Consider the following 57671-nt stretch of genomic DNA (forward strand, 5'->3'; position numbering starts at 1 on the left):
CCCGGGTTATTTCTTCTTTCCTTGTTATTGTTATCTTGCTTTCTTCTTATTCTTCCAAGGCCGCTTTTATCTTTTGACTCTTTCTCTTGTTCCTGTCTTTATAAATGTATATTCTTTGCGATGATAATTCTCTTATTCTTTTTTTCTTCTCCCTTGTTGATTTTCTATCTTCCCCCTGATTGACTTGTGTTTTTTATGTTCTATTCCCTGTTTTATCGGACTAACGTAAAAACCTGAGGGATTTTATCTCCTATTATTATCTCTACTTCCTTAATTTAAAAGCTGCAATATTGAAATAGGAGATTGATTTTATTCTCTAGTATAAAATAAGAAGTGAGAGATTACGTTATACATATAATGTATCCTTATTTTTTTGATTATGCAATTTACAGATAGAATAAAGCAGGTTAAGATTATTTTAGTAGTAATAGCTGTTATTATCGCATTGTCTTCTTTATTGGTTTCTCATTTTCTGATAAAAGATTTGTCAATAGAAGAAAGTAATAAAATGGAGGTTTGGTCGGAAGCTCTTCGGGCTATCAACAATGCGGATGAGAACATTGATCTTACATTGGTTCTTAAAGTTCTGACCGGAAATAATACAATCCCAGTTATTGCTATAGATAAAAATGGAACGATCCAAACTTATAGAAATATCGCGATTCATGGTAAAGACACTACGGATTATTTGAATAAGAAATTGGAAGAATTAAAATATACGAATCATAAGATTCGGATTAATTTGGAGAATTCTGATGCAGTAAGCAGTAAGGCTGATAATGATTATATAGATGTTTTTTATGATGATTCGTTGATGTTGAAGCGTTTGGCTTCCTATCCTTATGTGCAATTGGGAGTTGTTCTTATTTTTGTTATTGTAGCAATCTTTGCTTTGCTTAGCTCTAAGAAAGCTGAACAAAATAAAGTTTGGGTTGGTTTATCTAAGGAAACAGCCCATCAGTTGGGTACACCTATTTCTTCATTAATGGCGTGGGTCGAAATTTTGCAGACAAAATATGCCGATGACGAATTGCTTCCTGAGATGAACAATGATGTGAAGCGATTGCAGATGATAGCAGATCGTTTTTCCAAGATAGGTTCAATGCCAGAACCTCAAACGAATAATTTGAATGAGATTATAGAAAATGCTACAAGTTATATCTCTCGTAGAACATCCAATAAGGTACAATTTATTAAAAAGCTCCCATCTACTCCGGTAGTTGTTAGATTGAATGATTCTCTTTTTGAATGGGTAATTGAGAATCTATGCAAGAATGCCATTGATGCCATGGATGGACAAGGTACAATTACTATTTCGGTATTAGATGCTCCTTCCAAGGTATATATTGAAGTTGCAGATACCGGTAAGGGAATACAGAAATCAAAATTCAAGACTATTTTTACTCCCGGATATACAACTAAAAAAAGAGGTTGGGGATTAGGACTCTCGTTGGCAAAAAGGATTGTAGAAGAATATCATCGTGGTAAAATATATGTAAAGCGTTCAGAAATTAATAAGGGAACTGTTTTTAGAATAGAACTTAAAAAATAAAGTTTTAGTTCAATATGTATAATAATAAGGATAATTATTTGTATCTTTGTCGCCCGATTCTGTTTGATCGTTTGTGATTAATGGAAAAATAAATAGAAAAGCTTGTTATTCAGGCTTTTTTTATAACTTTGCAAGGATTTTTAAGTGATAAGGCTTTGGGAAAGTTTGATAAATATAGAATAGATTTAAAAAACATGCGGAACGACTCTTGTGAGTATGAATTTCTGCTTGATAATCTGTTCTTTGCAAATATTGATGGACCGGAAGTTCAGAAAGGAAAAGTTAATGTTGTTTTGAAAGTAAAAAAAACATCGAGGGCTTTTGAACTGGATTTTCAAACGGATGGAATTGTTTTGGTTCCGTGTGACCGTTGTTTAGATGAAATGGAATTGCCTGTTTCTTCTACGGATGTACTTTTTGTCAAATTTGGCAGTAATTATGCAGAAGAAGGAGATAATATGGTAGTAATTCCGGAGGAAGAAGGTGATATCAATGTTGCGTGGTTCATGTATGAGTTTATTGCGTTGAATATTCCGATGAAACATGTGCATGCTCCTGGAAAATGTAATAAGTCAATGATGGGTAAACTGAATAAACACTTGAAAACTACTTCTGACGATGAAGATACAACTTTTGAATCTTCGGTTGAAGAACAGATAGAAGAAGTGGAAGAAGAGCAGGCGGTTGATCCCAGATGGAATGAATTAAAGAAAATATTAGATAATAATTAAAGTTTAGAAAAATGGCACATCCTAAGAGAAGACAATCAAAAACGAGAACTGCAAAAAGAAGAACTCATGATAAAGCAGTTGCTCCTACATTAGCAATTTGCCCAAACTGCGGTGAATGGCATGTTTACCACACTGTATGTGGGGCTTGCGGATATTACAGAGGCAAGTTAGCTATTGAAAAAGAAGCTGCTATTTAATTGGTAGCCTTGAAGTAAGTTTGTATATTTATATAGCCTGAGAGCTTAAGCTCTCTGGCTTTTTTAGATATACTGTTGCACAATTAAAATTATGTTGATGGAAAAGATAAATGCAGTAATCACAGGAGTTGGCGGATATGTACCTGATTATGTCTTGACAAATGATGAGATATCAAGAATGGTGGATACCAATGACGAATGGATTATGACTCGAATCGGAGTAAAAGAACGCCGTATTCTGAATGAAGAAGGATTAGGCACGTCATATATGGCTCGTAAAGCGGCTAAACAATTAATGCAAAAAACAAATTCTAATCCGGATGATATAGATGCTGTTATTGTTGCTACTACTACTCCCGACTATCATTTTCCCTCTACTGCTTCTATTCTTTGTGATAAACTTGGCTTGAAAAATGCTTTTGCATTTGATTTGCAAGCTGCTTGTTCAGGCTTTCTTTATGCTTTGGAAACAGCGGCTTCGCTAATTTGTTCCGGTAGGCATAAAAAGCTAATTATCGTTGGGGCTGATAAAATGTCTTCAATGGTAGATTATTCAGATAGAGCAACATGCCCGATTTTTGGTGATGGTGCAGCCGCTTTTATGGTGGAAGCAACAACGGAAGATTATGGTATTATGGATTCTATTCTGCGTACAGATGGTAAAGGGCTTCCTTTCTTACATATGAAAGCCGGAGGTTCTGTTTGCCCGCCTTCTTATTTTACGATAGATAATAAAATGCATTATATATATCAGGAGGGTCGTACTGTATTTAAATATGCGGTATCTAATATGTCTGATGTTACTGCTGCTATTGCAGAAAGAAATCATTTGGATAAAAGTAATATTGATTGGATTGTTCCGCATCAGGCTAATTTGCGTATTATCGATGCTGTAGCTAATCGTCTGGAAGTTTCGTTAGATAAGGTAATGATAAATATCCAGCGTTATGGAAATTCAAGTGCAGGTACGCTTCCATTGTGCATATGGGACTTTGAAAGTAAGTTGAAGAAAGGTGATAATTTGATTTTTACAGCCTTTGGTGCAGGATTTACTTGGGGAGCTGTCTATGTGAAGTGGGGTTATGATGGTAGCAAGGAATAAAAATATATAAAACAATAATTCCAAATGAACGCATCCTTATTTCGATGCGTTTTTTTGTCTGTAATCAATTAAATAAGTATGCATAAAGCCGGATTTGTAAATATTGTGGGTAATCCTAATGTAGGGAAATCTACTTTAATGAATGCGTTGGTAGGGGAGAGGATTTCTATTACGACCTTTAAAGCACAGACTACCCGTCACCGTATCATGGGTATATTGAATACAGATGATATGCAGATTGTATTTTCGGATACTCCGGGAGTGTTGAAACCGAATTATAAATTGCAGGAATCCATGATGAACTTTTCTGTTTCAGCTCTGTCTGATGCAGATGTATTACTTTATGTAACAGATGTGGTAGAGAAGCCTGACAAGCATAATGATTTTATTGAAAAGGTTCGTTTGCAGACATTTCCTGTTCTTTTGCTTATTAATAAAATTGATTTAACGGATCAGCAAACGTTGGAGAAGCTGGTAGAAGAGTGGAAAGAGTTATTGCCGCAAGCGGAAATAATTCCTATATCCGCTATTTCTAAGTTCAATATAGATTATGTATTAAGAAGAATAAAAGAATTACTCCCGGACTCTCCGCCTTATTTCGGGAAAGATCAGTGGACGGATAAGCCTGCCCGTTTTTTTGTTACGGAGATAATCAGGGAAAAGATATTGCTTTATTATGATAAGGAGATTCCTTATGCGGTAGAAGTAGTTGTAGAACAATTTAAAGAAGAACCTAAGATGATTCATATAAATGCGGTGATTTACGTAGAAAGAGAATCGCAAAAGGGTATCATTATAGGAAAACAAGGAAAGGCGTTGAAGAAAGTTGCTTCGGAAGCGCGTAAAGAATTAGAGCGTTTCTTTAATAAAACCATTTATTTGGAGACGTTCGTAAAAGTTGATAAGGATTGGCGAAGCTCTGATAAAGAGTTAAGGAATTTTGGTTATCAATTGGATTAAAAAAGTATTCACACGACTGTGATAGTCGTTAAAATGAGAAACTATGGGAAATTTAGTAGCGATTGTAGGACGCCCTAATGTGGGAAAATCGACTTTATTTAATCGTTTGACGAAAAGTCGTCAGGCTATTGTAAATGATGAAGCCGGGACAACCCGTGATCGTCAATATGGCAAAACAGAATGGTTAGGACGAGAGTTCTCCGTGGTAGATACGGGGGGATGGGTCGTCAATTCGGATGATATTTTTGAAGGCGAAATTCGTAAACAGGTTGTGCTGGCGATGGATGAAGCCGATGTTATTTTATTTCTTGTCGATGTGACGAATGGAGTTACCGATTTGGACGAGCAGGTTGCTGCGATTCTTCGTAAGGCAAAGACTCCGGTTGTTCTGGTTGCCAATAAAACGGACAACAATGATTTGCAATACAATGCTCCTGAATTCTATAAATTGGGTTTGGGGGATCCTTATTGTATTTCTGCAATGAGCGGCAGTGGAACCGGTGACTTATTGGATGTAATTGTCTCCAAATTTAATAAAGAAACAGATGAAATCTTAGACGAGGATATACCTCGTTTTGCAGTAGTGGGTCGTCCTAATGCCGGTAAATCATCTATCGTTAATGCCTTTATAGGTGAGGAACGTAATATCGTTACAGAAATTGCGGGTACTACTCGCGATTCCATCTATACCCGTTACGATAAGTTTGGCTTTGATTTTTATCTGGTAGATACTGCCGGTATACGTAAAAAGAATAAAGTAACTGAAGATTTGGAGTATTATTCAGTTGTCCGCTCCATTCGTTCCATCGAAAGTGCCGATGTTTGTATTCTGATGTTGGATGCTACACGTGGTATTGAAAGTCAGGACTTGAATATCTTTTCACTGATTCAGAAAAATCAGAAAGGTTTGGTTGCCGTTGTAAATAAGTGGGATTTGGTTGAGAACAAGACAGATAAGGTGATGAAGGAATTTGAAAGTGCTATTCGTTCCAGATTTGCTCCATTTGTTGATTTCCCGATTATTTTTGGATCGGCTCTTACTAAGCAACGTATTTTTAAAGTGCTTGAAGCTGCCAAGGAAGTATATGAAAATAGGAAGAACAGGATATCTACATCACGATTGAATGAAGAGCTTCTTCCTCTTATAGAGGCCTATCCTCCTCCTGCAATAAAAGGAAAGTACATTAAGATTAAATATATCACTCAGTTACCGAATACCCAAGTACCTTCATTTGTGTTCTTTGCAAATTTGCCGCAATATGTGAAAGAACCATATAAGCGTTTTCTCGAAAATAAGATGCGTGAGAAGTGGGACTTGACCGGTACCCCGATTAATATATTTATCAGACAAAAATAGAATAAGCTAAAGTGCTTTTACATCGATACGGTCGATTGTTTACAAACGATAGGAGTTTGCAGACAATCGACCGTATGTTTGTTTATAACCGTCCGTATGTCTTTTTTGAATCAACCTGATATGATTATTTCAAACATTGTGAAGTCTATCTTAGGATGCTACACTGGAACTTTATTGATAAAATGCTTCAGCTGATACAGGTAGAGAATAAATTGTTTTTTAAGTTCTAAGAAAAAACACTTTGATGATTATAATAAATGGTTATTTTTGCAGAAATACATAGAAAGTAGTGATGAAAAAGAAATCTTTGTGCCTGATAATTTTGATACTGTTTATCCCATTAACGATATGTGGAGAGGAAGACCTTTCTTTTGAATCTTTACAATTGAAATCTTCTGTGAGCAAAAAGGCGGAAGACTACTATAAACTATGCGAATATTGTTATGAGCATGATGTTGAGCTATCTTCTTTTGCTGTTTGTTTGGACTCCATGAAATGTGCGGCTTTACGGGAGAAATCGGTTTATTATCTGGCTCAGTATTACAATTTGCATGCCGAATATGCTTATGTTTTGGATTCCATGAAACTTTATGCCGAGAATAAAAAGAAGGCCTATCTGCTGTTTAAAGGTTTGCATCGTTCGGATTTGCAAGCCGATTGCTGTGGTGAGTTAGGATACTACTATAATATTATAACTAGTTATGATTCTGCGCGTTATTATTTGCGGGAAGGCATACATCTGTTTGAGCGTTTGGATAAAAATGATACTTATCTTGCTTTGCTTACCAATCTGGCGAGTTCTTATTTGTATGAAGGAATCAATGACTCAGCATTGATGCACAGCCAAAATGCTTTGAAGTGGTCCGAGCAAATGAAAGATACGGTCATGCAAATCGAAAACCTGAACCAACTCGGAGTTATTTACCGTAAAAAGAATATGCCGGATCAAAGTATCCTTTTCTATGAGAAAGCATTGCATCTCTGTGATTTGATAGGACAAAAAATGAGAGTTCCGTCCCTCTATTTCAATATTGCAATTCTGTATGCTGAAAGTGATCGGCTTGAGGAAGGGCTTGACTTTTCTCGAAAAGCATTGGATTATTCTTTAAAAATAGGCGATAAAAATATAATCGGTGCTTCTTTTATGAATTTAGGAAGCCTGTTGGTTAAGAATAAGATGTATGACAATGCGATTGATACTTTGAGGAATGCCATATCAATTGTATCGGAGGTTGGAAACCTGCGGACATTGTTCTTGGCTTATCAGAATATGACAAATGCCTTTTATAAATCTTCCCGGCTTGATTCTGCTTGGGTTTATCAGGAAAAAGCAGACAAACTAGCTGCTAAGTTTGATTCGGAACCGCAACTTTTTAATTATTATCAAGGTAAAGCCTCTTTGTTAAATGCTACCGGGAGATATAAAGAGGCTATTCCAATTTACCATCGACTTTTGCAGAATTATATTGATTTCCCTCAGGATTTCCGAAAGTTTGAGGCGTATAACGGTTTGGCTGTTTGCTATGCTCAGTTAGGCGAATTTGATAAGGCATATTGCTATCTTGATTCGGCCTATATATCGAAAGACTCGGTATTGACCGGCGAACGTTCCAAGCAGATGTCCGATTTTATGGTTAAGTATCAGACCAAAGAGAAAGAGCTTGAAATAGCACATTTGAAAGAGAAACAGTCAAGACGGCTACTCTATTATATTATCAGTTGGTTTGTAATTGTACTATTTATCCTTTATAGAGCTTTTAGAAATAAGATAAAAATCACTAGGTTATCCTTGCTGGCAAAAGAGAAAGAAAAAGAATTTATGGTTTTGCAGAAAGAAACGGAAGTTCGTCTGACGCAAAAGTATATTGACGGGTTGGAGGCGGAGCGAAAACGATTGGCGCAAGAGCTACATGATGGTGTGTGCAATAATTTGTTTGCTTTGGAGATGAATATGAACGCCTTGACGGATAGTCCGGATAGTTTGAAGGAATCAGTTGCAATGCTTCATCAGATACGTGAAGACGTGCGTGGCATTTCGCACGAGTTGATGCCTCCGGTGTTTCAATACGCTACTATTGATGAAATGCTTTCGGATTATATCTCTCATTTGTGTCGAACAGCTTCAACAGAGATTCAGTATTATTCTACACGAACCGTGGATTGGGGGAAACTGCCGCAAGAAGTCGGGTATGAGGTTTATCGTATTGTGCAGGAAACGTTGAATAACAGCCTTAAATATGCAGATGCTTCTTTGATTGAAGTTTCTTTGGTTTATAAAAATAACCTGTTGATGATAACGGTCAGTGATGATGGGAAGGGATTTGATTTAAATAAAAAGAATAAAGGGGTAGGCCTCCGTACGATTGCGGAACGCGTTAAAAGTATCGGAGGTGAACTAAACATAAAAACCGGTACCACCGGAACGATGGTAACTGTAACTATAGATATGGAGAAAAAGTATGGCGGACAAGTTAACGACAATATTATTGGTAGATGATCATGAATTGATTCTTCAGGGAATAAAGCGTATCATAAATACAATTCCGGTATTGGCTTCTGTTGATGCGGTAACTTCGGGACTGCGGGCGGCCGAATTAATCTCCTTGTGCAAATATGACATTTATGTGTTGGATGTGGAACTTCCTGATATGGATAGCTTTGCTCTTGTGGAACAAATTAGGAAGAAGAATGAGAATGCATATATCATTATGAATACAATGCATGAGGAGATATGGATTCTAAATAGGTTAATGCGTTGTGGCGTTGATTCCATCATCCTGAAATCTTCGGAAGCAGAGGAGATTAAGAATGCGATACAGAGCGGACTTGAGGGTAAACCTTATTATTGCGCCCGGTTTAAAGAAGTTTATGATAAACTGCATAAATCGGATGATATGTCTGACTTGTCTAATAGTGTACCTACTCCCAGAGAGATGGAGGTGCTTCATGCCATAGCTTCCGGATACAATACATTACAAATAGCGAAGAAGCTGAACATATCAAAAAATACAGTTGAAACCTTTCGTAAGCACTTAATTTTAAAGTTTAATGCAACGAACTCGGTTGACCTTGTGATAAAAGCGATAGATAAAGGCTTGATTCCTGTTGGAGTATCAAAATAATGCAATCTCTCGTTCATTTTAAACGGCGAGAAAAGGTGTAATGAGCACTTCCTATGTCTTTATCCTTCGATGTTTTGTATCTCTACTTCTTTTACTTTCCGGAATAAGTCGGATGCGAAAATAAAGTCGTTTAATTTCTTATTCGTAGAGGTAAAGATGTCGTCTTTGCTTCCTTGCCATTCTTTGCGGCCTTCATAGATGAATATAATGTTTTCTCCGATTCCCATCACAGAATTCATGTCGTGGGTATTGATAATCGTGGTCATATTATATTCCGTGGTGATACCGTGAATCAGTTCATCGATTACGAGGGAAGTCTTAGGGTCCAGACCTGAATTTGGTTCGTCGCAGAATAAATATTGCGGATTAAGGGCGATGGCACGAGCGATAGCGACGCGTTTTTGCATACCTCCGCTTATCTCTCCCGGATATTTATCCTGTGCGTCGATCAGGTTTACACGGTCAAGGCAGAAGCGGGCACGTTTAATGCGGTCACGCAAGGTATCGTTGGAAAACATATCCAGCGGGAACGTCACATTCTCCAGCACAGTGAGAGAATCAAAAAGCGCGGCACTTTGAAAGATCATTCCCATCTCCCGGCGCAAGGCCTTTTTTTCTTTCTTGCCCATCGTCAGGAAATTGCGTCCGTCATAGAGTACTTCTCCTTTTTCCGGGGTGAGCAATCCCACAATGCATTTCATTAATACCGTTTTACCGGAACCACTCTGCCCGATAATCAAATTCGTTTTTCCATTCTCGAAAACAGCGTTAATATCTTTGAGTACCTCTTTCCCCTCGAAAGATTTGTATAGTGATTTTAGTTCTATCATCCGTTTAAAAGTTTAGTAAGCATGAGATCGGCAAATAAAATCAGTACACTGCTGGATACTACGGAATCGGTACTTGCCTTACCGACAGCGATTGAACCACCTTCTACCGTGTAACCGAAAAAGGCGGAAACACTTGCGATTATATAGGCAAAGAACAGTGACTTTATAATACCGCACCACACATAATATTCAACGAATGTATATTGCAATCCGTACTCCAGGTCTGTTGCGGTCATGATACCTCCGAACCAGCAGGTGGCAAATGCTCCGATAATCCCGGCGAATATGCTGAAAGTAACAAGTATCGGAATAATTGTAACCAATGCGACTATCTTAGGTAAAATCAGATAGCTGGCGGAGTTTATTCCCATAATCTCAAGTGCATCTATTTGCTGTGTAACCCGCATTGTCCCTATTTCGGAAGCAATGTTTGAACCGACTTTTCCGGCCAGAATCAGACACATGATGGAAGAAGAGAATTCCAGTAACAGAATTTCGCGGGTCACATAACCTACGGTCCATCTTGGCATCCAGGGACTTTCGATGTTCAGCTTGATTTGAATCGTGATAACCGCGCCTATAAAGAATGAGATAAGCAATACGATGCCGATAGAGTTCACACCAAGTTGTTCTATCTCTTTCAAATATTGCTTGAAAAACATACGCATACGTTCCGGACGCGAAAACACTCGTGCCATCAGCATTATATATCTTCCCAGCGTTTGAAATGCTTTGTTAAGTATCATAATTTACATATTTATCTGCAAAATTAGTTATTTTGTTGGTAATCCCTCTTTTCCCTCTTTATTTTTTTGTTACTTTTGCAGACTGTAAAGACATTGGTTGAAACTATGGCAGAAGAAATAATGAATAATGCAACGACTGCTCCGACGGATGAGAAAGAGCATAAAATGGTGCTGCGTACGGAGGACTTGGTTAAAAAGTACGGGAAACGTACGGTTGTAAGTCATGTTTCTATCGATGTGAAGCAAGGAGAAATTGTCGGTTTACTTGGACCTAACGGAGCTGGTAAGACTACTTCTTTCTATATGACCGTAGGTTTGATTACCCCCAATGAAGGAAGAATATTTCTGGATGACTTGGAAATTACTAAATATCCGGTCTATAAACGTGCCCAAACGGGTATCGGCTATTTGGCTCAAGAGGCTTCTGTGTTTCGGAAGATGAGTGTGGAAGACAATATCGCCTCTGTGCTTGAGATGACAAATACTTCAAAAGAATATCAAAAAGAAAAGCTGGAGAGTTTGATTGCCGAGTTTCGCTTACAGAAGGTACGTAAGAATTTGGGAGATCAACTTTCGGGAGGTGAACGCCGTAGAACTGAAATAGCGCGTTGCCTTGCTATTAATCCTAAGTTCATTATGCTTGACGAGCCTTTTGCCGGAGTAGACCCTATCGCGGTGGAAGATATTCAGCATATTGTGTGGAAACTGAAAGACAAGAATATCGGTATTCTTATAACCGACCATAATGTGCAGGAGACGCTGAGTATTACGGACCGTGCTTATCTGCTTTTCGAAGGTAAAATTTTATTCCAAGGTACGCCGGAAGAGCTTTCGGAGAATAAGATTGTACGTGAAAAGTATTTGAGCAATAGTTTCGTCTTGCGGCGGAAAGATTTTCAGTTGGCGGAAGATAAATAGTATTTCCTCATTCCATAGAGACATATTGCCGTAAGTATGATGCTGGTGATTGCAAATCCGGTAGAATTGTCCGTATGCTCTACGGCCTGTATGATGGAATTCCCTTCATTAAACGTATTAGGTGTAAAGATCACTACCAGCGCATTGTTGAGTGCATGCGCAATGATGGGCACCCATAAGTTCCGGCTCCATACAAACAGATAACCGAGCAATGCCCCTAAGACAAATCGGGGAATAAAACCGAAAAATTGTAAATGTATAGCGCTGAAAATGATTGCGGTAATGAGGATACCTGCATGTATATTTCCTGTCCATCGGATAAATATCTTCTGCAAGACTCCCCTGAACAATAATTCTTCGCCTACGCCGGCAAGTATTGCAACGACCAGAATATTCATGATGAATCCTTGCCAGGTACTTACGTTGAGTATCTGTTGTGTCAGCACTTCCGCTTGACGTTCGCTTTCTATCATCCATTGTTCAATGGAGTGCAAGGATTCCGGCAGATGCAATCCTTGGTTCCAGGTATTCAATATATCGACAAAGGGACTGGAAACCATGATGGTAAGGCAGCCTAACAGGACAATGCGTAGATGCGGACTTCTGAATTGCAGTGCTTCTTTAAAAGGCGCTTCCCAAAGAAAGTGTTGTGCAATGACAGGCGATAGAATAAAAAGAATACTGTTTTGCAGGAAGAGCATTATTCTCATACTGTCCGGGCCGGTTGGATTGTCTGTTAAGAGCATATAAACGGCGGATACACCTGTTGCTACGATTGCGCAAAGAAAAACAATAAGTGCCAGCAGACATAATTGAGTAAAAGAGGAACTGTTTTGGAATGTACCTTTCATCTGATCAGAGTATTATAAAATGAAAAACAGGATAAATATAGGAAAAATCTTTTAAACTAAAAATCCCTCTTACTATTTCAGTAAAAGGGATTTTTATAATCTCCTATATGCTTTTAATTAGGCTTTCGGTCTGGCTTCTTTTACAACCATTGTACGGCCTTGGTATTCTGCCCCGTTAAGCTCAGCAATTGCTTTTGCAGCTGCTGCATCATCTTCCATTTCGATAAAACCAAATCCTTTTGATTTTCCTGTTTCACGGTCTGTGATAACTTTAACGGAGTTTACCGTACCGTAATCTTCCATAACTTGTTGCAAGTCTGCTTCCTTAACATGGTAGTTAAGGTTTCCAACATAAATGTTCATAATAAAACGAATAAAAATAAATAATAGAAATAACTCTCTGAACTGATGACGAGGATAATAATTGGATTAAAACGACAGAGAGTTTAGCAAGCGTTTTTTGTAACGAAAGTAAAAACTTTGTAATAGAAATCATTTAACTAGCGTGTCATCATTTCGCAACAAAGGAAATGATTATTTTTGAAAAAACAATCATTTGCACCTGTTTTTTTAGGGACAATTGCTTTTTCTAAATAAATTATCAGGTGCTTTCTTTATCTTGTTGTAACTTATTCGATAATCAATAACACCGGCATATTGGATGAGAAATGCCAATAGACAGCTTTTCTCAAGGTTTTCCTCCTGTCCGTCTTTAATTTCGTACCGGGTGATGTATAGTTTCATATTTTGTGGAACTTCTGTTCCATATTTTATGAAACTTTAGTTCCATATATTGTGAAACTCTTGTTTCATACGGGTGAAAACTTCGATAGTCCGGTGTCAAATGGTAAATCATCAAAGATGTATACTAAAATAGAACCGTATAATGGCTTAAAAGAATCTAACATTCAAATAATTTGTGCCTTATAAGTTTGATAATTGAAAGTTTAACACTAATTTTGCGCACTCTTTTTTGTGGAACAAAGTATAAATTAATATAAATAGTTGTCAGAATGAACGTTTCATTGCAAAACATTGACAAAGTGAGCGCACAGCTTACTGTAAAGCTTGAAAAAGCAGACTATCAGGAAAAAGTAGAAAAATCGTTGAAGAATATCCGTCAGAAAGCAAATATTCCGGGGTTCCGTCCGGGAATGGTTCCGATGGGACTTGTTAAAAAGCAATATGGGAAAGCAGTGCTTGCTGAAGAAGTAAATAAATTGCTCCAGGAGAAAGTTTACGATTATATCAAAGAGAACAAGATAAATATATTGGGCGAGCCACTTCCGAACGAGGAGAAACAACAACTGATTGATTTCGATACGATGGAAGATTTTGAGTTCGTATTCGATATTGCCTTGGCTCCGGAATTTAAAGCGGAATTATCATCTTCGGATACTGTAGACTACTATAATATTAATGTAGACGAGGAAATGGTAGACCGTCAGGTGAAGGCTTATACACAACGTAACGGTTCTTATGAAAAGGTAGAATCTTACGAAGACAAAGATATGTTGAAAGGTCTGTTGGCAGAGTTAGATGAAGCCGGAAACACAAAAGAAGGCGGAATTCAGGTAGAAGGTGCAACTTTGATGCCTGCATATATGTCTAACGATGAGCAAAAAGCTATTTTTGCCAATGCGAAAGTAAACGATGTCTTGGTGTTCAACCCAAGTGCTGCGTTCAACGGAAACGAAGCGGAATTGGCTTCTTTATTGAAAGTTAAGAAAGAAGAAGTTACCGCTATTACGGCAAACTTTAGCTTCCAGGTAGAAGAAATTACTCGTTTTGTAGAAGGCGAATTGAATCAGGAAATCTTTGACCAGGTATTTGGCAAGGACGTTGTTAAGTCGGAAGAAGAATTCCGTGCGAAAGTAAAAGAAGTATTGGCAGGAAGCTTCGTTGCAGACAGCGATTATAAATTCCTGATCGATGTACGTAACTATTTGGTGAACAAGATTGGTAAGTTGGAATTCCCGGATGCGCTTCTGAAACGTATCATGTTGCTGAATAACGAAGACAAAGGCGAGGCTTTTGTTGCTGAAAACTATGACAAGAGTATCGAGGAACTTACTTGGCATCTGATTAAGGAGCAATTAGTTAAGGCTAACGAAATCAAAGTGGAAAGAGAAGACGTTGAGCACATGGCTAAGGAAGCTACAAAAGCTCAGTTCGCTCAATACGGTATGATGAATGTGCCGGAAGATTTATTGGCAAACTATGCTCAGGAAATGTTGAAGAAGCAAGAAACTGTAAATAATCTGGTGAACCGCGTGGTAGAAGCTAAGTTGTCTACAGCATTGAAGTCTCAGGTAACGTTGAATAATAAGACTGTTTCTATCGAAGAATTCAATAAAATGTTTGCATAAGATTCTTCCTTGAAGAATTTTATCTGCTAAAACTTCCTAAAAGAGGAGGCCGTTAGCCTGAATATTCTGCTAAATGCGAAAATACATTTATTTTTGTAATTGTTATAGTTATTAGTAGAGTGGGGCTAAAAGCCTTCTCTTTTATCTTATTATAAACATAAAAAATAGAAGTTATGGATGATTTTAGAAAATATGCTACCAAGCATTTAGGAATGAATGGCTTGGTTCTTGATGATGTGATAAAGTCGCAAGCCGGGTATTTGAATCCTTATATATTGGAAGAACGCCAGTTGAATGTAACCCAGTTGGACGTTTTCTCACGTTTAATGATGGACCGCATTATCTTTTTGGGAACTCAGATTGATGATTATACGGCAAATACCCTTCAGGCGCAGCTTTTGTATCTTGATTCGGTGGATTCAGGAAAAGATATTTCTATCTATATCAACTCTCCGGGCGGTTCTGTTTATGCCGGGTTGGGTATTTATGATACCATGCAGTTTATCGCGAGTGATGTTGCTACTATCTGTACAGGTATGGCGGCTTCTATGGCTGCCGTTTTGCTGGTTGCCGGGGCAGAAGGAAAACGTTCGGCTTTGACACATTCCCGTGTGATGATTCATCAACCGATGGGAGGTGCGCAGGGACAAGCGTCGGATATTGAAATTACAGCCCGTGAGATTCAGAAGTTGAAAAAGGAGCTTTATACCATTATTGCAGAACATTCTCATACGGATTTTGATAAAGTATGGGCTGATTCGGACCGTGACTATTGGATGACCGCTCAGGAAGCGAAAGATTATGGAATGGTCGATGATGTGCTTATACGCAAGTCTAAAGGAATGTAATCTGTACAAATAATAAAAGGATAAAACATTGGAAGATTCTAAGACGACAAAGAATAATAAGAAGAGATGCAGCTTCTGCGGACGCACAGAGAATGAAGTCGGCTTCCTGATAACAGGAATGAACGGATTTATTTGTGACAGTTGCGCACAGCAGGCGTATGAAATCACACAGGAGGTGAATGGTGGCACTAAGGATGGTGGTAATGTGAAGAAACTGAATCTGCAAGACTTGCCGAAGCCGCTTGAGATAAAAGAATTCTTGGATCAATACGTTATCGGTCAGGATGATGCAAAGCGTTTCCTTGCTGTTTCTGTGTATAATCACTATAAACGGTTGTTGCAGAAAGACCATGGGGATGATGTGGAGATCGAGAAGTCCAATATTATAATGGTAGGTAGTACGGGTACGGGAAAGACTCTTTTGGCAAGAACCATTGCCAAATTATTGAATGTGCCTTTTACTATCGTAGATGCGACGGTACTTACCGAAGCCGGTTATGTGGGTGAGGATATTGAAAGTATCCTGACCCGTTTATTACAAGTAGCCGACTATAATGTAGCGGAAGCGGAAAGAGGTATTGTCTTTATTGATGAAATCGATAAGATTGCCCGTAAAGGAGATAATCCTTCCATTACCCGTGATGTAAGTGGTGAGGGAGTACAGCAAGGCTTATTGAAATTATTGGAAGGTTCTGTTGTTAATGTTCCTCCCCAGGGCGGTCGTAAACATCCGGAACAGAAGTTGATTGCGGTTAATACCAAAAATATCTTGTTTATTTGTGGCGGTGCTTTCGATGGAATAGAGAAAAAAATAGCTCAACGTCTGAATACACATGTGGTGGGATACAATGCATCGCAGGCTTCCGCTCAGGTGGATAAGAACAACATGATGCAGTATATTGCTCCGCAAGACTTGAAATCTTTCGGCCTGATTCCGGAGATTATCGGTCGTTTGCCGGTGCTTACTTATCTTAATCCGTTGGATAGAAATGCTTTGCGCTCTATCTTGACAGAGCCTAAGAACTCAATTATCAAACAATATGTGAAACTCTTCGAGATGGATAAAGTGAAACTTACTTTCCAACCGGAAGTGTATGAGTATATTGTGGATAAAGCAGTGGAGTATAAATTGGGAGCTCGCGGATTGCGTTCCATAGTCGAAACGATTATGATGGATGTCATGTTTGAAATTCCATCTAAACATGTCGAATCCTATGACGTTACGTTGGATTATGCAAAAGAACAGTTGGGAAAGACGAATCTATCCCGTTTGCAAAACGCTTAATATCAAAGGGAAATTATAGAAAAAGTAAGTTTTATCTTTTTTCATGAAAAATAATAGGAGAAAAATACGTGATATTTGAGAAGTTGTTTATAACTTTGTTTGGAATCTTAAAAGAATTCAGGCTAAAATCGGAACAGCGTAATAATACTATTATATAATGACAGAGAAGATAAATTTAGTAGAACAACTTAAAACGTATTTTGGGTTTGGCAAATTCAAAGGAAACCAGGAAGCCATTATTCGTAATGTGCTTGCGGGGAACGATACGTTTGTGCTGATGCCTACGGGCGGTGGCAAGTCTCTTTGTTATCAATTGCCATCTTTGTTGATGGATGGAACGGCAATTGTGATTTCTCCTCTTATTGCTTTGATGAAGAATCAGGTTGATGCCATGCGCAATTTTAGTGAAGAAGACGGGGTTGCTCATTTTATAAATTCCTCTTTGAACAAAGGTGCGATAGATCAGGTTAAGGCGGATATTCTTTCAGGAAAGACGAAGTTACTCTATGTAGCTCCCGAATCTTTGACGAAAGAGGAAAACGTGGATTTCCTGAAAACGGTAAAGATATCTTTCTATGCTGTGGACGAAGCACATTGTATATCGGAATGGGGACACGACTTCAGACCTGAATATCGCCGTATCCGTCCTATTATAAATGAGATAGGAAAGGCGCCGTTGATAGCACTTACTGCAACGGCTACTCCAAAAGTACAACATGATATACAGAAAAACCTGGGGATGATAGATGCCCAAGTTTTTAAATCATCGTTTAATCGTCCTAATCTTTATTATGAGGTACGTCCAAAGACGAATAATATAGATAAGGATATTATTAAATTTATAAAGGCTAATACCGGTAAGTCCGGTATTATCTATTGTCTTAGCAGAAAGAAAGTAGAAGAGTTGGCGGAAATCTTGCAAGCCAATGGAATTAATGCGCGTGCCTATCATGCAGGAATGGATTCAGCCACACGTACGGCCAATCAGGATGATTTTCTGATGGAAAAGGTAGATGTGATTGTTGCGACTATTGCTTTTGGCATGGGTATTGATAAACCGGATGTTCGTTTTGTGATTCATTATGATATACCGAAGAGTTTGGAAGGTTACTATCAGGAGACTGGTCGTGCCGGAAGAGATGGTGGTGAGGGATCATGTATCACTTTTTACACGAACAAAGATTTGCAGAAACTGGAAAAGTTTATGCAAGGAAAGCCGGTGGCGGAACAGGAAATCGGAAAACAACTTCTATTGGAAACCGCAGCTTATGCCGAGTCCTCTGTATGTAGGCGTAAGTCGTTATTACATTATTTTGGTGAAGAATATACAGAAGAAAATTGTGGAAATTGTGACAACTGTTTAAACCCTAAAAAACAAGTGGAGGCTCAGGATTCATTATGTGCCGTGATAGAGACAATCTTAGCGGTGAAAGAAAACTTTAAGGCAGACTATATTATTGATGTATTGCTCGGAAAAGAAACATCCGAGGTATTGGCTCACAAACACGAAGATCTGGAGGTTTTCGGGTCCGGTATGGGAGAGGAAGACAAACTATGGAATGCTGTAATCAGACAGGCTTTAATTGCCGGATATCTAAGTAAGGATGTTGAAAACTACGGATTATTGAAAGTTACGCCCGAAGGGAATAAATTCTTAAAACATCCGAAGTCATTTAAGATCACTGAAGATAATGACTTTGAAGAAGAAGTAGAGGAAACACCGGTTCGCGGGGGAGCTTCTTGCGCGGTAGACCCTGTGCTTTATTCAATGTTGAAAGATTTGCGGAAGAAACTTTCGAAGAAATTGGGAGTTCCTCCGTATGTTATATTCCAAGATCCGTCATTGGAAGCTATGGCTACCATTTATCCGGTAACGTTGGATGAATTGCAGAATATTCCGGGTGTCGGTGCCGGGAAAGCGAAGCGCTACGGTGAGGAATTCTGTGTGCTGATAAAGAAACACTGCGAGGAAAATGAAATAGAACGTCCGGAAGATTTACGCGTACGTACTGTTGCAAATAAATCGAAACTTAAAGTTTCTATTATTCAAAGCATTGACCGTAAGGTGGCGTTGGATGATATTGCAGTAGCCAAAGGTATAGAGTTCTCCGAATTGTTGGATGAAATAGAAGCGATTGTCTACTCCGGTACGAAACTCAATATCGATTATTTCCTTGATGAGATAATGGATGAGGATCATCTGGATGATATTTATGATTACTTTAAGGAATCTACTACCGACAAGATCGATGACGCCATTGAAGAGTTGGGAGATGATTACACGGAAGATGAAGTAAGGCTTGTGAGGATTAAGTTTATATCTGAAATGGCCAACTGATAAATAAGAAAGCGGTAAACATTTGTTTACTGCTTTTTTTTATTATTTAATCAAAAAAATGCGGGAATCTTATCCCGTCAATTGAATAAAAAGCGTATATTTGCACGCAATAATTTTTAAAGCATAACCCTATGTCATTTATTGCAGATAAGATTGTTATGGATGGATTAACGTATGATGACGTTCTTCTCATTCCGGCATATTCCGAAGTTTTACCACGCACTGTCGATTTGACGACAAAGTTTTCAAGAAACATTGAGTTAAAAATCCCGTTTGTGACCGCAGCTATGGATACGGTGACCGAAGCGAAAATGGCTATTGCCATTGCACGGGAAGGAGGTATCGGCGTGATACACAAAAATATGTCTATTGAAGAACAAGCACGTCAGGTAGCTATTGTAAAGCGTGCCGAGAACGGAATGATTTATGATCCGGTGACGATAAAGAGAGGCTCTACCGTTCGTGATGCTTTGGCTTTGATGGCAGAGTATAAGATTGGTGGTATTCCTGTTGTAGATGATGAGAAATATCTGGTCGGGATTGTGACAAACCGTGATTTGCGTTTCGAAAGAGACATGGATAAACATATCGATGATGTAATGACCAAAGATAATTTGGTTACTACTACTCAGTCTACCGATTTGGAATCTGCAGCTCAGATTCTTCAACAGCATAAGATAGAAAAACTTCCGGTTATCGGGAAAGACGGCAAATTAGTCGGACTTGTTACTTATAAGGATATTACAAAAGCAAAAGATAAACCTATGGCATGCAAGGATGCTAAGGGGCGTTTGCGTGTGGCTGCCGGTGTAGGAGTTACCAATGACACTTTAGACCGAATGCAGGCTTTGGTGGATGCAGGTGCCGATGCGATTGTTATCGATACGGCACATGGTCATTCTTTATATGTAATTGAAAAATTGAAAGAAGCGAAGAAGCGTTTTCCCGGTATCGATATTGTCGTAGGAAATATAGCAACGGGAGAAGCTGCGAAAATGTTGGTCGATGCCGGAGCAGATGGCGTTAAGGTCGGAATTGGTCCGGGTTCTATCTGTACCACACGCGTAGTAGCCGGTGTAGGAGTGCCGCAGCTTAGTGCTGTTTATGATGTGGCGAAAGCATTAAAAGGTACGGGTGTACCATTGATTGCAGATGGTGGGTTGCGTTATTCCGGTGATGTCGTTAAGGCTTTAGCTGCCGGAGGATATTGCGTGATGATCGGTTCGCTGGTTGCAGGAACAGAAGAATCGCCGGGTGATACGATTATCTTTAATGGCCGTAAGTTTAAGTCTTATCGTGGAATGGGTTCTTTGGAAGCAATGGAGAATGGTTCAAAAGACCGTTACTTTCAGAGTGGAACGGCTGATGTGAAGAAACTTGTGCCGGAAGGAATTGCTGCCCGTGTGCCATATAAAGGAACATTATATGAAGTGATTTATCAGTTGTCAGGAGGTCTTCGTGCGGGTATGGGATATTGCGGCGCTGCGAATATTGAGAAGCTGCATGATGCCAAATTTACCCGTATCACTAATGCCGGAGTGTTGGAAAGTCATCCTCATGATGTGACTATTACAAGCGAATCTCCTAATTACAGCCGTCCGGAATAATCTTGCAACAATAATATCTGAGATATTAAATCATAGATAATACATACGGTCGATTGTTTGCAAACGATAAGAGTTTGCCGGCAATCGACCGTATCTTTGTCTGTAAACGTCCTTATGTTTTTTTCAATCAACCTGATGTTTTTTTAAAACATAAGGTCGTTTGTGATAAACATCAAGGTTGTTTCCGGAAATATCACGCAGTTTCTGCATTAAACGAAATTACTTTATCCATCCTTCACCTCTTCACTCTCTGATCTTTAATGTCTGATTATTAATAGATTACGGTGAAAGCAGCTTTTTTTGAAGTTGAGAGCTGAAAATTGAGAGTTGAGAGTTTCTCTTTTTTTTAAAATTCTTAATTCTCAACTCTTGATTTGCATCTAAAAAAACTGCCTTCACTTTTGTTGCTTGTGCCACAATTGTTTAACTGAAAAAGGTGATAAGGTGAAGGTGGTTTTAATATAATTTCAAATATGTACAAAACAGGTATTTATATTTGTGAGTGAAGCCACATGAGAAAATGAAAGGTTTTTTAATGGCTTTTGCTATGCCGAACATGGCGGTCGGTCTGCATGAATTAAAAAAAATAAGTTGTTTTGATCGGCTATTCACAATTTTTCTTTATTTTCGCCGTTGAATTATCGTATTAGATTATATTTAAAATTTAATGTCTAATCTATCTGTAATGATGAAAAAGAATCTTTTATTTTTCGCGGCTCTAGCATTGAATGTGTCCGCTTTTGCTCAACAACAAGATCCTGTTTTGATGCGTATCAACAACAAGGACGTTACCCGTTCTGAATTTGAATATATCTATAACAAGAATAATTCGAATAATGAGCTGGACAAGAAAACATTAGATGAGTATGTTGATTTGTTTGTAAACTTTAAATTGAAGGTTGCTGCTGCAGAAGAAGCCGGCTTGGATACAACCAAGGCTTTCAATAATGAGTTTAACGGTTACCGTCAGCAGTTGGCTAAATCTTATTTGACAGATGCTTCTGTGGATGAAGCAAATGCATTGGCTACTTATAATCGGTTGAAGGAAAATGTAGAGGCTTCGCATCTTTTGATTCGTTTACAGCCGAATGCTACTCCGGAGCAGGTAACAGATGCTTATAATAAAGCAGAACGTGCCCGCCAGCGTATTATCAACGGTGAACCGTTTGATAAAGTGGCACGTGAAGTTTCAGAGGATCCCTCTGTAGCGCAAAATGGTGGTTATCTGGGCTATTTCACGGCATTGCAGATGATTCGTCCTTTTGAAGATGTTGCTTATAGTCTGAAAGTAGGGGAAATCAGCGAACCTATCCGTACGGATTTTGGTTTTCATGTGATTAAAGTAACCGGGCGCCGTCCTGATATAGGAAAGGTTTTAGTTGCACATATTTTCAAGTTTCTTCCTCAAGATGCTTCCAAAGAAAAAGAACAGCAAGTGGAGCAGCAGATGGATTCTATTTATAATGCATTACAAAATGGAGCTGACTTTGCAGAACTGGCTAAGACATTATCAGAAGATAAAGGTACGGCTGCAAGAGGTGGAGAACTACCTTGGGTGGGCTTACATCAGACTGTGAAAGAGTTTGAAGATATAGCTTTTAATCTGAAGAAAGATGAGATTTCCAAACCATTCCATTCTCCTAATGGTATGCATATTGTGAAATTGATTGATCGTAAACAGATAGAACCGTTTGAAGAGAAAAAGGAAGAGATTATGCGTCGGTTGACTCGCATGGGCGAAGGCAATAAAGGTGTAGAAGCACTTATTGCACGTTTAAAGAAAGAGTATAATTTCTCTATCGATGAAAATGGAGTAACATCTGCAAAAGAGACATTGGCAAGACTTGCTGAAATGAAAAAAGACTCTACTTTGACAGGTACTCCTGTTGCAATGGGTAATTTGTTTGTTTTAGATGGCAAAGCATATTCTGCTCAGGATTTTGTGGAATGGGCTAAGAATAATAATGATGCAGTGGACAAGCTTGTTGATAAATATATCGATAAAGAAGTCTTGGCTTATGAAGATAGCAAGTTGGAAAAGAAATATCCGGATTTCGGACATTTGATGCAGGAATATCGTGATGGTATTTTGTTGTTTGAAATCAGTAATCGTCAAGTTTGGGATAAGGCTTCTAAAGATGAAGAAGGATTGGATAAGTTCTTTAAGCAGAATAAATCAAACTATGCGTGGGATGCTCCTCGTTTTAGAGGTATCATTCTGCACAGCTCGGATGAAAGCGTGTTGAAGGAGGCTAAGAAGCTCACGAAGAAGAATCCGGAAGATGAATGGTCTAATGTAATTCGTAAGGCATTCAACAATGACTCGGTTACAGTAGTGAAAATAACAAAAGGATTATATGCGAAAGGTGACAACAAGTATGTAGATAAGTTGGTGTTCAAGAGTGGAAGCTTTGAACCGATGAAAGATTATCCGTACACAGCCACTTATGGTAAATTATTGAAGAAAGGTCCTGAAACTTATAAAGATGTTCGTGGTCCGGTCACTGCGGATTATCAGAACTATTTGGAAACTGCCTGGATTAAAGAATTGCGTGATAAATATAGTGTTGAAATAGACCAAGAGGTTCTAAAAACAGTTAATAATCACTGATGTAATTGATTATTACGCTATCTTCGTCCTTTGTTTCAAATAGATAAATAGATGAGAATAACCGGAGTTTTACTTTTATTGCTTTGCTTCTTTACTGCTTGCGGTGAAAAGCATGACCATAAAGGTAAAACTCCTTTGGTTGAAATATCGGGAGAGTTCCTGTATAAGGAAGATTTGCAATCGGTGCTCCCGGCTGATCTGTCAAAAGATGATAGTTTACTTTTTGCCGAACATTATATAAAAAATTGGGCGGAAGGAGTTTTGCTCTATCAAAAGGCAGAAAGTAATATCCCTGATGATGACGAGGTCAATACATTGGTGGAAAATTATCGGAAAGCGTTGATCGTACATACTTACCAGCAGAAACTAATAGAGCAAAGACTTTCGGAGGAAATAACCGAGGAGGAAATGAAAACATATTATGAAAATAATAAGAACCTCTATGTGGTTGATCGCTCTTTAGTAAAGGGTTTGTTCGTTAAAGTTCCGTTGAAAGCATCCGGTGTAAATAAAGTGCGTAACTGGTATAAGAAGAATACGCCTGAGAATGTGGAACATTTGGAAAAATACAGCTTGCAAAATGCCGTAGGCTATGATTATTTTTACGATAAATGGATTCCTGTTTCCGATATAATTGATAAAATACCGTTGGATGTTTCTGACCCTGAAGCGTATTTGGAACAGAACAGACATATTGAAGTAAAGGATTCTGCTTATTATTATTTTCTGAATGTAGAAGATCTTTTGAAGCCGGGTGAGCAGGAACCTTATGAGTTTGCAAAGAAAGAAATAAAAGATATGTTGATAAATCTGAAACGGGTTTCTTTTATTGGGACTGTGAAAGAAGATTTGTATAAGAAGGCTTTAAAAGCAAAAAAGATAATTTATTATTGAGATATAGGATGAATAAATTTGGTATGTTGATTTTGATGTTTTTTCTTTTTGTAGGGAAAAACATTTATGCACAAGATAATGTGATCGACGAAGTAGTATGGGTCGTTGGTGACGAGGCTATTTTAAAATCTGAGGTAGAGGAAGAACGACTGCGTGCCCAATATGAAGGACATAAATTGGATGGAGATCCTTATTGTGTGATTCCTGAACAGTTGGCTATTCAGAAATTGTTTTTACATCAGGCGGCCATTGATAGTATTGAAGTTTCCGAATCAGAAGTATTGCAACAGGTGGAGCATACAATTAATAGCTATATCCAGTCTGTAGGTACAAAAGAGAAATTGGAGGAATATTTTAATAAATCGATGACGCAAATTCGTGAGGCAATGCGTGATAATGTGCGTGAAGGGCTCACAGTGCAACGTATGCAACAAAAGATTGCAGGGGAAATAAAGATTACTCCGGCAGAAGTGCGCCAGTATTTTAAGAATATATCAGAAGATAGTATCCCGTTTATTCCGACGCAGGTTGAAGTGCAGATTATTGTGTTTGAACCTAAGATTCCAACTGAAGAGATTGAGCGTGTAAAAGCGCAGTTGCGTGAATATACGGATCGAATTAATTCCGGGGAATCTCAATTCTCAACGTTGGCATTGCTTTATTCGGAAGATCCGGGAAGTGCCCGTCGTGGAGGTGAACTGGGATTTATGGGTAAAGGGCAGTTGTTGCCGGAGTTTGCGAATGTAGCTTTTAATCTGACAGATCCAAAGAAAGTCTCTAAAATTGTGCAGACAGAATATGGTTTCCATATTATTCAATTGATAGAAAAACGTGGTGACCGTGTGAATTGCCGGCACATCTTGATGAAACCGAAAATTGCAGACAAGGACAGGGATGAAGCATTGGCACGTTTGGATTCTTTGGCTGATGATATTCGTAATAATAAGTTTACTTTTGACGAGGCTGCTACTTATGTTTCCCAGGATAAGGATACTAGAAATAATCATGGATTAATGCCGAATCCTTATGACGGAACTTCCAAATTTGAAATGCAGCAGTTGCCACAAGATATCGCAAAAGTGGTTGATAATATGAATGTCGGTGAGATTTCTAAATCGTTTGTCTATACAGATGAAACGAAAGGAAAAGAAGTCTGTGCAATAGTTAAACTGAAATCAAAGATAAATGGTCACAAAGCAAATATACGTGATGACTATCAGAAGCTGAAAGAAATGGTTATGGGTAAACTTCGTGAGGAGAAGTTGCATAAGTGGATCCTTGATAAACAGAAAACGACTTATGTGCGTATCAATGACAATTGGAAAAATTGTACGTTTAAGTATCCGGGTTGGATAAAATAGTGAGATGTAAAAATCGATTGTATGCGGAGAAATAGAATAAAAAGATATTTCCAAGGCAGGCATAGGATATTCCTTTTAGGTGTCCTATGCCTGTTTGGTATTTGTTTAGCTGCCCGTGTTAGTCCTCCGACGGGTAAGCCGGAAAAGAAATCCAAGGTTTATTTATTACATTCTGATGTGTTGCGTTTTGACAAAGAGGTGAATCCTGATGCTCAAATAGTGGAAGGCTCTGTCGTTTTTAGGCATGATAGTGTCTATATGTATTGTGATAGTGCTTATTTCTATAATCAGACCAATTCTCTTGAAGCTTTTGGAAATGTGAAAATGAATCAGGGAGATACTCTGTTTTTATATGGAGACTACTTGTTTTATGATGGGAATACGCAGATTGCGATGGTTCGTGAGAATGTTCGTATGGAAAATCGAAATACCACATTGCTAACGGATAGTTTGAATTATGACAGAATCTTAAATCTTGGATATTATTTTGAAGGTGGGACGTTGATGGATGAGGAAAATGTTTTGACCTCTGATTGGGGAGAATATAGTCCGGCAACGAAACTAGCCGTATTCAATCATGATGTGAAACTGGTTAATCCTAAGTTTACTCTAACGTCTGATACATTGAAATATAGTACGGAGACGAAAATTGCTAATATTGTGGGGCCCTCTGATATTGTAAGTGATAAGAATCATATCTATTCCGAATTAGGTTTTTACGATACAAATAAAGAACAAGCCGAACTGTTAGATCGTTCCGTTCTAACAAATGAAGGGAAGAAGTTAACAGGGGACAGTCTTTTTTATGACCGTTTAAAGGGATATGGAGAAGCGTTTGACAATGTAGTGATGAACGATACGGTAAACAAGAATATGCTTACCGGTAATTATTGTTTTTATAATGAACTGACCGAAGAGGCATTGGCTACCAAACGGGCGGTTGCTATTGATTATTCACAAGGAGATAGCTTATTTATGCATGCGGATACATTGCGTATGAAGACCTTTTTCTTGAATACGGATTCTATGTATAAGGAGATGCGAGCTTATTTTAAAGTCAGGATGTATCGTTCGGATCTGCAAGGTGTTTGTGATTCTCTTGTCTTCTCGACAAAAGATTCTTGCTTGACGATGTATCGTGATCCTATCGTTTGGAATGGTCCTCAACAACTGTTAGGTGAGGAGATAAAGGTTTTTATGAATGACAGTACGGTTGATTGGGCGCATATCATCAATCAGGCTTTGACAGTGGAGAGAAAAGACTCGGTTCATTATAATCAAGTGAATGGGAAAGAAATAAAAGCCTATTTTGAGAATGGAGACGTACACAAAGTCGATGTGTTGGGAAGTGTTCATGTGGTGTATTATCCCGAAGAGAAAGATAGTACCATGATTGGTATGAATGTTTCTGAAACCAGTGTATTGAATATGTTTCTGAAAAACAGGCAAATGGAGAAAATGATAATGAGTCCGAAATCAAATGGAACTTTATACCCTATGGACCAAATTCCACCGGATAAATTGTATTTGGATAATTTTGTATGGTTTGATTATATTCGTCCGTTGAATAAGGATGATATATTTAATTGGCGTGGGAAAAAAGCAGGGCAGGAACTAAAGAAATCCGAACGGAAATCAGTACCTTTGCCTAACTCGGATTTATTAAAAAAGAAATAGCTTATGGGAATGTTTAGTGTCAGAAAACCACGCGGCTTCCGTCATGAATATATTTATGTGGATGAACGGAAAGAAAAACTTCAAAAGATGGAAGAGGATGCAAAGCGTGAGTTGGGTATGCTTCCCCAAAAAGAGTTTAAACCAGAGGACATCCGTGGGAAATTTGCAGAAGGAACTACTCACTTGAAACGAAGGAAAGAACGGGGAAAAGCTCCGTGGGGCTATGGTAAGATGTTAATAGCTATTCTCGTTTTGCTTTTTATTTTACATTATTTGGTGACCGGAAGTTGGTCATTTTAATATTCAAAACTTTAGATTACTGAAATGAGCGATGTTATACGTTTGTTGCCCGATTCGGTTGCTAATCAGATTGCGGCCGGAGAGGTAATTCAACGCCCGGCTTCTGTTATAAAGGAGTTGGTAGAAAATGCGATTGATGCCGGAGCGCATAATGTGCATGTGTTGGTAACTGATGCGGGAAGAACTTGTATTCAGGTGATTGATGACGGAAAAGGTATGTCACCAACCGATGCTCGTCTTGCTTTTGAAAGACATGCTACTTCTAAAATTCGTGAAGCTTCCGACTTGTTTGCTTTAAGGACGATGGGATTTCGTGGAGAGGCTTTAGCCTCTATCGCAGCTGTAGCTCAGGTGGACCTGAAAACCCGTTTGGAAACGGAAGAGCTTGGGACGCTTATCACTATTTCCGGTTCTAAGGTAGAAAGCCAGGAAACTGTTTCTTGTCCGCAAGGGAGTAATTTTTCTATAAAGAATTTGTTCTTTAATATCCCTGCTCGTCGTAAGTTCTTGAAATCTAATCAAACCGAATTAAGTAATATCCTGACGGAGTTTGAACGAATTGCGTTGGTTCATCCTGATGTTGCTTTTACGCTGCATCATAATGATGCTGAGATGTTTAATCTTCCGGTGTCTTCGTTGAGACAACGTATAATCAGCGTTTTTGGTAAAAAACTGAATCAGCAATTGCTTACGGTTGAGGTTGATACTACTTTGATAAAGATTACGGGATTTGTGGCTAAACCGGAGACTGCAAGAAAAAAAGGTGCTCATCAATATTTCTTTGTCAATGGACGTTATATGCGTCATCCTTATTTTCATAAAGCAGTGATGGATGCTTATGAACAGTTGATACCGGCAGGCGAACAAATTTCTTATTTCATTTATTTTGAAGTGGATCCTGCTAATATTGATGTGAATATTCATCCTACAAAGACTGAAATTAAGTTTGAGAATGAGCAACCTATCTGGCAAATATTAGCGGCAGCAGTGAAAGAGGCTTTAGGAAAGTTCAATGCAGTGCCTTCTATTGATTTTGATACGGAAGGAATGCCTGATATTCCGGCTTATGAATCGAATATCCCCAATGAACTGCCTAAAATGACATTCAATCCTGATTATAATCCTTTCAATACTCCTGCTGGTAGTGGTGGTAATTCGTATAATTCTTATTCTCGTCCGAAAATAGAGTGGGAGAGCCTTTATGAAGGATTAGAGAAGGCTGATCACCAGAGTAAGATGAATATGACGCCGGATTCGGAAGAGTATCAAGCATATCAGGAAGTAGAAGCAAAAGAACAACCGACTACTCTTTATGAAGATAGTGGCAGTGGCATAGAAAAGGGTTCACAACATTATCAGTTTAAAGGACGGTTTATCGTGACTTCTGTAAAATCCGGTTTAATGATTATTGATCAGCAACGGGCGCATATCCGTGTTTTGTATGATAAGTACCTGGAACAGTTGAAAGCAAGACAAGGAGTATCACAGGGCGTTTTATTTCCTGAAATATTACAACTTCCCCTTTCTGAGTCTGTTATTCTTCAAAATATAATGGATGATTTGTCGATTATAGGTTTTGATCTGAGCGATTTAGGTAACGGGAGTTATGCAATAAATGGTATTCCGTCCGGTATAGAAGGACTTAATCCTGTGGATTTGTTACAAAGTATGATACATACTGCGATGGAGAAAGGGTGTGATGTAAAAGAGGAAATTCAGAAGACGCTAGCTTTGACGTTAGCAAGAGCTGCTGCTATTGTTTACGGGCAAGTTCTTTCCAATGAAGAAATGGTGAAGTTGGTAGATTCCTTGTTTGCCTGTCCGACGCCTAATTTTACACCGGATGGCAAGACTGTACTGACAGTGATTTCAGAAGATGAGATAGAACGGTTATTTAAATAAGATAAAGTGCTATGCCTATGAAATTTGCAATGTGTTTTCTTCCTAATATACCATTGCGCCGGACTCCGGAAGATGGTGGAGAAATGATGACCGAATTATTGTTTGGTGATGCTTGTATCGTATATGAATATGATAAAACATGGGCTAGAATCCGGAATAAAGCGGATGGTTATGAAGGTTGGTTGACAACAAAGATGTTGACTCCGATTTCTGAAGAAGAGTATAATGCTTATGATACAATGAAACAACCGGTAATATCCTCTTATTATGCGGAGGCTTTTCATGAAAACGGAGAACATCTTTTGTTGACAGGAGGCAGCATATTACCGGAATATGAAACGGATGGAAGTTTCCGTGTAAAGAATACCCGTTTCCGCTTAAATCCACAATGTGCGGTACCGGTTACAGAAAGTGTGTTAGATACAGCTTATAAATACCTTAATAGCCCGTATCTATGGGGTGGAAAGAATGCTTTAGGTATTGACTGCTCCGGATTGACACAAGTTGTATTACGTATTCACGGTGTGCAATTGTTGCGTAATGCCTGTCAGCAAGTTAACCAGGGAGAGTTAGTCCCTTTTTTGCAGGATGCCCGCCCGGGGGATTTAGCTTTTTTCGATCATGATGATGATCATATTTCTCATGTGGGCTTTGTAGTTGGTGACGGAAAAGTGCTTCATGCTTCCGGCTCTGTTCATATCGACAGATTGGATAATGAAGGTATTTTTAGTGAAGAAAGAGGTTTTTATACTCATAAACTTCGTTTAATAAAAAGAATGCTTTAAATCCTGATGAATATTTGAAATGAATAGGTAATAATTATAAGTAAATGACGGGAGGATAGGGGCATAAGTTTTATTGTTTTAAATTCTGATAGTAAAGTAAGTTATTCAATAACGAAGTTTTCCGATTTGAAATTACTATAATATCGTCCGGTAGTGGCAGTGAATTTTAGGACACAATAGTCTGGGTCGGTAACTCCTTTTTTGTAATATGTTGTATCTCCTTCTTCCCATATCATTTCTTTATGTGTCGCGTCGGTTAAAACTTCCATAGTTCCTTTTAACATTGCTCCCCTGAAAAAACGATTATCACAAAAATAGATGCATGAACGATTATCTTTTAAAAATTGGGATACACGCATAGAGGATGTGTTTGTCGTAAAATAGAAAGTTCGTAAACCTTCCCTTTTTCTCGGTTTTAACATGGCTTTCATATTTGGAAATCCTTCCGCATCGATGGACGCAATAAAGGCTGTTTTTTGATTATCAATTAGTTTCCCAATAGTTAATTCTATATCTTTCATAATTTTATTATTTAAATTGTTATGCAAAAGTAATAAGATGGATGGAAAATAATACAATAAGAAACAATGGGAAAATAGCACTTTTCAACGAATTGTATTATACCGATACTGTAAAGGAGTTAGATTCGTTTGTTTACGGAATAAACGTATAAAGTAGGATGGATTTTCAAAATTAAGATGTTCTGCTATCTCTGTTACAGAAAGAGTTGTATAAGATAACAGGATTTTAGCTTCTTGGATTATTTTATTTTGGATGTAACATTTAGGGCTAATACCTAAACTTTTTTTGGCAATTTCATTTAAATAGTTAGGAGTAATACACAGTTGGTCGGCATAATATTGGGTATCGTGGTAAAGCTTGAAATCTTTATTCACTAATTTAATGAAATTATCTATATATCTATTCTGAGGCTTTTCGCTGATAACTAAATTGTTTTTTGAATATTCACGGTTTAACAGCATTAATATTTCGTAGAGTAATGCTCGTAAGATGTGTTTGTCTTTTGACGCTTCATTGTTTATCTCAGTAGTGATATTTTGGATTAAGTTTTCAATCTGAGAGTAGATGTTGGCAATATTAATTTTAGAAGAAATTCTGCCAGTATTAAAGTAAGATAAGTTTTGTATAAAGAAACGGTCATTAAAAAATGAGAGTAGAAACTCTTCTTCAAATATAAGGGCATAACCTTGTGGTATATTATATTTATCCCATACCCGAATATCGTTTGGCTTTGAGAATACAACATCTCCTTGGTGAAGAGTATATTGCTTATCATTAATGGATAAATTACCGGAGTCGCTTGTAATAAACGTAATATCAAAATAGGATAAAGTATGTACGGGGTGTTTGCTTATATGTTGTTTGATGTTGTCTAATGTAACTACGTCTATCAGGAGTTCTTCACCATATTTAGTTTTATGGAATTTATATTGATGAATAGATTTCATAAAAATGTTTTTTGCAAAGATAATCAATTATATAGAGGCGTATATAAAACTGAATTTAAGTTTTGAATATGCAATTTATATTTTAATTTTTCTACTCTTTAATAAACATTCTATCATCCGTTTTGTTATCTCACATACCTTTATAGAAAAGGGATTTGAATCTTATTCTGAAAAAAATATTAAAAAGAATGATAGTTGGAACTTTTTATTTTTGTCTCTGTTATTTATTATGAATATGAAAAAATAGTACCTAAACAATAACTAATTTAATAAGAAAGAGTATGAAAAAATTAATGTTTGCACTGGCAGTTGCCAGTTTGTCTTCGGGTGTGTATGCACAACAAGGCAGTAGTTCAAGTTCTTCTCCTGTGATCGTTGAAGAGAGTGCTGAGGTTATGGAAGTGCCGACAGACAAATATAAGGTTGAAACAAATCGTTTCTTCGATAATTGGTTCTTATCATTTGGTGGTGGAGCACAAGTTCTTTTCGATGATTATGGGAATGATCTTGATTTTAAAAAACGTATTTCTCCTACATTTAATGTAGCTATCGGTAAATGGTTTACTCCGGGCTTAGGATTAAGATTGCAGTTGAGCGGTATTCAGGCAAAGAGCGCTGCACGTTCGGATAATGCACCTTATATTCGTGGCGGCGAACAAGACGGTGGCTTTTATAAACAAAAATTCAATTATTTGAATCTTCATGGTGATATTTTGTTTAATGTAAGTGGTATGATAGCCGGATATAATCCGGATCGTGTGTATGACTTTATCCCTTATACCGGTTTTGGTTATAATCGTTTGCTGGATAAACCGCATACAAGAGCTTTAGCTGTTAACTTCGGTATCATTAACCGTTTTCGTATTACAGATGCTTGGGATATCAATCTAGAGTTGAGCGGTATGGTGACGGAAGACCGTTTTGATGGGAAAGTACAAGGAAAGGCTGCCGATATGACCATAGGGGCAAGCTTGGGATTTGCTTATAATTTCACGCAAAGAGGATTCAAGCATGTTCCGGATGTAAATGCTATTATGGCTTTGAGCGCAAGTCAGATGGATGCTATCAATGCAGCTTTAGCAGAACAGATTGCTCAAAATCAAAAGCTGAAAAAACAATTGGCTAATCAACAACCGGTAGAAGTTGTTAATGAGAAAGTTATCGTGAAAGAAGTTCCGGCTGCACCACAATCTATTTTCTTTGAAATAGGTTCTTCTGTATTACCTCCAAAATCGGAAGTTAATTTACAGACAATTGCACAAATGATGAAGGATAATCCTAATATGACATTATCTTTGACCGGATATGCTGATAGTGATACCGGTAGTGCAGCATGGAATAAACAATTAAGTGAGAATCGTGCAAATGCGGTCGCTGATGCTTTAGTGAAACTCGGTGTCAATAAAAATCGTTTAGCCGTTGTAGGCAAAGGTGGTGTCGAGACTTTGACTCCTCCTTCATTTAACCGTCGTGTCATCATTGAAGCTCAATAATACTCTGCCTTTAATCGGGTAAGCAATGCCCCGTCATTTCAATAAAAGGAATGACGGGGCATTTTATTAGTTATAATTTTTTCTTTTATTTATTTGAAGCAAACCGTTTAGCTTGTTCTTCTATTAGTTCGATATCATCAAAGTAGTTAATTTTCATAGCTTTACGCACTTCGTCTAATGTGGCAGCCGCTGTTTCTCTGGCTTTGAGACAACCTTCTTGCAACATATGGTATATGGCAGGAATGTCTTTTTCGAATTCTTTTCTACGATTTCTGATTGGTTCCAGTTCTTCTTGCATAATCGCATTAAGGAATTTCTTTACTTTCATATCACCTAATCCACCTCGTTGGTAGTGAGCTTTCAACTCGCTGAGATTAGGATAATCCGGCAGATAACGTTCAAAATGTTCAGGGCGGCAGAATGCATCCAAATAAGTGAAGACGGTATTTCCTTCCAACTTTCCGGGATCTTCCACGCGGATATGTCCGGGATCGGTATACATACTCATCACTCTCTTTTTTATATCGTCGGCAGAGTCGGACAGGTAAATGCAATTACCTAGAGACTTACTCATTTTTGCTTTGCCGTCAGTACCCGGAAGTCGCAAACATGCTGCATTATCGGGAAGTAAAATTTCCGGTTCAGCCAATGTTTCTCCATAAATATGGTTGAAACGACGAACGATTTCATTCGTTTGTTCCAACATCGGTTTTTGGTCTTCACCTACTGGTACGGTGGTGGCTTTAAAAGCTGTGATATCTGCTGCCTGGCTTATAGGATATGTGAAAAAACCGACTGGTATACTTGTTTCAAAGTTTCTCATTTGAATCTCAGTCTTAACCGTAGGGTTCCTTTGCAAACGGGATACCGTTACTAAGTCCATATAATAGAAAGTCAATTCACAAAGTTCAGGGATTTGTGATTGGATAAAAATCGTAGACTTAGCCGGGTCGAGTCCGCATGCCAGATAGTCAAGCGCTACTTCAATTACGTTTTGACGTACTTTTTCCGGATTATCTATATTGTCAGTCAATGCTTGTGCATCGGCAATAAAGATAAATATTTTATCGTATAAACCTGAATTTTGCAGTTCTACCCTTCTTTTTAAAGAGCCTACAAAATGTCCGATATGTAATCTCCCCGTAGGGCGGTCACCTGTCAGTATGATTTTTTCTTTTCCCATTATTTTATTATCTTATATTAATTTCTACGCAAAGATAGAAATAATCTCAAATAAACTGTTAACTTTGAACACTGATAATATTATAATATAAATTAATGTATTATGAACAGATTAAAGCTATTCGTAGGAGTAATGGCTGTTATTTTATTGCCGGGTTTATCTTCATGTTCTGATGACAATGTTACTCCACAGTTATCCAAGATAATAAAAACAATTGAAATATGGGAAGTAGAAGGGAGTCATGCAAATCTTTTGTCCAATATCAGTTTGTATTATGATAAGAATAATCAGTTAATCCAAATGAATGAAGATAATGCGGAAGGAAAGCCCTTGTTTTTCATGAAATATGCTTGTTTGAATGATAACGAATTCCAAATAGAGTATTTTGTCGATAAATCAGATTTCGTTAGGATAACCGGTAGTCAGGAAAAAGGAAGAGTGTACTCTTGCAGATATTCCGATAGTGATGATTTGACGACTTATTCTTATGATAATAATGGTTATTTGAAAAGAGTAGAGAATCAGGAGATTGCTTTAAATTATCAGTGGAAGAATAATGACTTGGCGGCAATTAAAGCTTCAGAACGTGGTTATGACAGTGATTTTTCTTCTACAAACATATTGAATGATTATAGCTTGGATTTGAATGTTCTACCGCAATTGATCGCTGATTGGGATTATAAAAGGGTGATGAATACTTATTGTCAGATTGCCGGTGTTTTGGGAAAAAGGAGCCGGAACCTTGTCGAAGAGTTCTTCTTTTCTTATAATTACAAATATGACGAGAAGGGCCGGTTAGTGGAAGTAATTTTGAGAAATAATGTAAGTTCTAAATCTGGAGCATATAGTTTTAGATTTGCATTTGAAGATAAGTAGTAAAGTAAATCGAAATAAATATTTCTTATTCCTTTGCCATCTTAAAAATATGTTTTTACTTTGCAAAAATATTACGTAAAGATGATTAAGCAGGAAAAAAGGAGTGAGTTTGATTATTATTCGGGTGCACATAATCCGGAAGTTGTCGGCTTCTTCTCTTTTCGAGAATAATATTTGAATAATGCGTTAGTCCATTTGGTTGGGGTAACGCTTTTTTTTGTGTGGACGCAACTTAAAACAACTCAATAAAAGAATATCTTAATGGAAAAGAACATTAAAAAAGTTTTAGTCTTAGGCTCTGGCGCTTTGAAGATAGGGCAGGCGGGAGAATTTGACTATTCCGGATCTCAGGCATTGAAAGCTCTGAAAGAAGAAGGCATTAACTCTGTATTGGTAAATCCGAATATTGCTACGATTCAGACATCAGAGGGGATTGCAGATAAGGTTTATTTTTTGCCTGTCACAACTTATTTTGTCGAAGAAATAATTAAGAAAGAGCGTCCTGATGGTATTTTGTTAGCATTTGGCGGGCAGACAGCTTTGAATTGTGGTGCGGAACTTTATATGCAGGGCGTTTTGGCCAAATATGGAGTTACGGTGCTTGGTACGTCTGTAGAAGCCATCATGTATACGGAAGACCGCGATCTTTTTGTTAAGAAGCTTGATGAGATTTCAATGAAGACTCCTGTCAGCCAGGCAGTAGAGAATATGGATGATGCTTTGGCAGCAGCTCGTAGAATTGGTTATCCTGTAATGGTTCGTTCTGCTTATGCTTTAGGCGGACTAGGTAGTGGTATTTGTGCAAACGAAGAAGAATTTATTAAATTGGCAGATAGTTCGTTTGCTTTCTCAAAACAAATCCTTGTTGAAGAATCTTTGAAAGGGTGGAAAGAAATTGAGTTTGAGGTGATCCGTGATGCCAATGACCACTGTTTTACGGTGGCAAGTATGGAAAACTTTGACCCGCTGGGTATACATACAGGTGAATCCATTGTGGTTGCCCCGACTTGTTCTTTAGATAATAAAGAACTGAAAATGTTACAGGATTTATCAACGAAATGTATCCGCCATTTGGGAATTGTAGGTGAATGTAACATACAATATGCTTTTAATTCGGAAACGGATGATTATCGTGTTATTGAAGTGAATGCGCGTTTAAGCCGTTCTTCGGCTTTGGCATCTAAAGCTACAGGGTATCCATTGGCATTTGTAGCTGCAAAAGTTGCTTTGGGATATACATTAGATCAGATTGGTGAAATGGGTACTCCGAATTCAGCTTATGTAGCTCCGACTCTTGATTACTATATCTGTAAAATTCCCCGTTGGGATTTAACGAAGTTCGCCGGAGTTTCCCGTCAGATAGGTTCTAGTATGAAGTCTGTTGGTGAGATTATGTCTATTGGCCGTTCTTTTGAAGAGATTATTCAGAAAGGATTACGAATGATAGGTCAGGGGATGCATGGCTTTGTAGGAAATGAAGGTCTGCATTTTGATGATTTGGATGAAGAACTGGCTAATCCTACCGACCTGCGTATTTTTGCGATAGCAGAAGCCTTGGAAAAAGGATATACGGTGGAACGTATTCATGAATTGACGAAGATTGATTCTTGGTTCTTGGGCAAGTTGAAGAACATAACTGATTTTAAAGAAAGGCTCTCTATATATAATAAGGTGGAAGATATTCCTGCCGATATGCTTCGGGAAGCGAAAGTTCTTGGTTTCTCTGATTTTCAGATTGCGAGATTCGTCTTGAATCCGGCCGGAAATATGGAAAAGGAAAATCTGATTATACGTAACCGCAGAAAAGAATTGGGAATTCTTCCGGCAGTAAAACGTATCAATACCATTGCTTCGGAACATCCGGAGTTGACCAACTATCTTTATATGACCTATGCGGTACAGGAATATGATGTCAACTATTATAAAAATGAAAAGTCGGTTGTCGTATTAGGTTCGGGTGCATACCGTATAGGTAGTTCTGTAGAATTTGACTGGTGCTCGGTTAATGCAGTTCAGACGGCTCGTAAATTGGGATACAAATCAATCATGATTAATTATAATCCGGAAACTGTTTCTACGGATTATGATATGTGCGATCGACTCTATTTTGATGAACTTTCATTTGAACGTGTGCTTGATGTGATTGATTTGGAACAGCCGCGTGGTGTGATTGTCTCTGTGGGTGGGCAGATTCCGAATAATCTCGCAATGAAACTGTACCGTCAGTCTGTTCCGGTTCTTGGAACTTCACCTATATCTATCGACCGTGCTGAAAATCGCAATAAGTTTTCGGCAATGCTTGATTCTTTAGGTATAGACCAGCCGGCTTGGCAGGAACTTACCAGCTTGAGAGATGTTCAGGGGTTTGTGGATAAAGTCGGTTATCCGGTACTTGTCCGTCCGTCGTATGTACTTTCCGGTGCTGCCATGAATGTTTGCTATAACGATCAGGAGTTGAAAGAGTTCTTGCAGATGGCTAAAGAGGTTTCTAAGGAATATCCAGTTGTTGTATCACAATTCCTGCAGAATACCAAAGAGATAGAGTTTGATGCTGTTGCTCAGAATGGAGAAGTTGTGGAATATGCAATCTCAGAACATGTGGAGTTTGCAGGAGTTCACTCGGGAGATGCAACTTTGGTATTCCCGGCACAGAAGATTTATTTTGAGACAGCACGTCGTATTAAGAAAATCAGTCGTCAGATAGCAAAAGAGTTGAACATTTCGGGACCTTTTAATATCCAATATCTGGCGAAGAATAATGATGTGAAGGTAATTGAATGTAATCTGCGTGCGTCCCGTAGTTTCCCGTTTGTTTCTAAAGTATTGAAACGTAACTTTATAGAGACTGCAACGAGGATTATGTTGGATGCTCCTTATAGCAAGCCGGATAAATCGGCCTTTGATGTGGATTGGATTGGTGTAAAAGCATCACAATTTTCTTTCTCCCGTTTGCATAAGGCAGATCCGGTGTTGGGAGTAGATATGTCTTCGACCGGAGAAGTGGGTTGTATCGGAGATGATTTTTCTGAAGCATTATTGAATGCGATGATTGCCACCGGATTCAAAATACCTTCTAAAGAAAAGGGGGTGATGGTGTCTTCCGGAGCAATGAAATCAAAAGTTGATTTGCTCGATGCGATTCGTACACTTTTTGGCAAAGGATATAAAGTCTATGCTACGGCCGGTACGGCGCAGTTCCTGAATGATAGTGGCGTTAAGGCGGAAACCGTGTATTGGCCGGACGAAAACGCTCACCATGAGAATAATGTCATGAAGATGATTGCCGATCATAAGTTTGATTTGATTATCAACATACCGAAAAACCATTCGAAACGGGAGCTGACCAATGGCTACATGATACGTCGTGGGTCTATTGACCACAATATTCCGTTGATAACCAATGCCCGTTTGGCAAGCGCGTTTATCGAGGCATTCTGTGAAATGTCTATAGAGGATATTCAGATTAAGAGTTGGCAGGAATATAAATAGATCGATTCAGATTTGTATATCTGAGAATATATATTTGAAGATACGGTCGATTGATTACAAACAATAGGAGTTTGTAGACAATCGACCGTATCTTTGTTTTCAATCGTCCTTATGATTTTTTCAATCAACCTGATGATTTAAAAAAACATCAAGGTCATTTTAAAATCACATAAGGGAGCGTTGTCTATCACTCAAGGAGGTGTTGCCTAACGCTCAAGGGAGCGATAGCTTACATCTACTGGAGCATTGTCTATCACTCCCTTAGGCGTTTCTAATTTGCCTATTTCGCTGATTCAGTTGTTTTCAAATTTACTTTGAACTGCCTTCACCTTATCACCATTTGCTCCTTAGTCGCTGAGTGTTAGCTTGTTGTGGTGAAGGCACTTTTTTTAGTAGAGAGTAGAGAAAGCCGATGGTTTACGGATGACACGGATGGAGCCGATGAAGACGGATTTCTTTTTTATTAATCCGTTATAATCAGCCTAATCAGCGTTATCCGTGAACCAAGTTCTCTAAATCTATTGTATAAAAAGTTAATCTATATTTTGCAGTTCAAATCATGAAGTAAAAAACGAGCGAGCGTTTTAAAAAGTCCTAGGATTAAAATTTAGCTACATTTTATTTGTATTTTGGTTTGGGACGGCATTGATCAATGCATCCGGTCATGTATTAGAATATGGCCCTTTCTATCGGCTGAATCATGATTTAGTTGATATTTGCTTTTGGAATATGGAAGCTGTTTCTCACGCTTTGTTATGTTTGCAAATGTAATTTTAATAAACCGAAATATGAGAAAAAGTACTTTAAAAGCATTTATTGTTGTGTGTTTGTTGGGAATATCCCTTTCTACATCAGCTCAATATATTTTGAGCTATAGCGACGGGAGCCTTTCACATCCGGTAGGGCAAAGCGTAGGCTCTGAAACTTATGACCTTTCTTCTGCAATGTATTTAGGTGCAGATAAATTAACTCCTTTGACAGGTAATGTAATTTCAAGTGTGAAAATTGGTCTTATGAATGGTACTTCATCTTATCCGGTAAATAGTTATGGAGATTTAGTGGTTTTTATTAAGAAGACATTGGACGGTGATGCTATCACAACACAAATGCTGGCGAAAGCCGACATTAAATTTGATAAATGGAATGAAGTGACACTAGAACACCCGGTAACAATTGATGGACAACCTTTATATATAGGATATACGATTGAAGACGCGAATAGTATGCCCATCGCTTTTGATAAAAATGTGAATATGGAAAATGAGAACGCCACTTGGTTTGCTCACGATGGCGAATGGGAAAAAAATCCGGGTTTTGGTAATACTTGTATCAAGGCAGTTGTGACAGGTGATAATGTCCCTGCATATAATGTGGCAGTTACAGACATCGTTGCTCCGAGTTTGGTGAAAAGCGGTGAGCATTTTAGCCTGTTAGCTTACGTCTTTAATAAGGCCAAAACTATTAATTCAATAGAAATAGTAGGTAAAAAAGGAGAAGAAACGGTCTTTACCTCTATAGCGTCCGATTTAGAACTTGCTTTTGATTCTAATAATATGGTTCTGTTTGATTTATCTTGTACCGGAGTAAATGATAAATCGACTTTGGATTTGTATGTATCTAAAATTAATGGTGAAGAAGTAAATCAGAGTGAAAAATATAGTTTTCCTCTGTCTTGTTCAGAAAATTGCGTTCCTCGTAAAATATTCTTGGAACATTTTACATCTTTACCTTGTAGCGGATGTCCGGGTGGGCTTGCCAGGATGAAGGAAGCTATTGGAGATGATATGGATAAGATTGTTTGGATCAGTCATCACAACGGCGCTTTTACAGACGATTATACGATAGCTGAAAGTAATGCCTTTATTGATTTTTATGGAGTTGATCTTTGTACTGCACCTTCTGCTATGTTTGATCGCGTTAACTGGGCTAAAGCTGGTGCTATGATTCCTACTGCCTCAAATGTAGTACCAACGCTTGGACCGGTATTTACGGTTTCTTATGCCGGAGCAACGGATGTGATGAAAAATATTTTGAGAATCAGAAAAGGAGAATATTCTCCGGTAAATATAACTGATATTGAACAAACATATTCCGGTCCCGGTAAATTGGTGGTAACTGTAAAAGGAGAAAAGTTGCAAGTGCTGGATGGAATGCCTGCCATTTCGGTGTTCTTAACAGAAGACGGATTGCCGGGAAATGATACGCATGGTGTTCAAGATCATGTTATACGTTATGTCGCAAATTCTCCTAAATATTATTATTGGGGAGATCCGATTAAGTTTGAGGGCGATGGAACTTTCTCTGTTTCATATGAAATAACATTATCCGGTAGAGGCTGGGGGGTATCAAATATGAATGTCATAGCAGTAGTGAGTAACTTGGATTTGACTGACATAAATAATAATGAGGTTTATAATGCCGAGCAAGTCAAACTTTATGATAATGGAACCGGTATTGATGATAATATCATTGAAAATTCGGTAATTGTTTATGGTGCAAATGGAAAAATTCATGTTGAAGGTGAATATGATTCTGTAGAAGTCTATACGGTTGATGGTAAACTTGTAGATAATACGAACTTATCTGCAGGAATTTATATCGTTCAAGTTCAAATGAAAGATCATATGCTCATAAGAAAGGTGCAAATTTAAGTTTTAGCTATCCGATAACCTTTAAAGTCCCATGTTTTGGAAAAAACATGGGACTTTTTATTTGGTGACGAATCTTTTCTTATATTTGTTTCATCATAATAAATCCGAATTAAAATGTTGATACTGCTTTCTTGTGCCAAGACTATGGCTGTAACTTCTAAAATAGAAATTCCGGCGACAGTTCCACAATATTTAGAACGAGCTAAAGATATTGCTTTCCAAATGTCTCAATATTCAGTAGATGAGCTGGAACAGATATTAAAGGTGAATGCTAAAATAGCTTTGCAAAATTATCAACGCTTCCAATCTTTTCATTCGGAAGAGAATTCTCCTTTGCAAGCGATTCTTGCTTATACAGGGATTGTTTTTAAACGTTTAGGCGTGAAAGACTTTTCTACAGAAGATTTTTATTATACTCAGGAGCATTTAAGATTAACTTCATTTTGCTATGGTTTGCTTCGCCCCTTCGATTTGATAAAGAACTATCGTATGGAGGGTGATATCGTTTTGCCAGAGCTTGGAGATATAACAATCTTTGATTATTGGAAACCCATTCTTACAGATGCTTTTATTACGGATATTAAAAGGAATGGAGGAGTATTAGTAAATTTGGCAAGTGGAGAAATGAAATTGCTTTTTGACTGGAAAAGAGTGGAGGAGGAAGTTAATGTTATTACTCCGGAATTTCGTGTGAACAGAAATGGTGAATTAAAGACAATAGTCATCTATACAAAGATGTGCCGTGGGGAAATGGCACGTTTTATCTTAAAAAATAAATTGGAAGCTCCGGAGAGCTTGAAGAGCTTTACATTTGATGGGTTTTCTTTTCGGCAGGAGCTAAGTGATGAACATAATTATCTATTTACTATATCTGAATAATTAATGAAAACCGAAATAGAAAAAATGAGGTCCGGTGAACTTGCAGATATGTCTTTACCGGAGATGCAGGAAAGTTTTATTCATTGCAAGAAACTGTTAGCACGAATGCGATTGATGAGTATGTATGATATTGATTACCGTAATCTATTGAATGAGCTTATACCTGAGATACCTGTGACATCTGTAGTGTGTCCTCCTTTCTATTGTGATCATGGGCATGGTATCCGTTTAGGTGAACATGTTTTTATTAATGCTAATTGCACTTTTTTAGATGGAGCTTTTATTACTATTGGTCACCACACCTTGATAGGGCCGAATGTTCAGATATATACTCCTCACCATCCTATTGATTATCTGGAACGTCGGACATCTAAAGAATATGCCTATCCTGTAACGATTGGAGATGATTGCTGGATAGGGGGTGGCGTGATAATCTGTCCGGGAGTAACGGTTGGGAATCGTTGTATTATTGGTGCTGGGAGTGTTGTGACGAAAAATATTCCGGATGATTCGATTGCTGTGGGGAATCCGGCAGTGGTTAAGAAAAGTGTATTGTCTTAGTAGATAAATTGTTAACTCATTTATTTTATTGGGTGGATTTCTTGTTTTCTTTATAGAAATATTATATATTTGACTAATTTTTGGTGAAGGTTTTATTTTATTTATAGTATTCTATGCTTTAAAATTAAGGAGCAAATATTTGAAAAGCAAGTTTAATAAAGCATTCGCCCGCAGTAAGCCTCTTTGTTAAATGCATTTTTATATTAATGGCCTAATGTTTGTTTTTAATATATTGTTGTTTAGAGTTAATAAATTAATTAGAAAATTATGAGAAAATCTTACTCTTTGCTCTTAGTGCTTTTGATGTGCCTATCAATAAATGCACAAAAGACGTATTTTACCTGTGATTTTAATGATGGTATCCCTGAAGGTTTTGCTTTATATGATGTAGATGGAAATACCCCTACAGCAGCAATGCAGAAAGAAGGATTTGAGGTTGGTAAACCATGGATCTCTATGAGTGTTCTTACTGATAGAAAGAATCTTTCGATTGGGAGTACTTCAGCCTATACTCCTGCCGGCACAGCTAATGATTGGATTGTACTTCCCGCAATAACGCTTGAGTCGGAATATGCTTATTTCAAGTGGACAGCAGCAAATCTTACTTCATCAGCCTTGAAGAAAGATGGTTATAAAATATTAATTTCAACTAAAGGAAATACTGTTGATGATTTTAATGACGCTAATGTTCTTTATGAAACAACGAAAGGGGAACAACAGCCGGGTGCTTTGTATACTCATTTGGCCTCATTGAAAGAATATGCAGGCCAGACTATTTATATAGCTGTCGTAAATAATAGTACCAATAAATCTATCTTGATAATGGATGATTTCTGGGTAGGGGAAATTTTTGAAAACTTAGAACTAAAAAATACGACTAATAATGTTTTAGATAAAGATGTAACATCTCGGGTTACTTGTTCATTGGTTAATCCAAATTTTATAGACTTTAAAGAAAATGTTACTGTAACATTGGATGTTGATGGGGAAACTTATTCAAAAGATTTAGGCCTTGTAAACTTGGCTTATGGTGGGGTAAAGAAGATAACTTTTAGCGAGGTTGATGTACCTGCACCTCTTGAAGGTGAATCAAGAAATTACACGTTAACGGCTACTTATTCAACTCCGTCGCAAGGTAACGTGGTGCAAACAATAAATTCCGCATTGCATCGTCTAGGTTCTACTTATTCCCGTAAAGTTGTAGCGGAAGAGGCTACAGGCACTTGGTGCGGCTATTGTCCGAGAGGTGCTGTTGGAATGAAAGCGATGCGTGAAAAATATCCGGATGATTTTATTGGTATTGCAGTGCATAATGATATAATGCAGGTAAATGAATATATGGCGGGCATATCATCTTTTATTACAGGTTTTCCTTCAGCTGTAGTGAATCGTACTATAGTAATTGACCCTACTGCGACAAATCTTGAAAAGCAACATATTAAAGAATTAGCTAAGCCGTCAGTTGCTTCTTTGAATATTGTAAAAGCAGATTTTGGACCTGATAATGTTGATGTAAGAGTGACGGTGGCTTCGTCTTTTGCATTTAACACGGATCGTGGGAATTCTAATTTTAGGTTAGCGTTTGTTGTGATAGAAAATGAAGTATCTGGAACAAGTGATGATTATGATCAAACCAATTATTATTCCGGTGGTGGTACGGCGATGGGAGGATTTGAGAAGTTGCCTGATCCGGTTCCTGCTTCACAAATGGTATATCAAGAAGTCGCACGTGGTATCGTGTCTTCTTTTGTTGGAGTAAAAAACAGTATTCCACAAAATATCGTGAAAGATGAGGAATTCATTTCTGAATATATATTTAGAGTCCCGGAAACTGTTATGAACAAAAAGAACATAGAAATAATTGCTATGTTAGTAGATCAAAGTTCTGGAGCGATTTGGAATGCTGATAAGATAGAAGCTGGAGATATAGGCTATGACCCTAATGTCTCTGGTGTAGAATCTGGAAAAAAAGAACAGGAGCAAATAAAACTTTATGTTGAGAATGATAATCTTTGTGTCTTGCTGAATATGGAATCAATAAATCCAACTCGCGTGGAGTTATTTAGTTTAGATGGCAAGAAGGTAAAGGATGTTCGTGCTGATAGTTCGTTGGGTGGGATATTTGTTCCAATAAATGAATTGAAAGGTATTTATGTTGTAAAAGTTAGTAGTGGAAATAGTACTTTGGTTAGAAAAGTTGCACTTTAAATAACTTTTTATATGGAATTAGGGCTGCTTTAGGGTGTTTCTAGAGCAGCTTTAATGCTTTTAGTTAAGGGATGATTGAAATGAGGTGATGTATGGGTGGTCTTTTTGTGTTTAGAAACAATGAATTTTTGAAGTAGATGAAATAATCCTAAAAATAATCACTAAATATTTTGGTGGTTTCAAAATAAACTGTACCTTTGCATCGCTTTTAAAACGAAAGTGTACGGGCGTTTAGCTCAGCTGGTTCAGAGCATCTGCCTTACAAGCAGAGGGTCGGCGGTTCGAATCCGTCAACGCCCACTCAACAAACCGACACTTTCGAATCTTAAGAATCGGGCGTTTAGCTCAGCTGGTTCAGAGCATCTGCCTTACAAGCAGAGGGTCGGCGGTTCGAATCCGTCAACGCCCACTTATCAAATGAAGGTCTTGCAAGTTACTTGTGAGACTTTTTTTATCTCAATTAATAAACTTTCTCCCCTTTGTATCCGTTTAAGTCAATAAAAAGAATTAATTTTGTAGCTTGATAATTATCTATTAAACTTATGGAGCTTGATTTACTTACAGCTATCTCGCCGATTGATGGCCGATATAGAAACAAGGTGGAGGCTTTAGCCTCTTATTTTTCAGAATATGCACTTATCAAATACCGTGTCCGGGTAGAAGTGGAATACTTTATTATGCTTTGTGAATTGCCGTTACCTCAACTGAAAGGTGTTGACAGTAATGTATTTGATAAGCTTAGAAATATATATCGTAATTTTACGGAAGCTGATGCCGGACGCATTAAAGAAATAGAAAGTGTAACCAACCATGATGTTAAAGCTGTAGAATATTTCCTGAAAGAGAAGTTTGATGAAATGGGTGGTTTGGATGAATACAAAGAATTTATTCATTTTGGACTTACCTCACAGGATATAAATAATACTTCTGTTCCTTTGTCTGTAAAGGAGGCGTTGGAAAATGTATATTATCCTCAAATAGAAGAGTTGATTGCGCAGTTGAAAAGTTATGCTCAGGAATGGGCGGAAATACCGATGTTGGCAAAGACTCATGGACAACCGGCTTCACCTACGCGCTTGGGAAAAGAGATTATGGTATTTGTGTCTCGTTTGGAACGTCAGCTTGAAACATTAAAGGCTTGCCCTGTTACTGCTAAGTTTGGTGGTGCTACAGGAAATTATAATGCTCATCATGTAGCATATCCGTCTTATGATTGGAAAGCTTTTGGTAATCGTTTTGTTGCGGAGAAGTTGGGCTTGGTTCGTGAAGAATATACGACACAGATCTCCAATTACGATAATCTTTCTGCTGTTTTGGATGCAATGAAGCGGGTTAATACAATTATGATTGATATGAACCGTGATTTCTGGCAATATATCTCAATGGAATATTTCAAGCAGAAGATTAAAGCCGGTGAGGTTGGTTCAAGTGCCATGCCGCATAAAGTGAATCCTATTGATTTTGAGAATGCAGAGGGCAATTTAGGTATTGCCAATGCAATATTTGAACATTTGGCTACTAAACTTCCGGTTTCACGTTTGCAGCGTGATTTGACGGATTCAACGGTGCTTCGTAATATTGGCGTACCGTTTGGACATACGATTATTGCTATTCAAAGCTCTCTGAAAGGATTGCGTAAGCTATTGCTGAACGAGAAAGCGATATTTAATGATTTGGATAATTGTTGGAGTGTAGTGGCCGAAGCTATTCAGACTATTTTGCGTCGTGAGGCGTATCCTCATCCTTATGAGGCGTTGAAAGCATTGACTCGTACAAATCAAGCAATTACCGAAAGTTCGATTAAAGAGTTTATTGAGGAGTTGAATGTCAGTGAAGATATTAAGAAAGAATTGCGGGCTATAACGCCACGTAATTATACGGGAATTTAAAGAAACGAGAGATTAAAGTAATAAATAGGTCGTGAGACCATGAGTAATAATTTTATTTTATAGAACAATGAGTACAGACAATGAAACTTGGCGTGAAAACTCCACAGAGGGGCAGGACGCCGGCCGTGATGGTAACAGGTCTTTTAATAGAGATGGTAACTATAATCGTGAGGGACACTATAATCGAGAAGGTGCTGATCGCCCATATCGTCCTTCTTATAATAAATATGGTAGTGACCGTCCGCAACGTCCTTACAACCGTGAAGGCGGTGATCGTCCGCGCTTCAATCGTGAAGACCGCCCGCAGCGTTCTTTTAATAGAGAAGACGGAAGCGAACGTCCTTATCGTCCGCGTGTAAACAGAGAAGGAAATAGTACAGATCGTCCATATCGCCCTTATAATCGTGAAGGTGGAGATCGGAACTATAATCGTGAGGGTGGCGATCGTCCGTATCGTCCTTCTTATAATAATAATCGTGAACGTAATTTTAACCGTGAAGACCGGCCATGGCATAACAATTCCGGTGAAGGAAATAGTGACAGACCTAGGTTCCAACGCCCTAATACCAATTATGGCGGTAATTCTTATAATCGTGAGGGCGGTGATCGCCCGCGTCGTCCGCGTATTAACAGTGGAGGAGGAAGCTATGGACAAGGATTTTCCCGTCCGGTACGTCGTACGGCTGATTACGATCCGAATGCCAAATATAGTAGAAAGAAACAAATAGAATACAAAGAACAGTTTGTTGATCCGAATGAACCGATCCGTTTGAATAAGTTCCTTGCTAATGCAGGTGTATGTTCACGTCGTGAGGCCGATGAATTTATCACAGCAGGTGTTGTCTCTGTAAACGGTGAAGTCGTTACTGAATTGGGAACAAAGATTAAGCGTTCCGACGTAGTTAAGTTTCATGACGAACCGGTTAGTATAGAACGTAAAGTTTATGTTTTGCTCAATAAGCCGAAAGATTGTGTAACAACTTCGGATGATCCACAGGAACGTCGTACTGTTATGGACTTTGTGAAAGGTGCATGTAATGAAAGAATTTATCCTGTGGGACGTTTGGACCGTAACACTACCGGAGTGCTTCTTTTGACGAATGACGGAGATTTGGCTTCAAAACTGACTCATCCGAAATATCTGAAGAAGAAAATCTACCATGTATACTTGGATAAGAATCTGACGAAAGCGGATATGGATCAGATAGCAGCCGGTGTTCAATTGGAAGACGGTGAAATTCATGCAGATACTATCAGTTATGCTTCGGATACGGATAAAGCGCAAGTTGGTATTGAAATCCACTCAGGAAAGAATCGTATCGTGCGTCGTATATTCGAATCGTTGGGTTATAAAGTGATGAAACTCGACCGTGTATTCTTTGCCGGACTTACAAAGAAGAACCTTCGTCGTGGCGAATGGAGATACTTGACAGAACAAGAGGTTAATTTCCTCCGTATGGGTTCTTTTGAGTAATATATATAATGTAGTACAAAATAAAAAATTATGGAAAAGATTCGTAGAACAAGAATTGCAGATGTACTGAAATCAGAGAGTTTCGGTACGAAAGTAAATGTCAGGGGATGGGTACGTACTCGCAGAGGCAGTAAGCAAGTAAACTTTATCGCGTTAAATGACGGTTCTACTATAAATAATCTGCAGATTGTTGTCGATATTGATAACTTTGATGAAGAGGTGCTGAAGTTGGTTACTACCGGAGCTTGTATCAGTGTGAACGGTACATTGGTAGAATCCGTAGGGCAGAAACAGAAAGTGGAAATGCATGCTGACGAGATAGAAGTGCTTGGAGCGGCAGATCCTGCTACTTACCCACTTCAGAAGAAAGGTCATACGATGGAATTCCTTCGTGAGATTGCTCACCTTCGTCCGCGTACGAATACTTTCGGAGCGGTGTTCCGTATTCGTCATAATATGGCAATTGCTATTCATAAGTTCTTCCATGACAGAGGCTTTTACTATTTTCATACGCCTATTGTCACGGGATCAGACTGTGAAGGTGCCGGACAAATGTTTCAGGTGACTACGATGAACCTGTATGATTTGAAGAAAGATGAAAATGGTTCTATCATTTATGATAACGACTTCTTCGGCAAACAGGCAAGTCTTACAGTTTCCGGTCAGTTGGAAGGTGAATTGGCTGCGACGGCTTTAGGTGCCATCTATACGTTTGGTCCTACTTTCCGCGCCGAGAACTCTAATACTCCGCGTCACTTGGCTGAGTTTTGGATGATCGAACCGGAGGTTGCCTTCAATGAGATTGAAGATAACATGGATTTGGCGGAAGAGTTTATTAAGTATTGTGTGAAGTGGGCGCTTGATAATTGCCGTGATGATGTACAGTTCCTGAACGATATGTTTGACAAAGAGCTTATCACTCGTTTGGAAGGTGTGTTGAGAGATGATTTTGTGCGTCTGCCTTATACGGATGGTATCAAGATTTTGGAAGAGGCTGTAGCTAAAGGACATAAATTTGAATATCCTGTTTATTGGGGAGTTGATTTGGCTTCTGAGCATGAACGCTTCTTGGTGGAAGAACATTTCAAACGTCCGGTTATACTGACTGATTATCCGAAAGAAATCAAGGCTTTCTATATGAAGCAGAACGAAGATGGAAAAACAGTTCGTGCAATGGACGTGTTATTCCCGAAAATCGGTGAGATTATTGGCGGTTCGGAACGTGAATCGGATTATGATAAATTACTTTCACGTATCAAAGAGTTGGATATTCCGATGAAAGATATGTGGTGGTATCTGGATACCCGTCGGTTCGGCTCTTGTCCTCACTCCGGTTTCGGCTTGGGCTTTGAGCGTTTGTTATTGTTTGTTACTGGTATGACAAATATCCGCGACGTGATTCCGTTCCCGAGAACACCGAAGAATGCAGAATTTTAATAAGAGTTTTAATAACTGAAATAGAAGGGGATAGATCAGAGATGGTTTATCCCCTTATCTTTTGCTGGAAATGAAAAATATGAATGAAAGCATTTGATTTATAGATTAATTTTGTAATTTTGGAAATACATTGATTCTGTATAAAGTTTCTTTGTGGCCTTGTTGACAAGCCTTTTATTAACTATAATATATATAGGTATGAAACAACACTATTCTTTTATCATTCTGGCAGCGATGCTGCTGGGGGTAATAAATGTCATGGCGCAAGAAACTGATAGTAGTTTTAAGCCTGCCAATCTGAAAGGTATCTGGCAAATGTGTTTTTATGTATCAGAGTCGCCTGATATTCCCGGTGAATTGAAGCCCGGCAATACTTTTAAAGTCTTGACCGATGATGGACACATCACAAATTTTACAGTCATTCCTAATAAAGGGGCAATTATTACGGGAGAAGGCTTGTATGAACAAACTTCGGATAATACGTATGTAGAAAATATCAGCCGTTCTATTCATCTTCCCATGCTTAATGGTAAACCTAATACTCTGACTTTTGAGATACAGGAAAACCGATTGTTGAAGCTTAAATTCTATATAGAAAAAGATGAGTATGGGAATACAGTGGATACGTGGTATCACGAAATATGGATGAGAGTTAATATGCCGCCGAAATATCCGAAAGATTTAGTTCGGTAATGTAGAATGGATGAGATCTCTTTGTGGATCAGATACTTGTCTTTTATTTGGTTTAATCGTATAGCATAGGGACGTATTGTGTATTAGTACGTGTCGTTCAACATACGGTCGATTGATTACAAACGATAGGAGTTTGCAGACAAACGACCGTATGTTTGTCATCAATCGACCGTATGTTCTTTTAAACAGAACTGCACTCCTAAAAGTTGGACGGCTTTGATTTTTGTTTGAATTGCATAGAAATGGAAATTTGTGTGCTGTACACTTGGATGGAATACTAGATTTGGTGTTCCTAAAAGATAAATGAGCATATTTCTTTGTCGTAAATAATTTATATATATCTTTGCGGATATTAAAACAAAGCGACAAACATTTTAATAGACTAAATTATAATGAAAAAAACAAATCTACTTCTATGCACGCTGTTTCTGGTTTTTATATTGACAAGTTGTTCGCCAAGAATAACAACTACTGTTTTTAAACAATATCCTCCTGTGGATAAAACAGCTCCGGTACGCGTGTTTGAATATGGAGAGCAAGCGCCGGAGTCATCAGAGGTTTTAGGCATGGTTGCAATTACGGATAAAGGTTTTACAACGAAATGTGATTATGAAAGCGTAAAAGGTTTTGCCATGGAAGAAACGCGTAGAATGGGAGGAAATGCTTTTCAGGTGACAGATCATCGGTTGCCTAATTTTTGGGGCAGTACTTGTCATGAGATTGCAGGTACGGCTTTGCGGATACTATTGGAAGATTCTACTCTCAATCAAAAACCGCCTTTTAAAATAGAAGATGGCTATCGGCAAGCTTATGGAGTTCGAAGAAGACTCTATCAGACAAGTCCGTTTGATTTTACTCTCAACGTGGGTTATGGTGTTATTTATAATCGTACAAAAGGATTGGACAGGTCAGAAAAACGCGCGGAGAGAGAATTAAGTAACGGTTTGACTTGGGATGCTACCTTTCATCAATATTTCAAAAACAATATGGGGTGGGGTATTCAATATTCCGGATATAATTCGTCTACAACCTTCTCCGGGTTCGATCATAATGTATTACTTACTTATATTGCTCCTCAATATTCATTGAAAGCAGTGTGGGAAAAGTGGGAAATGAAATACGAACTGGGAGTCGGTTATATGAGGTATTATAATAAGGTGACGGCTCCGCAAGGTGTTGGGGCGGTCTATGGGAATACCATCGCGGCAAATATGACGCTTGGCTTCGAGTATAAGCTGTCCAAACACTTCGGATTGGGTGTCGATTTAGGATTGGTCGGTGGCTCGTTTGGCAAATTGAAGTATAAAAATCTTATCCCGGAAAGAGAATTGGGAGAGGATGAAAGAATGGGAGTCGAACGTGTTAATTTCACACTCGGATTCAGGTATTATATAGGTAGAAAGAAGTAGAGAACCATTTCTTCCATTTATCTAATAATCAAAAAACAAGAGATTTCTTTTGCCATTTCAAAGAAAAGCAGTACTTTTGCAAGCCGATTATTATCCGAACGGATAAGATTTTAATAATAAGCGTGTTATGTAGCTCTTGCCGTTGATGGCTGGAGGCACGCGAAAAAAGTTTTTTAGTAGTTAACAATTTAAAAAGAATTTAAGAGTGGATACTTTAAGTTACAAGACCATTTCTGCAAACAAAGCAACAGCCACTAAAGAGTGGGTCGTTGTGGATGCTACCGATCAGGTGTTGGGTCGCCTCGGTGCTAAAGTTGCGAAACTGTTGAGAGGAAAGTACAAACCAAACTTTACTCCTCACGTAGATTGCGGTGATAATGTTATTATCATCAATGCAGACAAAGTAAAATTAACCGGAAACAAGTGGACTGACCGTGTTTATTTGTCATATACAGGCTATCCTGGCGGACAAAAGGAAATGACTCCTGCACGTTTGATCGCTAAACCGAACGGTGAAGAAAGACTTATGAAGAAAGTCGTTAAAGGTATGCTTCCCAAGAACAGACTGGGAGCGAAATTATTGGGTAACCTTTATGTTTACGCAGGTAGCGAACACAAACATGAAGCTCAAAGCCCGAAAACAATTGATATAAACTTACTTAAATAATAAATAATGGAAGTAGTAAATGCATTAGGCAGACGTAAACGCGCTATTGCTCGCGTATTCGTAAGCGAAGGTACAGGAAAGATTACTATAAATAAGAGAGACCTCGCAGAGTACTTTCCATCAACTATTCTTCAGTATGTTGTAAAACAACCATTGAATAAACTTGAAGTTGCTGAGAAGTATGACATCAAAGTTAACCTTTGTGGCGGTGGTTTCACCGGACAATCACAAGCTTTGCGTTTAGCTATCTCTCGCGCTTTGGTGAAAATCAATGCTGATGATAAAAAAGCTCTTCGTGCAGAAGGATTTATGACTCGCGATCCTCGTTCTGTTGAACGTAAGAAACCTGGTCAGCCGAAAGCTCGTAGAAGATTCCAGTTCAGTAAACGTTAATATTTGCTGGAAGATTCTGGCGGGATTACGTTTAGTATCTAAACTACCGGGATTCAAGATGACTACCCGGCGGTTGGTTTAGAAAAACAAAAAAGAAAGTAAACGATTAAAAGAAAAAACAATGTCAAGAACAAATTTTGATACATTATTGGAAGCTGGTTGCCACTTCGGTCACCTTAAGAGAAAATGGAATCCGGCAATGGCTCCTTATATTTTCATGGAACGTAATGGTATTCATATCATTGACCTCCATAAAACTGTCGCTAAGATAGACGAAGCTGCTGAAGCTTTGAAACAAATCGCAAAATCAGGAAAGAAAGTCCTGTTTGTTGCTACTAAAAAACAAGCAAAACAAGTTGTGGCTGACAAAGCTACATCTGTAAATATGCCTTATGTAATCGAGCGTTGGCCGGGTGGTATGTTGACTAACTTCCCGACTATCCGTAAGGCTGTTAAGAAGATGGCTACTATCGATAAGTTAACTAGCGATGGTACTTTCTCTAATCTCTCTAAGAGAGAAATTCTTCAAATTTCACGTCAACGTGCTAAATTGGAAAAGAACCTAGGTTCTATCGCTGATTTGACCCGTCTTCCTTCTGCATTGTTCGTAATCGACGTAATGAAGGAAAATATTGCAGTTCGTGAAGCTAACCGTTTAGGTATTCCTGTGTTTGCTGTCGTAGATACCAATTCAGATCCTAGCAATGTAGATTTCGTTATCCCTGCAAATGATGACGCTACAAAATCTATCGAGGTAATCCTTGATGCTTGTTGTGCTGCAATGGCAGAAGGTTTAGAGGAAAGAAAGGCTGAAAAAGTTGATATGGAAGCTGCCGGTGAGGCTCCTGCTACTAAGGGAAAGAAAAAATCAGCAAAAGCAAGATTGGACAAAGCTGAAGAAGAAGCAATCAATGCTGCTAAAGCTGCCGCTTTCTTGAAAGAAGACGAAGAAGCTTAATATAATTGAGAGTTGAGGGTTGAGAATTGAAAGTGGAGAGTCATGCTTATATAACTCTCAATTCTCAACTTTCGACTCTCAACTGTTTTTAAACTAATATTAAACCCAATAAAATAAAGAAGACTATGGCTGTAAGTATGGCTGATATAACCAAGCTGCGTAAAATGACGGGAGCTGGTATGATGGATTGTAAAAATGCACTGGCTGATGCGGAAGGAGATTTCGACAAGGCAATGGAGATCATCCGTAAAAAAGGACAGGCTGTTGCTGCGAAACGTTCTGACCGTGAAGCTTCAGAAGGTTGTGTACTTGCTAAAAGCGCAGGTGAATTTGCTGCAATCATCGCTTTGAAATGTGAAACAGACTTCGTTGCAAAGAATGCTGACTTCGTTAAGTTAACTCAAGATATTTTGGATGCTGCCGTTGCTAACAAATGCAAGACATTGGATGAAGTGAAAGCTCTTCCGATGGGTAATGCAACTGTTGCTGAAGCAGTGGTTGATCGTAGTGGTATCACAGGTGAGAAAATGGAATTAGACGGATATATGTTCGTTGAAGGTCCTGCAACTGCAGTTTATAACCACCAAGGAAAGAATGCGCTTTGTACAATTGCTGCTTTCAATAAGGCTGCTGATGAAAAAGTTGCTCATGAAGTTGTTATGCAGATTGCTGCGATGAATCCGCTTTCTATTGATGAAAAAGATTTAGATCCTGTAATTTTGGAACGTGAAAAAGAAATTGCAGCAGATAAAGCTCGTCAAGAAGGTAAGCCTGAAAATATGATTGAGAAAATCGCTATGGGCCGTATCAGCAAATTCTACAAAGAAGTTTGTTTGTTGAAGCAAGAGGATATTATGGATCCTAAGAAAACTGTAGCTGATGTCTTGAAAGATTCAGATAAAGATTTGACGGTTGTTGCTTTCAAACGTTTTACATTAAGAGCAGAATAAGCCAATAACTGAATAAATAGGAAAACTGTCTCAAATTAAACTACCATGATCTTCTATCATCAGTAGTTTAATTTGAGACAGTTCTTTTTTTATTTTTGTCTTTGAAGATGCAAAGCGATTCCTAGCTTGCATATATATTCTTTTCGTTGTTGTTTTGTCATACCTTTATTCATATTTTCCGATTGATCTGTCCATGAACGAGGATGGTTTAAATGATATTGGACTGCAAGATTTCTTAAAGAGTAGAATTTATATCCTGCCATTTTAAAGCGCCATACTAAGTCTGTATCTTCCCCATAGGCTGGTTTGTCGTAATCTTCGTCGAAACCATTAATACTCATAATTGCAGTTTTTGAAAATGACATGTTGCATCCTGTCAGATAGTCCAGTTTCCTTAATTTGGGTATGAATGCCATGAATCCTGTAGGCGAACAAAATATACCCTCTTCCGGTCTTTTTATACCATCGCTTTTTATTAATGCTTTCCAGATAATGAACTGTATCTTTTGTATATGTTGGGTTGATTTCAGCACCTGCGTGGATTGTTCTTCGTTTAGGAAGACTCGCAGCCCGGCAAGAATCCTGTCTTGTTGAAAATATGTGGTATGTATTTCAATGAAGCGGGGATGAAGAATGCAATCGCCATCGATGAATATCAATTGTTCTGCACTGGCTGCAAGGATTGCTCTATTTAAAGCTCTGTTCTTTCTCCATCCTAAATCTTCCTGTACTAAGTGCTTATGGGGATTTTGGAATGGATAGTTATCAATAAACCTTTTTACCTCTGGGTCATTACCATCTTCTGAAATAATAATCTCAAAGTTTTGTTCCGTTTGGAAAGGTAAACTGTCTAAAACTGCCTTTAAGAATACACAGTTTTTATAGATTGAAATGATAAGACTTGCTTTGCAGCCTGAATTATTTTTCATTGGAATTGTCGTGTTTATTATTAATTTCTATTATATTATATATATCAACAGCTGAGACCATCATGTAATCTCCGCACTATTTTATTAGAATTGTCGTGTTTATTGCTGCCTTTTACCTGTTATCTAATCTATCTACTGCTTAGGTCATCATATAATGTTTGTAATATTGCTTTTCCTTTTTCTTCTCTATTTTCATCTTTACCGTATAACGCTCGGTTAGCAGTATTGTCATAAACTGTACAACCGGTAGAATCCCGGAAATTAAATCCATTGTTAAATGTATTGAAAGCAAATGGATATATGTATGTATCTGCCAGAACATCCCGACTAAAGATAAACTCCTCATGAGGTATATCGAGTTGTCCGAGAACTGTAGCCGGAAGGTCTGTCTGACTCATGATTTTATCAATCTTACAAGGTTCTTTGATTGCTCCTCCAAGAAGTAGCATCGGAATATGAGGAAAGTCTGGCGATGCAATTTCTTGGTGATTAAAACCATGATCGGCAGTACAAACGATTAATAGGTCATCCCATGCGGGAGTGGTTTTTATCCGGTCAATGAAATCACCGAAGCAGCTGTCGGTGTATGCAAACGCGTTGAATTTTACATCTTCGAGTCTATGGTAAGGAACGTCAAAAGGAGTATGGGAGCTAATGGTTAGAAAAGTGGTATACCAAGGGGCTTTTTGTTGTTCATGCTTTTGTTGGATATCCTGGTAGAGCCATTCGAATGCTGTGTGATCGGGTACTCCCCATTTTGTTGTGCGCTCTGAAGCAGGAAAATTATCTTGGCTTACTAACTTATCATGCCCCGCGGCTATAAAATAGTCCGACATATTGAAGAAAGTTATGTCACCGCCATATAATGCCTGTGTTTCATAACCGTAGTTTTTCAGACTTTTAGGTAATCCTGGCAATGTGTGTATTTTGTGGGAATATCTCATAATACTTGTGGTTGGTTGGGCCAAATAACCGCTTAGGGCGGAAACGATTCCACGATCGGTTCTGAAGCTGCTGCAATAACATTGGGTAAAGTATACTCCTTCTTCGGATATTCTGTTAAAATTAGGAGCAACATCTTTCATCCCACCCAAGTTTTCAATAAATACAGCTCCGAAACCTTCCAGCACGATAACTAATATATTGGGACGTGACGTATTCAGATAATGTTCTGTTGTATTGCCTTTTGTGGGGAATAACGGTGCATAAATCAGTTCGCACTTTTCTTTCGGGAAGAAATTGAACTGGTCATCAAATTTTTCTGTTCTGGAAGTAGTATAGGCTATGTTGAATAAAGGGTTTAATGCCGCATGATTATGGAATGCTGTTTTTGAGTAAAATGCTCTTCCCGGAGTATTAGGCCATATTCTTACTCCACGTATCATTGCAAAGATACATCCACCTAATAGAATCATGTATATTGGAGTAAGTATCCACTTCCTTTGGTAGGTTTGTTTAAATTCGATTTTACGTATCGGGAACGCCAAAACTAAAAAGTAAATACCTGCAAGTATGATAATAGCTAATACTCTTATAGCTATATAAGCAAGGGAGACACTGGCAAATGCATTCTTCGGATCATCTAAATATAGAAAAACGGTAGCGTCTAATTTAAACTCCCAGAATTCATATAGAGAAGCATCAGCCAAGGTTATAATTGATAATAACAGAGCTATTATTCCATCGTATCCCATAAGTATTTTACGAGGATTTAATTTAG

General features: G+C 38.1%; 47 protein-coding genes and 2 tRNA genes (1 of these 49 running past the window's edge). 39 read left to right on the forward strand and 10 right to left on the reverse strand.

Features of this window, described 5'->3' with window-relative positions; translation table 11 throughout:
- The first annotated feature begins 379 nt into the window (after positions 1-379).
- The 8 genes from DXB63_RS11415 (at position 380) to DXB63_RS11450 (ending at position 9021) form a co-directional block, all read left to right on the forward strand.
- A complete protein-coding gene (locus DXB63_RS11415; protein WP_122126549.1) occupies positions 380-1552 on the forward strand; it encodes a PAS domain-containing sensor histidine kinase in 1173 nt (390 codons plus the stop codon).
- 155 nt (positions 1553-1707) lie between these two features.
- Positions 1708-2283, forward strand: a complete 576-nt coding sequence (locus DXB63_RS11420) for a DUF177 domain-containing protein (RefSeq protein WP_122126622.1) — start codon at positions 1708-1710, stop codon at positions 2281-2283.
- 11 nt (positions 2284-2294) lie between these two features.
- Positions 2295-2480, forward strand: a complete 186-nt coding sequence (rpmF, locus tag DXB63_RS11425; protein ID WP_122126550.1) for a 50S ribosomal protein L32 — start codon at positions 2295-2297, stop codon at positions 2478-2480.
- A gap of 97 nt (positions 2481-2577) precedes the next feature.
- Positions 2578-3582: a beta-ketoacyl-ACP synthase III gene (locus DXB63_RS11430; protein ID WP_122126623.1), complete on the forward strand. Its 1005-nt coding sequence runs from the start codon at positions 2578-2580 to the stop codon at positions 3580-3582.
- 78 nt (positions 3583-3660) lie between these two features.
- Positions 3661-4542 (forward strand): GTPase Era, encoded by an 882-nt coding sequence (era, locus tag DXB63_RS11435; RefSeq protein WP_122126551.1) that lies wholly within the window; start codon positions 3661-3663, stop codon positions 4540-4542.
- 43 nt (positions 4543-4585) lie between these two features.
- Positions 4586-5899, forward strand: a complete 1314-nt coding sequence (der, locus tag DXB63_RS11440; protein WP_122126552.1) for a ribosome biogenesis GTPase Der — start codon at positions 4586-4588, stop codon at positions 5897-5899.
- Between the two features lie 292 nt (positions 5900-6191).
- A complete protein-coding gene (locus DXB63_RS11445; protein ID WP_122126553.1) occupies positions 6192-8396 on the forward strand; it encodes a tetratricopeptide repeat protein in 2205 nt (734 codons plus the stop codon).
- The gene (locus DXB63_RS11450) at positions 8359-9021 is read left to right on the forward strand and encodes a response regulator transcription factor (RefSeq protein WP_122126554.1); all 663 of its coding nucleotides are present in this window, start codon (positions 8359-8361) and stop codon (positions 9019-9021) included. Before DXB63_RS11445 ends, DXB63_RS11450 begins: the two co-directional genes overlap by 38 nt.
- A 59-nt stretch (positions 9022-9080) precedes the next feature.
- On the opposite strand, the gene DXB63_RS11455 is transcribed toward DXB63_RS11450, so the two are convergent.
- Positions 9081-9851 (reverse strand): ABC transporter ATP-binding protein, encoded by a 771-nt coding sequence (locus DXB63_RS11455; protein ID WP_122126555.1) that lies wholly within the window; start codon positions 9849-9851, stop codon positions 9081-9083.
- Positions 9848-10597 (reverse strand): ABC transporter permease, encoded by a 750-nt coding sequence (locus DXB63_RS11460; protein WP_122126556.1) that lies wholly within the window; start codon positions 10595-10597, stop codon positions 9848-9850. The genes DXB63_RS11455 and DXB63_RS11460 overlap by 4 nt, the downstream gene beginning before the upstream one ends.
- A gap of 105 nt (positions 10598-10702) precedes the next feature.
- On the opposite strand from DXB63_RS11460, the gene lptB reads away from it, so the two are divergent.
- Positions 10703-11515 (forward strand): LPS export ABC transporter ATP-binding protein, encoded by an 813-nt coding sequence (lptB, locus tag DXB63_RS11465; RefSeq protein WP_233522849.1) that lies wholly within the window; start codon positions 10703-10705, stop codon positions 11513-11515.
- Here lptB and DXB63_RS11470 read toward each other — a convergent pair.
- From DXB63_RS11470 to DXB63_RS17960, 3 genes are all read right to left on the reverse strand, one after another.
- On the reverse strand, positions 11494-12366 hold the full coding sequence (locus DXB63_RS11470) for a CPBP family intramembrane glutamic endopeptidase (RefSeq protein ID WP_122126557.1): 873 nt from the start codon (positions 12364-12366) through the stop codon (positions 11494-11496). The two genes, lptB and DXB63_RS11470, sit on opposite strands and share 22 nt — an antisense overlap.
- A gap of 117 nt (positions 12367-12483) precedes the next feature.
- Positions 12484-12729 (reverse strand): RNA-binding protein, encoded by a 246-nt coding sequence (locus DXB63_RS11475; RefSeq protein WP_122126558.1) that lies wholly within the window; start codon positions 12727-12729, stop codon positions 12484-12486.
- Positions 12730-12936: 207 nt separating this feature from the next.
- Positions 12937-13110 (reverse strand): hypothetical protein, encoded by a 174-nt coding sequence (locus tag DXB63_RS17960; protein WP_158563674.1) that lies wholly within the window; start codon positions 13108-13110, stop codon positions 12937-12939.
- Positions 13111-13379: 269 nt separating this feature from the next.
- Between DXB63_RS17960 and tig the strand changes: the two genes are divergently transcribed.
- The 12 genes from tig to DXB63_RS11535 all read left to right on the forward strand — a co-directional run bounded on the left by tig (position 13380) and on the right by DXB63_RS11535 (position 30343).
- Positions 13380-14735, forward strand: coding sequence for a trigger factor (tig, locus tag DXB63_RS11480; protein WP_122126559.1), 1356 nt, complete (start codon positions 13380-13382; stop codon positions 14733-14735).
- Positions 14736-14908: 173 nt separating this feature from the next.
- Positions 14909-15583 carry an ATP-dependent Clp endopeptidase proteolytic subunit ClpP gene (gene clpP / locus DXB63_RS11485; RefSeq protein ID WP_122126560.1) on the forward strand — a complete coding sequence of 225 codons (675 nt, stop codon included), beginning with the start codon at positions 14909-14911 and terminating at the stop codon, positions 15581-15583.
- Positions 15584-15611: 28 nt separating this feature from the next.
- Positions 15612-16868: an ATP-dependent Clp protease ATP-binding subunit ClpX gene (gene clpX / locus DXB63_RS11490; RefSeq protein WP_122126561.1), complete on the forward strand. Its 1257-nt coding sequence runs from the start codon at positions 15612-15614 to the stop codon at positions 16866-16868.
- A 157-nt stretch (positions 16869-17025) separates the two neighbouring features.
- Positions 17026-19206, forward strand: a complete 2181-nt coding sequence (gene recQ, locus DXB63_RS11495; RefSeq protein ID WP_122126562.1) for a DNA helicase RecQ — start codon at positions 17026-17028, stop codon at positions 19204-19206.
- Positions 19207-19337: 131 nt separating this feature from the next.
- Positions 19338-20813 carry an IMP dehydrogenase gene (gene guaB / locus DXB63_RS11500; RefSeq protein WP_122126563.1) on the forward strand — a complete coding sequence of 492 codons (1476 nt, stop codon included), beginning with the start codon at positions 19338-19340 and terminating at the stop codon, positions 20811-20813.
- Positions 20814-21498: 685 nt separating this feature from the next.
- Positions 21499-23424 (forward strand): peptidylprolyl isomerase, encoded by a 1926-nt coding sequence (locus DXB63_RS11505; protein WP_122126564.1) that lies wholly within the window; start codon positions 21499-21501, stop codon positions 23422-23424.
- 51 nt (positions 23425-23475) lie between these two features.
- On the forward strand, positions 23476-24318 hold the full coding sequence (locus DXB63_RS11510; RefSeq protein WP_122126565.1) for a peptidyl-prolyl cis-trans isomerase: 843 nt from the start codon (positions 23476-23478) through the stop codon (positions 24316-24318).
- Between the two features lie 8 nt (positions 24319-24326).
- Positions 24327-25679 carry a peptidylprolyl isomerase gene (locus DXB63_RS11515; RefSeq protein ID WP_122126566.1) on the forward strand — a complete coding sequence of 451 codons (1353 nt, stop codon included), beginning with the start codon at positions 24327-24329 and terminating at the stop codon, positions 25677-25679.
- A 21-nt stretch (positions 25680-25700) separates the two neighbouring features.
- Positions 25701-27356, forward strand: a complete 1656-nt coding sequence (locus DXB63_RS11520) for an OstA-like protein (protein WP_122126567.1) — start codon at positions 25701-25703, stop codon at positions 27354-27356.
- A 3-nt stretch (positions 27357-27359) separates the two neighbouring features.
- On the forward strand, positions 27360-27656 hold the full coding sequence (locus DXB63_RS11525) for a hypothetical protein (RefSeq protein ID WP_122126568.1): 297 nt from the start codon (positions 27360-27362) through the stop codon (positions 27654-27656).
- A 24-nt stretch (positions 27657-27680) separates the two neighbouring features.
- Complete coding sequence (mutL, locus tag DXB63_RS11530; protein WP_122126569.1) at positions 27681-29558, forward strand: DNA mismatch repair endonuclease MutL; 1878 nt, start codon at positions 27681-27683, stop codon at positions 29556-29558.
- 17 nt (positions 29559-29575) lie between these two features.
- Positions 29576-30343 carry a C40 family peptidase gene (locus DXB63_RS11535; protein ID WP_158563675.1) on the forward strand — a complete coding sequence of 256 codons (768 nt, stop codon included), beginning with the start codon at positions 29576-29578 and terminating at the stop codon, positions 30341-30343.
- A gap of 101 nt (positions 30344-30444) precedes the next feature.
- On the opposite strand, the gene DXB63_RS11540 is transcribed toward DXB63_RS11535, so the two are convergent.
- Entirely contained in the window at positions 30445-30864 is a 420-nt protein-coding gene (locus DXB63_RS11540) for a pyridoxamine 5'-phosphate oxidase family protein (protein ID WP_122126571.1), read from the reverse strand.
- A gap of 84 nt (positions 30865-30948) precedes the next feature.
- Entirely contained in the window at positions 30949-31812 is an 864-nt protein-coding gene (locus DXB63_RS11545) for a helix-turn-helix domain-containing protein (protein ID WP_122126572.1), read from the reverse strand.
- A 281-nt stretch (positions 31813-32093) separates the two neighbouring features.
- Here DXB63_RS11545 and DXB63_RS11555 point away from each other — a divergent pair, with 281 nt between their 5' ends.
- Entirely contained in the window at positions 32094-33305 is a 1212-nt protein-coding gene (locus tag DXB63_RS11555) for an OmpA family protein (protein WP_122126574.1), read from the forward strand.
- Positions 33306-33390: 85 nt separating this feature from the next.
- Here the strand turns inward: DXB63_RS11555 and trpS are convergent, their stop codons facing one another.
- Positions 33391-34488 carry a tryptophan--tRNA ligase gene (gene trpS / locus DXB63_RS11560; protein ID WP_122126575.1) on the reverse strand — a complete coding sequence of 366 codons (1098 nt, stop codon included), beginning with the start codon at positions 34486-34488 and terminating at the stop codon, positions 33391-33393.
- A 102-nt stretch (positions 34489-34590) separates the two neighbouring features.
- Here trpS and DXB63_RS11565 point away from each other — a divergent pair, with 102 nt between their 5' ends.
- The 17 genes from DXB63_RS11565 to tsf all read left to right on the forward strand — a co-directional run bounded on the left by DXB63_RS11565 (position 34591) and on the right by tsf (position 55022).
- Positions 34591-35364 carry a DUF4595 domain-containing protein gene (locus DXB63_RS11565; RefSeq protein ID WP_122126576.1) on the forward strand — a complete coding sequence of 258 codons (774 nt, stop codon included), beginning with the start codon at positions 34591-34593 and terminating at the stop codon, positions 35362-35364.
- 261 nt (positions 35365-35625) lie between these two features.
- Positions 35626-38853, forward strand: a complete 3228-nt coding sequence (carB, locus tag DXB63_RS11570; RefSeq protein WP_122126577.1) for a carbamoyl-phosphate synthase (glutamine-hydrolyzing) large subunit — start codon at positions 35626-35628, stop codon at positions 38851-38853.
- Positions 38854-39641: 788 nt separating this feature from the next.
- Positions 39642-41504, forward strand: coding sequence for a hypothetical protein (locus tag DXB63_RS11575; protein WP_122126578.1), 1863 nt, complete (start codon positions 39642-39644; stop codon positions 41502-41504).
- Between the two features lie 114 nt (positions 41505-41618).
- Positions 41619-42383, forward strand: a complete 765-nt coding sequence (gene yaaA, locus DXB63_RS11580; protein ID WP_122126579.1) for a peroxide stress protein YaaA — start codon at positions 41619-41621, stop codon at positions 42381-42383.
- Positions 42384-42386: 3 nt separating this feature from the next.
- The gene (locus DXB63_RS11585; RefSeq protein ID WP_122126580.1) at positions 42387-42944 is read left to right on the forward strand and encodes a sugar O-acetyltransferase; all 558 of its coding nucleotides are present in this window, start codon (positions 42387-42389) and stop codon (positions 42942-42944) included.
- A gap of 267 nt (positions 42945-43211) precedes the next feature.
- Positions 43212-45152 (forward strand): T9SS-dependent choice-of-anchor J family protein, encoded by a 1941-nt coding sequence (locus DXB63_RS11590; protein WP_122126581.1) that lies wholly within the window; start codon positions 43212-43214, stop codon positions 45150-45152.
- 225 nt (positions 45153-45377) lie between these two features.
- A tRNA-Val gene (locus tag DXB63_RS11595) sits at positions 45378-45452 on the forward strand.
- Between the two features lie 34 nt (positions 45453-45486).
- Positions 45487-45561, forward strand: a tRNA-Val gene (locus DXB63_RS11600).
- Between the two features lie 133 nt (positions 45562-45694).
- Positions 45695-47041, forward strand: a complete 1347-nt coding sequence (purB, locus tag DXB63_RS11605; RefSeq protein ID WP_122126582.1) for an adenylosuccinate lyase — start codon at positions 45695-45697, stop codon at positions 47039-47041.
- A gap of 67 nt (positions 47042-47108) precedes the next feature.
- Positions 47109-48515, forward strand: a complete 1407-nt coding sequence (locus tag DXB63_RS11610; RefSeq protein WP_122126583.1) for a pseudouridine synthase — start codon at positions 47109-47111, stop codon at positions 48513-48515.
- 30 nt (positions 48516-48545) lie between these two features.
- Positions 48546-49952 (forward strand): asparagine--tRNA ligase, encoded by a 1407-nt coding sequence (gene asnS / locus DXB63_RS11615; RefSeq protein ID WP_122126584.1) that lies wholly within the window; start codon positions 48546-48548, stop codon positions 49950-49952.
- A gap of 198 nt (positions 49953-50150) precedes the next feature.
- Complete coding sequence (locus DXB63_RS11620; RefSeq protein WP_122126585.1) at positions 50151-50645, forward strand: DUF4488 domain-containing protein; 495 nt, start codon at positions 50151-50153, stop codon at positions 50643-50645.
- A 392-nt stretch (positions 50646-51037) separates the two neighbouring features.
- Positions 51038-52054, forward strand: coding sequence for a hypothetical protein (locus DXB63_RS11625; RefSeq protein ID WP_122126586.1), 1017 nt, complete (start codon positions 51038-51040; stop codon positions 52052-52054).
- A gap of 205 nt (positions 52055-52259) precedes the next feature.
- Entirely contained in the window at positions 52260-52721 is a 462-nt protein-coding gene (rplM, locus tag DXB63_RS11630; RefSeq protein ID WP_122126587.1) for a 50S ribosomal protein L13, read from the forward strand.
- Positions 52722-52727: 6 nt separating this feature from the next.
- Complete coding sequence (rpsI, locus tag DXB63_RS11635; protein ID WP_122126588.1) at positions 52728-53114, forward strand: 30S ribosomal protein S9; 387 nt, start codon at positions 52728-52730, stop codon at positions 53112-53114.
- Between the two features lie 121 nt (positions 53115-53235).
- Positions 53236-54072: a 30S ribosomal protein S2 gene (rpsB, locus tag DXB63_RS11640; RefSeq protein WP_122126589.1), complete on the forward strand. Its 837-nt coding sequence runs from the start codon at positions 53236-53238 to the stop codon at positions 54070-54072.
- Between the two features lie 125 nt (positions 54073-54197).
- The gene (gene tsf / locus DXB63_RS11645) at positions 54198-55022 is read left to right on the forward strand and encodes a translation elongation factor Ts (RefSeq protein ID WP_122126590.1); all 825 of its coding nucleotides are present in this window, start codon (positions 54198-54200) and stop codon (positions 55020-55022) included.
- An 89-nt stretch (positions 55023-55111) separates the two neighbouring features.
- On the opposite strand, the gene DXB63_RS11650 is transcribed toward tsf, so the two are convergent.
- Both DXB63_RS11650 and DXB63_RS11655 read right to left on the reverse strand, forming a co-directional pair.
- The gene (locus DXB63_RS11650; protein ID WP_122126591.1) at positions 55112-55951 is read right to left on the reverse strand and encodes a glycosyltransferase; all 840 of its coding nucleotides are present in this window, start codon (positions 55949-55951) and stop codon (positions 55112-55114) included.
- Positions 55952-56079: 128 nt separating this feature from the next.
- Positions 56080-57671: the 3' portion of an LTA synthase family protein gene (locus DXB63_RS11655; protein WP_122126592.1), read on the reverse strand. It continues 232 nt past the right edge of the window; only the last 1592 of its 1824 coding nucleotides appear in the window; the start codon falls outside the window, past its right edge; its stop codon occupies positions 56080-56082.

Origin of the sequence: Bacteroides sp. OM05-12, from assembly GCF_003438995.1 — a bacterium.
In the GTDB taxonomy this organism is placed as follows: domain Bacteria; phylum Bacteroidota; class Bacteroidia; order Bacteroidales; family Bacteroidaceae; genus Bacteroides.

Excerpts from the sequence above, each read along its gene's own strand:
- DXB63_RS11540 (WP_122126571.1), bottom strand. The coding sequence starts at position 30,864 with ATGAAAGATATAGAATTAACTATTGGGAAACTAATTGATAATCAAAAA.
- DXB63_RS11545 (WP_122126572.1), bottom strand. The coding sequence starts at position 31,812 with ATGAAATCTATTCATCAATATAAATTCCATAAAACTAAATATGGTGAA.
- DXB63_RS11520 (WP_122126567.1), top strand. The coding sequence starts at position 25,701 with ATGCGGAGAAATAGAATAAAAAGATATTTCCAAGGCAGGCATAGGATA.
- mutL (WP_122126569.1), top strand. The coding sequence starts at position 27,681 with ATGAGCGATGTTATACGTTTGTTGCCCGATTCGGTTGCTAATCAGATT.
- clpP (WP_122126560.1), top strand. The coding sequence starts at position 14,909 with ATGGATGATTTTAGAAAATATGCTACCAAGCATTTAGGAATGAATGGC.
- DXB63_RS11505 (WP_122126564.1), top strand. The coding sequence starts at position 21,499 with ATGATGAAAAAGAATCTTTTATTTTTCGCGGCTCTAGCATTGAATGTG.
- DXB63_RS11625 (WP_122126586.1), top strand. The coding sequence starts at position 51,038 with ATGAAAAAAACAAATCTACTTCTATGCACGCTGTTTCTGGTTTTTATA.
- DXB63_RS11515 (WP_122126566.1), top strand. The coding sequence starts at position 24,327 with ATGAATAAATTTGGTATGTTGATTTTGATGTTTTTTCTTTTTGTAGGG.
- DXB63_RS11430 (WP_122126623.1), top strand. The coding sequence starts at position 2,578 with ATGGAAAAGATAAATGCAGTAATCACAGGAGTTGGCGGATATGTACCT.
- DXB63_RS11555 (WP_122126574.1), top strand. The coding sequence starts at position 32,094 with ATGAAAAAATTAATGTTTGCACTGGCAGTTGCCAGTTTGTCTTCGGGT.
- asnS (WP_122126584.1), top strand. The coding sequence starts at position 48,546 with ATGGAAAAGATTCGTAGAACAAGAATTGCAGATGTACTGAAATCAGAG.
- DXB63_RS11510 (WP_122126565.1), top strand. The coding sequence starts at position 23,476 with ATGAGAATAACCGGAGTTTTACTTTTATTGCTTTGCTTCTTTACTGCT.
- rpsI (WP_122126588.1), top strand. The coding sequence starts at position 52,728 with ATGGAAGTAGTAAATGCATTAGGCAGACGTAAACGCGCTATTGCTCGC.
- der (WP_122126552.1), top strand. The coding sequence starts at position 4,586 with ATGGGAAATTTAGTAGCGATTGTAGGACGCCCTAATGTGGGAAAATCG.
- DXB63_RS11455 (WP_122126555.1), bottom strand. The coding sequence starts at position 9,851 with ATGATAGAACTAAAATCACTATACAAATCTTTCGAGGGGAAAGAGGTA.
- rpsB (WP_122126589.1), top strand. The coding sequence starts at position 53,236 with ATGTCAAGAACAAATTTTGATACATTATTGGAAGCTGGTTGCCACTTC.
- DXB63_RS11575 (WP_122126578.1), top strand. The coding sequence starts at position 39,642 with ATGAGAAAAAGTACTTTAAAAGCATTTATTGTTGTGTGTTTGTTGGGA.
- DXB63_RS11460 (WP_122126556.1), bottom strand. The coding sequence starts at position 10,597 with ATGATACTTAACAAAGCATTTCAAACGCTGGGAAGATATATAATGCTG.
- DXB63_RS11415 (WP_122126549.1), top strand. The coding sequence starts at position 380 with ATGCAATTTACAGATAGAATAAAGCAGGTTAAGATTATTTTAGTAGTA.
- carB (WP_122126577.1), top strand. The coding sequence starts at position 35,626 with ATGGAAAAGAACATTAAAAAAGTTTTAGTCTTAGGCTCTGGCGCTTTG.
- tsf (WP_122126590.1), top strand. The coding sequence starts at position 54,198 with ATGGCTGTAAGTATGGCTGATATAACCAAGCTGCGTAAAATGACGGGA.
- guaB (WP_122126563.1), top strand. The coding sequence starts at position 19,338 with ATGTCATTTATTGCAGATAAGATTGTTATGGATGGATTAACGTATGAT.
- yaaA (WP_122126579.1), top strand. The coding sequence starts at position 41,619 with ATGTTGATACTGCTTTCTTGTGCCAAGACTATGGCTGTAACTTCTAAA.
- DXB63_RS11535 (WP_158563675.1), top strand. The coding sequence starts at position 29,576 with ATGAAATTTGCAATGTGTTTTCTTCCTAATATACCATTGCGCCGGACT.
- lptB (WP_233522849.1), top strand. The coding sequence starts at position 10,703 with ATGGCAGAAGAAATAATGAATAATGCAACGACTGCTCCGACGGATGAG.
- rpmF (WP_122126550.1), top strand. The coding sequence starts at position 2,295 with ATGGCACATCCTAAGAGAAGACAATCAAAAACGAGAACTGCAAAAAGA.
- DXB63_RS11525 (WP_122126568.1), top strand. The coding sequence starts at position 27,360 with ATGGGAATGTTTAGTGTCAGAAAACCACGCGGCTTCCGTCATGAATAT.
- DXB63_RS11445 (WP_122126553.1), top strand. The coding sequence starts at position 6,192 with ATGAAAAAGAAATCTTTGTGCCTGATAATTTTGATACTGTTTATCCCA.
- purB (WP_122126582.1), top strand. The coding sequence starts at position 45,695 with ATGGAGCTTGATTTACTTACAGCTATCTCGCCGATTGATGGCCGATAT.
- DXB63_RS11475 (WP_122126558.1), bottom strand. The coding sequence starts at position 12,729 with ATGAACATTTATGTTGGAAACCTTAACTACCATGTTAAGGAAGCAGAC.
- DXB63_RS11565 (WP_122126576.1), top strand. The coding sequence starts at position 34,591 with ATGAACAGATTAAAGCTATTCGTAGGAGTAATGGCTGTTATTTTATTG.
- DXB63_RS11650 (WP_122126591.1), bottom strand. The coding sequence starts at position 55,951 with ATGAAAAATAATTCAGGCTGCAAAGCAAGTCTTATCATTTCAATCTAT.
- DXB63_RS11620 (WP_122126585.1), top strand. The coding sequence starts at position 50,151 with ATGAAACAACACTATTCTTTTATCATTCTGGCAGCGATGCTGCTGGGG.
- DXB63_RS11610 (WP_122126583.1), top strand. The coding sequence starts at position 47,109 with ATGAGTACAGACAATGAAACTTGGCGTGAAAACTCCACAGAGGGGCAG.
- DXB63_RS11585 (WP_122126580.1), top strand. The coding sequence starts at position 42,387 with ATGAAAACCGAAATAGAAAAAATGAGGTCCGGTGAACTTGCAGATATG.
- DXB63_RS11450 (WP_122126554.1), top strand. The coding sequence starts at position 8,359 with ATGGCGGACAAGTTAACGACAATATTATTGGTAGATGATCATGAATTG.
- DXB63_RS17960 (WP_158563674.1), bottom strand. The coding sequence starts at position 13,110 with ATGAAACTATACATCACCCGGTACGAAATTAAAGACGGACAGGAGGAA.
- trpS (WP_122126575.1), bottom strand. The coding sequence starts at position 34,488 with ATGGGAAAAGAAAAAATCATACTGACAGGTGACCGCCCTACGGGGAGA.
- recQ (WP_122126562.1), top strand. The coding sequence starts at position 17,026 with ATGACAGAGAAGATAAATTTAGTAGAACAACTTAAAACGTATTTTGGG.
- tig (WP_122126559.1), top strand. The coding sequence starts at position 13,380 with ATGAACGTTTCATTGCAAAACATTGACAAAGTGAGCGCACAGCTTACT.
- DXB63_RS11590 (WP_122126581.1), top strand. The coding sequence starts at position 43,212 with ATGAGAAAATCTTACTCTTTGCTCTTAGTGCTTTTGATGTGCCTATCA.
- era (WP_122126551.1), top strand. The coding sequence starts at position 3,661 with ATGCATAAAGCCGGATTTGTAAATATTGTGGGTAATCCTAATGTAGGG.
- DXB63_RS11470 (WP_122126557.1), bottom strand. The coding sequence starts at position 12,366 with ATGAAAGGTACATTCCAAAACAGTTCCTCTTTTACTCAATTATGTCTG.